This is a genomic window from Rhizobium sp. 21-4511-3d, from assembly GCF_053522545.1.
In genome coordinates this window covers 451251-507116 of record NZ_JBNWCF010000003.1, presented here as the reverse complement: position 1 = coordinate 507116, position 55866 = coordinate 451251, and the positions used below count along the sequence as shown (strand labels likewise).

Annotated in this window: 57 protein-coding genes (1 of these 57 cut by a window edge); 24 read left to right on the top strand and 33 right to left on the bottom strand. The window is 62.0% G+C overall.

Annotated elements, in window-relative coordinates; genetic code table 11:
* Nucleotides 1-626: 626 nt before the first annotated feature.
* Complete coding sequence (locus ACQZ5H_RS10780) at nt 627-1649, top strand: NADP-dependent oxidoreductase (RefSeq protein ID WP_449097650.1); 1023 nt, start codon at nt 627-629, stop codon at nt 1647-1649.
* Between the two features lie 7 nt (nt 1650-1656).
* Here the strand turns inward: ACQZ5H_RS10780 and ACQZ5H_RS10775 are convergent, their stop codons facing one another.
* Complete coding sequence (locus ACQZ5H_RS10775) at nt 1657-2466, bottom strand: phosphate/phosphite/phosphonate ABC transporter substrate-binding protein (protein ID WP_449097649.1); 810 nt, start codon at nt 2464-2466, stop codon at nt 1657-1659.
* A gap of 216 nt (nt 2467-2682) precedes the next feature.
* Here ACQZ5H_RS10775 and ACQZ5H_RS10770 point away from each other — a divergent pair, with 216 nt between their 5' ends.
* The gene (locus ACQZ5H_RS10770) at nt 2683-2886 is read left to right on the top strand and encodes a cold-shock protein (RefSeq protein WP_112712366.1); all 204 of its coding nucleotides are present in this window, start codon (nt 2683-2685) and stop codon (nt 2884-2886) included.
* Between the two features lie 78 nt (nt 2887-2964).
* Here ACQZ5H_RS10770 and ACQZ5H_RS10765 read toward each other — a convergent pair whose 3' ends face one another.
* On the bottom strand, nt 2965-4239 hold the full coding sequence (locus tag ACQZ5H_RS10765; RefSeq protein WP_449097648.1) for a hypothetical protein: 1275 nt from the start codon (nt 4237-4239) through the stop codon (nt 2965-2967).
* A 232-nt stretch (nt 4240-4471) separates the two neighbouring features.
* Here ACQZ5H_RS10765 and ACQZ5H_RS10760 point away from each other — a divergent pair, with 232 nt between their 5' ends.
* Complete coding sequence (locus ACQZ5H_RS10760; protein WP_449097647.1) at nt 4472-4696, top strand: hypothetical protein; 225 nt, start codon at nt 4472-4474, stop codon at nt 4694-4696.
* Here ACQZ5H_RS10760 and ACQZ5H_RS10755 read toward each other — a convergent pair.
* Nucleotides 4693-4899 (bottom strand): hypothetical protein, encoded by a 207-nt coding sequence (locus ACQZ5H_RS10755; RefSeq protein ID WP_112712372.1) that lies wholly within the window; start codon nt 4897-4899, stop codon nt 4693-4695. The genes ACQZ5H_RS10760 and ACQZ5H_RS10755 overlap by 4 nt on opposite strands.
* A 181-nt stretch (nt 4900-5080) precedes the next feature.
* On the opposite strand from ACQZ5H_RS10755, the gene ACQZ5H_RS10750 reads away from it, so the two are divergent.
* Entirely contained in the window at nt 5081-5263 is a 183-nt protein-coding gene (locus ACQZ5H_RS10750) for a hypothetical protein (protein WP_449097664.1), read from the top strand.
* A gap of 15 nt (nt 5264-5278) precedes the next feature.
* Here ACQZ5H_RS10750 and ACQZ5H_RS10745 read toward each other — a convergent pair whose 3' ends face one another.
* Nucleotides 5279-5530, bottom strand: coding sequence for a hypothetical protein (locus tag ACQZ5H_RS10745; protein ID WP_130280004.1), 252 nt, complete (start codon nt 5528-5530; stop codon nt 5279-5281).
* A 161-nt stretch (nt 5531-5691) separates the two neighbouring features.
* On the opposite strand from ACQZ5H_RS10745, the gene ACQZ5H_RS10740 reads away from it, so the two are divergent.
* From ACQZ5H_RS10740 to ACQZ5H_RS10720, 5 genes are read left to right on the top strand one after another with little or no spacing between them, the layout of a single operon-like run.
* Nucleotides 5692-6024, top strand: a complete 333-nt coding sequence (locus ACQZ5H_RS10740; RefSeq protein WP_449097663.1) for a DUF6665 family protein — start codon at nt 5692-5694, stop codon at nt 6022-6024.
* A gap of 48 nt (nt 6025-6072) precedes the next feature.
* A complete protein-coding gene (locus ACQZ5H_RS10735) occupies nt 6073-6630 on the top strand; it encodes a DsbA family protein (protein WP_449097646.1) in 558 nt (185 codons plus the stop codon).
* 31 nt (nt 6631-6661) lie between these two features.
* Nucleotides 6662-7249, top strand: a complete 588-nt coding sequence (locus ACQZ5H_RS10730; protein WP_449097645.1) for a hypothetical protein — start codon at nt 6662-6664, stop codon at nt 7247-7249.
* Nucleotides 7246-7809, top strand: coding sequence for a hypothetical protein (locus ACQZ5H_RS10725; RefSeq protein ID WP_449097644.1), 564 nt, complete (start codon nt 7246-7248; stop codon nt 7807-7809). Before ACQZ5H_RS10730 ends, ACQZ5H_RS10725 begins: the two co-directional genes overlap by 4 nt.
* The gene (locus ACQZ5H_RS10720; RefSeq protein ID WP_449097643.1) at nt 7799-8377 is read left to right on the top strand and encodes a hypothetical protein; all 579 of its coding nucleotides are present in this window, start codon (nt 7799-7801) and stop codon (nt 8375-8377) included. The genes ACQZ5H_RS10725 and ACQZ5H_RS10720 overlap by 11 nt, the downstream gene beginning before the upstream one ends.
* Here the strand turns inward: ACQZ5H_RS10720 and ACQZ5H_RS10715 are convergent.
* Nucleotides 8374-9672: a hypothetical protein gene (locus ACQZ5H_RS10715; RefSeq protein ID WP_449097642.1), complete on the bottom strand. Its 1299-nt coding sequence runs from the start codon at nt 9670-9672 to the stop codon at nt 8374-8376. The two genes, ACQZ5H_RS10720 and ACQZ5H_RS10715, sit on opposite strands and share 4 nt — an antisense overlap.
* A gap of 41 nt (nt 9673-9713) precedes the next feature.
* Nucleotides 9714-10766 (bottom strand): LacI family DNA-binding transcriptional regulator, encoded by a 1053-nt coding sequence (locus tag ACQZ5H_RS10710; RefSeq protein ID WP_162708626.1) that lies wholly within the window; start codon nt 10764-10766, stop codon nt 9714-9716.
* Between the two features lie 159 nt (nt 10767-10925).
* On the opposite strand from ACQZ5H_RS10710, the gene ACQZ5H_RS10705 reads away from it, so the two are divergent.
* Together ACQZ5H_RS10705 and ACQZ5H_RS10700 are read left to right on the top strand one after the other, a co-directional pair.
* Nucleotides 10926-12194 carry an ABC transporter substrate-binding protein gene (locus ACQZ5H_RS10705; RefSeq protein WP_449097641.1) on the top strand — a complete coding sequence of 423 codons (1269 nt, stop codon included), beginning with the start codon at nt 10926-10928 and terminating at the stop codon, nt 12192-12194.
* A 17-nt stretch (nt 12195-12211) separates the two neighbouring features.
* Nucleotides 12212-13861 (top strand): acyltransferase, encoded by a 1650-nt coding sequence (locus ACQZ5H_RS10700; protein WP_449097640.1) that lies wholly within the window; start codon nt 12212-12214, stop codon nt 13859-13861.
* A gap of 3 nt (nt 13862-13864) precedes the next feature.
* On the opposite strand, the gene ACQZ5H_RS10695 is transcribed toward ACQZ5H_RS10700, so the two are convergent.
* Nucleotides 13865-15004 carry a sensor histidine kinase gene (locus ACQZ5H_RS10695; RefSeq protein ID WP_449097639.1) on the bottom strand — a complete coding sequence of 380 codons (1140 nt, stop codon included), beginning with the start codon at nt 15002-15004 and terminating at the stop codon, nt 13865-13867.
* Between the two features lie 297 nt (nt 15005-15301).
* Between ACQZ5H_RS10695 and ACQZ5H_RS10690 the strand changes: the two genes are divergently transcribed.
* The gene (locus ACQZ5H_RS10690; RefSeq protein ID WP_449097638.1) at nt 15302-17203 is read left to right on the top strand and encodes a potassium transporter Kup; all 1902 of its coding nucleotides are present in this window, start codon (nt 15302-15304) and stop codon (nt 17201-17203) included.
* Nucleotides 17204-17269: 66 nt separating this feature from the next.
* Here the strand turns inward: ACQZ5H_RS10690 and ACQZ5H_RS10685 are convergent, their stop codons facing one another.
* The 10 genes from ACQZ5H_RS10685 to ACQZ5H_RS10640 all read right to left on the bottom strand — a co-directional run bounded on the left by ACQZ5H_RS10685 (nt 17270) and on the right by ACQZ5H_RS10640 (nt 26186).
* Nucleotides 17270-18115: a fumarylacetoacetate hydrolase family protein gene (locus ACQZ5H_RS10685; protein ID WP_449097637.1), complete on the bottom strand. Its 846-nt coding sequence runs from the start codon at nt 18113-18115 to the stop codon at nt 17270-17272.
* A 29-nt stretch (nt 18116-18144) separates the two neighbouring features.
* Nucleotides 18145-18879: an SDR family oxidoreductase gene (locus ACQZ5H_RS10680; protein ID WP_449097636.1), complete on the bottom strand. Its 735-nt coding sequence runs from the start codon at nt 18877-18879 to the stop codon at nt 18145-18147.
* Between the two features lie 4 nt (nt 18880-18883).
* Nucleotides 18884-19339 (bottom strand): MaoC family dehydratase, encoded by a 456-nt coding sequence (locus tag ACQZ5H_RS10675; RefSeq protein WP_112712410.1) that lies wholly within the window; start codon nt 19337-19339, stop codon nt 18884-18886.
* A gap of 4 nt (nt 19340-19343) precedes the next feature.
* A complete protein-coding gene (locus ACQZ5H_RS10670; protein WP_449097635.1) occupies nt 19344-20423 on the bottom strand; it encodes a Gfo/Idh/MocA family protein in 1080 nt (359 codons plus the stop codon).
* The gene (locus ACQZ5H_RS10665; RefSeq protein ID WP_449097634.1) at nt 20416-20745 is read right to left on the bottom strand and encodes an L-rhamnose mutarotase; all 330 of its coding nucleotides are present in this window, start codon (nt 20743-20745) and stop codon (nt 20416-20418) included. The genes ACQZ5H_RS10670 and ACQZ5H_RS10665 overlap by 8 nt, the downstream gene beginning before the upstream one ends.
* Before the next feature lie 11 nt (nt 20746-20756).
* The gene (locus ACQZ5H_RS10660; protein WP_449097633.1) at nt 20757-21869 is read right to left on the bottom strand and encodes a mandelate racemase/muconate lactonizing enzyme family protein; all 1113 of its coding nucleotides are present in this window, start codon (nt 21867-21869) and stop codon (nt 20757-20759) included.
* A gap of 16 nt (nt 21870-21885) precedes the next feature.
* Nucleotides 21886-22983: an ABC transporter ATP-binding protein gene (locus ACQZ5H_RS10655; RefSeq protein WP_449097632.1), complete on the bottom strand. Its 1098-nt coding sequence runs from the start codon at nt 22981-22983 to the stop codon at nt 21886-21888.
* A gap of 6 nt (nt 22984-22989) precedes the next feature.
* Nucleotides 22990-23856, bottom strand: a complete 867-nt coding sequence (locus tag ACQZ5H_RS10650; RefSeq protein WP_130280029.1) for a carbohydrate ABC transporter permease — start codon at nt 23854-23856, stop codon at nt 22990-22992.
* A 3-nt stretch (nt 23857-23859) separates the two neighbouring features.
* Nucleotides 23860-24753: a carbohydrate ABC transporter permease gene (locus tag ACQZ5H_RS10645; RefSeq protein ID WP_449097631.1), complete on the bottom strand. Its 894-nt coding sequence runs from the start codon at nt 24751-24753 to the stop codon at nt 23860-23862.
* A 122-nt stretch (nt 24754-24875) separates the two neighbouring features.
* Nucleotides 24876-26186, bottom strand: coding sequence for a sugar ABC transporter substrate-binding protein (locus tag ACQZ5H_RS10640; RefSeq protein ID WP_449097630.1), 1311 nt, complete (start codon nt 26184-26186; stop codon nt 24876-24878).
* Nucleotides 26187-26353: 167 nt separating this feature from the next.
* Here ACQZ5H_RS10640 and ACQZ5H_RS10635 point away from each other — a divergent pair, with 167 nt between their 5' ends.
* A complete protein-coding gene (locus tag ACQZ5H_RS10635) occupies nt 26354-27139 on the top strand; it encodes an IclR family transcriptional regulator (protein WP_112712426.1) in 786 nt (261 codons plus the stop codon).
* Between the two features lie 54 nt (nt 27140-27193).
* Nucleotides 27194-28033 (top strand): amidohydrolase family protein, encoded by an 840-nt coding sequence (locus ACQZ5H_RS10630; RefSeq protein WP_449097629.1) that lies wholly within the window; start codon nt 27194-27196, stop codon nt 28031-28033.
* A 54-nt stretch (nt 28034-28087) separates the two neighbouring features.
* Here the strand turns inward: ACQZ5H_RS10630 and ACQZ5H_RS10625 are convergent, their stop codons facing one another.
* From ACQZ5H_RS10625 to ACQZ5H_RS10615, 3 genes are read right to left on the bottom strand one after another with little or no spacing between them, the layout of a single operon-like run.
* Nucleotides 28088-29218 (bottom strand): extracellular solute-binding protein, encoded by a 1131-nt coding sequence (locus ACQZ5H_RS10625; RefSeq protein ID WP_449097628.1) that lies wholly within the window; start codon nt 29216-29218, stop codon nt 28088-28090.
* Nucleotides 29215-30375, bottom strand: a complete 1161-nt coding sequence (locus tag ACQZ5H_RS10620) for a CaiB/BaiF CoA transferase family protein (RefSeq protein ID WP_130280039.1) — start codon at nt 30373-30375, stop codon at nt 29215-29217. The genes ACQZ5H_RS10625 and ACQZ5H_RS10620 overlap by 4 nt, the downstream gene beginning before the upstream one ends.
* A gap of 6 nt (nt 30376-30381) precedes the next feature.
* Complete coding sequence (locus ACQZ5H_RS10615) at nt 30382-30936, bottom strand: MaoC family dehydratase (RefSeq protein WP_112712434.1); 555 nt, start codon at nt 30934-30936, stop codon at nt 30382-30384.
* 318 nt (nt 30937-31254) lie between these two features.
* On the opposite strand from ACQZ5H_RS10615, the gene ACQZ5H_RS10610 reads away from it, so the two are divergent.
* Both ACQZ5H_RS10610 and ACQZ5H_RS10605 read left to right on the top strand, forming a co-directional pair.
* Complete coding sequence (locus tag ACQZ5H_RS10610) at nt 31255-32400, top strand: alpha-hydroxy acid oxidase (RefSeq protein ID WP_449097627.1); 1146 nt, start codon at nt 31255-31257, stop codon at nt 32398-32400.
* Between the two features lie 96 nt (nt 32401-32496).
* The gene (locus tag ACQZ5H_RS10605; RefSeq protein WP_449097626.1) at nt 32497-33528 is read left to right on the top strand and encodes an aldo/keto reductase; all 1032 of its coding nucleotides are present in this window, start codon (nt 32497-32499) and stop codon (nt 33526-33528) included.
* 15 nt (nt 33529-33543) lie between these two features.
* On the opposite strand, the gene ACQZ5H_RS10600 is transcribed toward ACQZ5H_RS10605, so the two are convergent.
* The 6 genes from ACQZ5H_RS10600 to ACQZ5H_RS10575 all read right to left on the bottom strand — a co-directional run bounded on the left by ACQZ5H_RS10600 (nt 33544) and on the right by ACQZ5H_RS10575 (nt 39823).
* Nucleotides 33544-34620 (bottom strand): ABC transporter ATP-binding protein, encoded by a 1077-nt coding sequence (locus tag ACQZ5H_RS10600; protein ID WP_449097625.1) that lies wholly within the window; start codon nt 34618-34620, stop codon nt 33544-33546.
* A 46-nt stretch (nt 34621-34666) separates the two neighbouring features.
* Entirely contained in the window at nt 34667-35554 is an 888-nt protein-coding gene (locus tag ACQZ5H_RS10595) for a carbohydrate ABC transporter permease (RefSeq protein WP_449097624.1), read from the bottom strand.
* Nucleotides 35551-36459 (bottom strand): carbohydrate ABC transporter permease, encoded by a 909-nt coding sequence (locus tag ACQZ5H_RS10590; RefSeq protein WP_130280049.1) that lies wholly within the window; start codon nt 36457-36459, stop codon nt 35551-35553. Before ACQZ5H_RS10590 ends, ACQZ5H_RS10595 begins: the two co-directional genes overlap by 4 nt.
* 65 nt (nt 36460-36524) lie before the next feature.
* Nucleotides 36525-37784: an ABC transporter substrate-binding protein gene (locus tag ACQZ5H_RS10585; RefSeq protein ID WP_449097623.1), complete on the bottom strand. Its 1260-nt coding sequence runs from the start codon at nt 37782-37784 to the stop codon at nt 36525-36527.
* Between the two features lie 90 nt (nt 37785-37874).
* Nucleotides 37875-38777: a sugar phosphate isomerase/epimerase family protein gene (locus ACQZ5H_RS10580; RefSeq protein ID WP_449097622.1), complete on the bottom strand. Its 903-nt coding sequence runs from the start codon at nt 38775-38777 to the stop codon at nt 37875-37877.
* Nucleotides 38778-38788: 11 nt separating this feature from the next.
* Nucleotides 38789-39823 (bottom strand): Gfo/Idh/MocA family protein, encoded by a 1035-nt coding sequence (locus ACQZ5H_RS10575; protein WP_449097621.1) that lies wholly within the window; start codon nt 39821-39823, stop codon nt 38789-38791.
* Nucleotides 39824-40087: 264 nt separating this feature from the next.
* Between ACQZ5H_RS10575 and ACQZ5H_RS10570 the strand changes: the two genes are divergently transcribed.
* The 8 genes from ACQZ5H_RS10570 (at nt 40088) to ACQZ5H_RS10535 (ending at nt 47982) form a co-directional block, all read left to right on the top strand.
* Complete coding sequence (locus ACQZ5H_RS10570; protein ID WP_449097620.1) at nt 40088-41218, top strand: ABC transporter ATP-binding protein; 1131 nt, start codon at nt 40088-40090, stop codon at nt 41216-41218.
* A gap of 30 nt (nt 41219-41248) precedes the next feature.
* A complete protein-coding gene (locus tag ACQZ5H_RS10565) occupies nt 41249-42382 on the top strand; it encodes an ABC transporter substrate-binding protein (RefSeq protein WP_449097619.1) in 1134 nt (377 codons plus the stop codon).
* A 175-nt stretch (nt 42383-42557) separates the two neighbouring features.
* Nucleotides 42558-43382, top strand: coding sequence for an ABC transporter permease (locus ACQZ5H_RS10560; protein ID WP_112712454.1), 825 nt, complete (start codon nt 42558-42560; stop codon nt 43380-43382).
* Between the two features lie 80 nt (nt 43383-43462).
* A complete protein-coding gene (locus ACQZ5H_RS10555) occupies nt 43463-44221 on the top strand; it encodes an ABC transporter permease (protein ID WP_449097662.1) in 759 nt (252 codons plus the stop codon).
* A 9-nt stretch (nt 44222-44230) separates the two neighbouring features.
* Nucleotides 44231-45274: a LacI family DNA-binding transcriptional regulator gene (locus ACQZ5H_RS10550; RefSeq protein WP_112712456.1), complete on the top strand. Its 1044-nt coding sequence runs from the start codon at nt 44231-44233 to the stop codon at nt 45272-45274.
* Between the two features lie 15 nt (nt 45275-45289).
* Nucleotides 45290-46111 carry an inositol monophosphatase family protein gene (locus ACQZ5H_RS10545; protein ID WP_449097618.1) on the top strand — a complete coding sequence of 274 codons (822 nt, stop codon included), beginning with the start codon at nt 45290-45292 and terminating at the stop codon, nt 46109-46111.
* Nucleotides 46108-46863 carry a phosphodiesterase gene (locus tag ACQZ5H_RS10540; RefSeq protein WP_449097617.1) on the top strand — a complete coding sequence of 252 codons (756 nt, stop codon included), beginning with the start codon at nt 46108-46110 and terminating at the stop codon, nt 46861-46863. Before ACQZ5H_RS10545 ends, ACQZ5H_RS10540 begins: the two co-directional genes overlap by 4 nt.
* A gap of 81 nt (nt 46864-46944) precedes the next feature.
* Nucleotides 46945-47982, top strand: a complete 1038-nt coding sequence (locus ACQZ5H_RS10535) for a LacI family DNA-binding transcriptional regulator (protein WP_413711893.1) — start codon at nt 46945-46947, stop codon at nt 47980-47982.
* Here ACQZ5H_RS10535 and ACQZ5H_RS10530 read toward each other — a convergent pair.
* From ACQZ5H_RS10530 to ACQZ5H_RS10500, 7 genes are all read right to left on the bottom strand, one after another.
* Entirely contained in the window at nt 47972-49270 is a 1299-nt protein-coding gene (locus ACQZ5H_RS10530) for an MFS transporter (protein WP_449097616.1), read from the bottom strand. The two genes, ACQZ5H_RS10535 and ACQZ5H_RS10530, sit on opposite strands and share 11 nt — an antisense overlap.
* Before the next feature lie 147 nt (nt 49271-49417).
* The gene (locus ACQZ5H_RS10525) at nt 49418-49822 is read right to left on the bottom strand and encodes a carboxymuconolactone decarboxylase family protein (RefSeq protein ID WP_449097615.1); all 405 of its coding nucleotides are present in this window, start codon (nt 49820-49822) and stop codon (nt 49418-49420) included.
* Nucleotides 49823-49839: 17 nt separating this feature from the next.
* On the bottom strand, nt 49840-51348 hold the full coding sequence (locus ACQZ5H_RS10520) for a sugar ABC transporter ATP-binding protein (RefSeq protein ID WP_203431128.1): 1509 nt from the start codon (nt 51346-51348) through the stop codon (nt 49840-49842).
* A gap of 1 nt (nt 51349) precedes the next feature.
* Nucleotides 51350-52396, bottom strand: a complete 1047-nt coding sequence (locus ACQZ5H_RS10515; protein WP_449097614.1) for a hypothetical protein — start codon at nt 52394-52396, stop codon at nt 51350-51352.
* Nucleotides 52393-54516 carry an ABC transporter permease gene (locus ACQZ5H_RS10510; protein WP_449097613.1) on the bottom strand — a complete coding sequence of 708 codons (2124 nt, stop codon included), beginning with the start codon at nt 54514-54516 and terminating at the stop codon, nt 52393-52395. The genes ACQZ5H_RS10515 and ACQZ5H_RS10510 overlap by 4 nt, the downstream gene beginning before the upstream one ends.
* A gap of 73 nt (nt 54517-54589) precedes the next feature.
* Complete coding sequence (locus tag ACQZ5H_RS10505; protein ID WP_112712474.1) at nt 54590-55606, bottom strand: sugar ABC transporter substrate-binding protein; 1017 nt, start codon at nt 55604-55606, stop codon at nt 54590-54592.
* A 48-nt stretch (nt 55607-55654) separates the two neighbouring features.
* A protein-coding gene (locus tag ACQZ5H_RS10500; RefSeq protein WP_112712476.1) for an ABC transporter permease crosses the window boundary here: on the bottom strand, nt 55655-55866 show its end. 772 nt of this gene lie beyond the right edge of the window; 212 of the gene's 984 nt are visible here — the last part of the coding sequence; its start codon lies off the right edge, out of view — the gene reads right to left on this strand; the stop codon is at nt 55655-55657.

The window sequence follows — 55866 nt, the reverse complement described above, 5'->3', positions numbered from 1 at the left end:
TGCCGTGCTGACGCGACATCTCCCATCGATCGACAGGAGCGAAGCCATCGCAGCTCCTGCAGTGGATGCGAACATCTGCCATTCCTGAAGAGCGATAAACGTCCATTTCGGGTTATTCAAAATTTCCTCAATGGGCGTCGGCTGCAGCCATGTCACCCGACGCTTCATCCCGCTTCCTGATGATCCGATATACCATCTTGCGGATCTAGATGGCCTACTCGATACCACGCGGAACCGCCCCTGCGTTGACGACGTCGTAGACAAGCGCGCGCAATCGCGCGATCAGCTCGGCCAGAGATCGAGGTCTTCCGATCCTTTCCTCCCCTACCCCCTTTTAAGGCCGAAGTGCGCCAGGTTGGTGAGCTCCGTTGACAGGACCTCACTCGAATTGAACCGACACCTCCGTCCCGCTCAAGTTTAAATCGGAGCCGAACCTCGGTGTGGAGTGGCGTCTGAATACCGCCTTAATGTCATCATTCATGTCGCAGATGTCATTGCTTTGTCGTATCGACTGACACAAACGCCTTGTTTCCGCGGCGGCCGAATGTCAAAGCGTATGTCGCGTTACAACCTAGCGCATTGCCGATCGCGCCGGCTACGCCAGATTCGGATTAAAGAGGGAAGCGATGCCCGAGCCTTTTGAGAACGTGAAGATCACCTTGGCATCACGGCCGTCGGGCGCGGCCGTGCCTGATAACTTCCGCCTCGAGCGGGCCGCCGCGCCGGAACCCGGCGAAGGCGAACTGCTCCTGCAGATCCTCTACCTGTCGCTCGATCCCTATATGCGCGGGCGGATGGACGACGCCAAATCCTATTCGGCGCCGGTAGCGATCGGCGGCGTCATGGAGGGCGGCACGGTCGCCCGCGTTGTCAGCAGCCGTAACAGCAATTTCGCACCCGGCGATATCGTGCTCTCCCACTCGGGATGGCAGCTTTATGCAACGTCCAACGGCGACAGACTGCGGAAGCTCGATCCCACGCAGGCGCCGGTCACGACGGCGCTCGGCGTGCTCGGCATGCCGGGCTTCACCGCCTATGCCGGACTTCGCAATATCGGCAAGCCGAAGCCGGGCGAGACCGTCGTCGTCGCGGCTGCGAGCGGTGCCGTTGGGTCGGTCGTCGGGCAGATTGCCAAACTGAGAGGCGCCAGAGCTGTCGGCATTGCCGGCGGGCCGGCGAAATGCGCCTTCATCCGCGACGAGCTCGGCTTCGATGTGGCGATCGATCACCGGGCCAAGGATTTTGGCGCTCAGCTCGCGGCGGCCTGTCCCGATGGGATCGATGTCTATTTCGAGAATGTCGGCGGCGCTGTCGCCGAGGCGGTCTTTCCGCTCCTCAACGATTTCGCGCGCATACCGGTCTGCGGCCTGATCGCCCATTACAACAACGAACCGGCTGAAGGCCTGGACCGCCTGCCCGGCTTCATGCGCGCCGTGCTGCGCAAGAGCCTGACGGTGCGCGGCTTCATCCAGCGCGAATTCGTGGACCAGAGGCCCGACTTTCTCGCGGAGGCATCGGCATGGATCGCAGACGAGCGCCTGAAATTCCGCGAGGACATCGTCGATGGGCTTGAGAATGCGCCCGAGGCTTTCATCGGCCTGCTGCAGGGCAAGAACTTTGGAAAGCTGATCATCCGCGTCAGCGAATAAGGGATCCTCAGCCGAAATCGCGGAAGCCCAACGCCTCGGCCTGGCGGGCAAATTCAAGCAGCGGCTCGTAGGCGGCATCGGACAGGATGGTGATATTCGTAAGCCCCAGCGTTTCGCGAACGGCCGCAAGCGATGGATCGGCGATTGCTGCCGATAATGCGTCTCTGAGGAGAGCGAGCTGCTCATCGCTTGCGTCGCCAGCGGTGATGAACGGCAGTCCCGGCCCCGCCGGTGTTTTGGCTATGACACGAATCATCTCCAGCCTCGTCGGATCGAACCGCCTGATATTGCCGAAGGTGATGCAGTCGATCGAAGCGCAATCGGCCTGCCCGGCTGCAACCGCGTCGATACTGGCGCCGTGGCTGCCGGTCAGGACTACGCGGGCAAAGAACGGCCGCCCTCCGGCGAGCGGCGCGACAGCCGCCCGGAAGAGATTGGCGCCGGAATTGCTGTCCGGGCTGTTGATGGCGGCGATCTTGCCGCGCAGGTCCTCGAGACCGCCGAACGGCGAGTCGCGCCGGACAATGATGAAGCTGCGCATCAGCGGACCGGAGCAGCCCGGATGGTTGTATTCCGGCGTGGCGACCAGGCGGACTTTGCCTCGCAGCCGCGTCACATAGGGATATCCGCAGGTCTGAGAAAGCAGGAGATCCGGCCGCAGCCACGCCTCGTCATAGGCGATATCCCGGCTGAGTCTCTCCGGTACGCCGGAGAGCCCGGCCTCCAGAAGCGGCTCGCGGAGGAACGACCATAGGGCCTCCGTCGCCTCGGCGAGAGGTGCGGGCGTGACATACATGGCGATACTGGCAAGGCTCATCATTTGTCCAATATTGGCAGCAGCGGTGTCGTGCAATGGCCGTTCTCGTGCCCATGCCATCCCCCGAAAATGCCCACAAATCCTGGGTTTTGCCGATAAATTGCGAAAGAAACGCAAAAGAGAGCAATTCAGCGCTGTCTAAGCCATTGATATATCAAGGCTCGGACGATAGGGTCTGCCGTCGATTTCAGACCAGCTGACATAAAAGGAACGTCAATGGCTACGGGTACCGTAAAATTCTTCAACGATGACAAGGGCTTTGGATTCATCACGCCGGAAAACGGCGGCCAGGATGTATTCGTCCACGTCTCCGCTCTGCAGCGCGGCAGCTCGCTGCGTGAAGGCGACAAGGTGAGCTACGAAGTCGGCCAGGATCGCAAGACCGGCAAGTCCAAGGCTGAGAACGTTTCGGTTCTCTAATCCCTTGAAATATCCGGCCCGTACCGATGCGGGCGGGCCGGAGATGATCATAGGCGACGATGGTTCGCCTTAGCGCAGCTAGTTATCCAGCTCCGCAAAATACTTCGCGCCCGCGTCGGTCAGAAGCGGCCGAGCGTCCTTCAGCGGCACACTCAGCATGTCGTAGGTGCAGGCGAAGATCACATGCGGCAGGCCCTGCAGCGTGAAGACCAGGCTATCCTGCGTGAAATAGACGGCGAGGTTCTGCTTGACGAGATCGTCATAGCCGCAATCCTGCTCGCTATCGGCATCCATCTTGTCGCGATGGCTATTCACATAGGCAGCAAGCTCATCATCCGGTCCCCAGGTGATGATCGCATCCTTCGCCGCCGTGGCGGGGTCGATAATGTTGCCGCTATCGTCCTTGGCAACCCAGCCCTTCAACAGCTTTTCCGGCACCAGCGCCTGGCCGGTGCGCGCATCGGCAAGCCGGTGATCGGTGAAATTGTCAGGATGCGCCCCACCGCAATAGAAGCTGCCGCTCTCGGAGATACCGATGAGACGCGGGCTGAGATGCTCGACCGTCACCTGGCCGCCACCATCGAAACCGCTCGTCCCCTCGCCATCGAAACCGGACCAGGCAAAGCCGAGATAGGCACGCGACAGGCAGGTGAAGGCCGGGATTTCGAACTGCAGCCGCTGCTGGGCGAGATAGGCATTGATCGGCCCGATATCCTCCCCACCAAGCGAGACGACGGTGGGATAGGCGAGCCCGACGCGGCTATCCTCATCCATGCGATAGCTCAGCTGACCGGCATTGGTGATCGGCCCTTCCTTCAACGGGCGTGAGACCTTGAGGAAGTCGTAGGGCAGGTCGTTCTCGGTAAAAACCGGCGGCTCCGGATGTCCGGACGGATAGTAGCCGGGATCCATCGCATCGAAGAGATCATCGGAATCGCGCAAGATACGGCTGCCCTTCCGCTCCAGCTTTATCGGCAACACCTTGCCGCTATCGGCATCCTTCCAGGTCCCGGCAAGACCGCCGGCGGCATCGGCCTTCAGGCTCCAGGTGGCGCCGATCGGGGCCTCGTCGACCTGCGTGTCATCCGCCTTCTTGCAGAGCTTCGGCGTGCAGGGCTTTTCCTCCTCAAGGGTCACGCTGCCCTTACCGCTTGCGGAAGCATGCAGCGGTATGTCGGCGCCTTTCGCCATGTAGGAGTAACGCCCGGCCTCGTATTGGCCGCTGGCGCCATTGGCGAGCTCGACGATGATCGGCAGCTTGCCGATCGTGCCCGAGAAGGTGACGGCCTCGCCAGCAGAGGCAAGGGGCGCCGTGGCGACGAAGGAAAGGAAAGCCAAAGCCGCAACTCGCATGAAATCTCCTCGAATATCACCCGCTGGAAACGGCCCGATCTAGTCATCCCGCGTCGCCCGGCTCAAGCGAAATCGACGAAACCGCAGCCGAATATCGGCGGCGTCAGCCTCGCCGTCTCCTCCCGGCAACAGCCCCGCGTCAAAGCGCAACACTTTGCTAACCATAGGCTTTCGAAGAACGGAACGTGCGCCAGGTTCGCTCGTTTGCAGACTAGAAGAGGAGCCTTTCACCATGAGCGAGCGGCTGGAAAAGCAATTCATCACCCAGAAAGAACATCAGGACATCGTCGACTTCTACAAGAAGGTCGTTGCCTTTCAGCACCGCACGATTCGCGACCTGCGCGAGTTGATCGCGGTCAGGGATGGTCCCCGGGAGCCCGAGGAAGAATTCGTGGCGCCGCAGATCGAGAAGCAGCCTGACAATGTGATCACCGTCGAGTTCAGACGGCAGCGCTAGCTGACCAGGCGGCAACGGAAGGCGGGGCTGCGGGCGATCTCGGCCCGCTCCTTGCCGATCGGCACGATATCGATCACATCGGCCAATCTGAAGAGGTGGCGAACGCCGCCAGCCTCTATGAGGATATCGCCGTGATCAACACGAAGATCGGTAGCAACAAAGTTCCGTTCGTCGCCGTCATCTATAATCGACACAACAAACACGACAGCCTCACCAGAGATCGACTTTGAGATTCTGTCCAATTTCGCGTCAATTCGTAAATATTATATGAGAAATTACTGATTAGACTTTGTAGTCGCCCTAAATCTAAGATGTCCTTGCCTTAGTTTTGCCACCGGCACGACATGCCGGCTTTACAGAGCGGTGGTAATCTCCTTCGCAAAGATGGAGATGATCATGCAAGATTTGACGATGTCCGAAGCCTTGAAGGATCCGCTGATCCGGCTGCTGCTGCGCGCCGACAAGGTGAGCCTGGGCGACTTTGCCAAGGTTCTGGAAACCGCTGCCAACGACCGCAATCGTCAGCTCGGCAGCAAGGGCAAGCAGCGGGAACCGCTCGCCGCCTGATTGTTGGAAATCATTTCAGTGGTGGCTGTAGAGGCCCGGCTGGAAATCTTCGTCGGCGCGATCGGGAAACAGGGTTCTGCGCACCTGCTTCAGCCGCTGCACCTCATTCTGCTGCCGCAACAGAAGCTCGGCGGTCACATCCTTGAAAGCACCGCCGTCGGATTGGGCGACGCGAACGGTGCCTCCCTTCGACAGGAAGTCACAAAACGACTGCGCCGAGCGCAGATGGGTCGTTATCTCGACATAGCGATCATCAGTGACTGACACGCTTACCTCCTCGCTTTGACGTCAGCATTAACCATCAGTTTGGCGACTTCATGACTGCCGCCTGTGAATGGTCACCTATCTCTCCTTAGCGTCAGTTCAAGGGTTCCGTTTTCGCCTGCCTATGGTGTAAGACCTTGGATAGCGATGACATATTTGATTGGCTGACAATGCGCGCACCCCGCAGCTTGAACCCATCGAACTTGGTCGAAACCGGCTTGGGCGTCCTCGAATATGAGCTGGCGGCTGAACGCGCGAGTTCGCTTGGCCGCCAGGGATTGTCCGTCGAGCAGGCTCTCTTTTCGCTCAAGACAGCCGAAGAGAAGGGCGTGCCGGTAGCCGAGCGCGAACAGCTCGTCGATATGGCAGTGCAGGCCGTCTGGGCGCTTTTCGTGCAGCGCGACATTTGCGGATTGCGCAACACCCGCGATGTCATCCAGCGTTACGGCATTCCCAACCACGTGCTTGCGCGTCTCGGCGCCGCCCCGCGGCGATAGCCGATCCCCCCACCAATCCCGAAATATCAATCCCGAGGAACATCGACGATGAGCATGACGAACTGGAAAGCCGACCCATTGGAATGGGGCAACGGAAAGCGGATCTTCGAAGTCTTTCTGGAGCCGACCTGCCCCTATTCCGTCAAGGCGTTCCGCAAGCTCGACGGCCTGCTGAAACTTGCCGGAGAGGATCGCATCACCATCAAGATCCGCCTGCAGTCCCAGCCCTGGCACATGTTTTCGGGTGTCATCGTCCGCGCCATTCTGGCGGCATCGACGCTTGAGGGCGGCAAGGAAAGCGCCAGAAAAGTGCTCGCGGCCGTCGGCGATCACCGCGAGGAATTCGAGTTCGCCCATCACGCCGGCGGCCCCAATATGGACGCGACGCCGAACGACATCCTCAAGCGGATCGCCAATTACAGCGGCGTCCAGCTCGCCGATGCCTTCGCGATCGCCGATCTCGACCGCGAGATCAAATGGCATGCCAAATGCGCCCGCCAGAACGGCATCCATGTCTCGCCCACCTTCATGATCGACGGATTGGTACAGCCCGATCTCGGCAGCGGAGACGAGATCGAAGTCTGGGCCAAGAAGCTTGTGGGGTGAGAGCGCCTGACAGGCGCGAACCGATTGACGCATGAAGCAGCCATCGAGAAGTCAGAAAGCGAGAAAGGCGTTCACGGCAAAGCTCATTGCCGGGATCGGCGGCTTTGCGGCCGCAGCGCTTTCGCTCGGCCTGTCGCTCTATCAGGCGCGGACGGCGGGCGAGATTGCGACGGTCGCGCCGGGCACATCGGTCGATAGCGGCCAGTGGAATGTGACGCTCTATTCGGCGCAGATTTCGAGCGAAATGCCTGACGGCTCGCGCATCCCCGACGGCAAGAAGGCGCTTGTCGTCGAAGCGGCGCTGGAGAATATCACGGAGGAAAGCTCGAACCTCTACCGGAGAACGATCAGGCCGGATCTGGCGGATGCGCCGGAGCCGCAATTCTACCTGACGCGCGATCGGGGAACGCTCTGGGATCTCCAGCCACTGATGCCCGAGAAGATCGCTGTCGTCTGGCAGGTGCCGGCCTCGCAGAAACTGCCGGACAGGCTGAGCCTCACCATTGCCGGAACCACTTACAAGGCGAAGGACAATCTCTATGCGGCGCCCGGCTGGTTTCCGGCGAGCGACGTCGCCAAGGTCGAGCTGCTGCTTTGGCAGCAGGGAGCGGCACAATGATGCGGCTTCTCACATCGCTGTTGCTGGTCGTCACCGCCTTTGCCGTGCTGGCATTTCTGCATTCGACAACGCCGTCCTATGCCATGCTGACCGGCCCGCTCGAAACCTTCGGCCCGCAGCGCCAGCCAGTCGAAAGCGACGTGTTCAGCCTCAAGGCCAACAAGGTCCTGCGGGCGAAAACCCTCGCCTTCAAGCGGTATGGCAGTCCGGTGTCGCTCGATACGCAAGGGATTTTCGTGATCGTCACCGCCGATGCCGAGACGAAGCACGAGACCATGCCGCTTCGCGCCGCGGCGATCGAGGGCGCGTCTGGCCGGCTCTACCGGCAGAGCCACCGCGCCGATGGCGCGCCGCAGCTTTTCAGCGACAAGACGCTGCAGCCCGGCCTTCCGGCCAGCGGCCTCTTCATCTTTGAAATGCCGGAAGAGGAAACCGCCGGCATGACCCTCATCGTCTCGCGCCAACCGGGACCGCAGCTCGACGCGGAGATCCACATCCGTCTCGATCAGAACGGCATCGAGACGCGCAAGATTGCGGAGATCGGCGAAAATGGCCTCTAGAACCGAACGCCGCTTCCGTCTGCTGTCCATTTGCGCGCTTCCGGTCCTGCTGGTTGCCAGCTACGGCGTCTTTGCCTGGCGCAATATCGAGGACTATGTGCAGCGCAACGAGCTCAGCATTCGCGAGAATAGCGAGCAGAAGGCTTATGCCGGTGCCCTCTGGCGACTTGAAAAGGTCCGGCTGATCGGCGATGGCCGCGATACCAAGGTGACCTTTCCGGGCGAAAGGCGGCTGCTGATCGTCCGCCTCGCTGCAAAGGCGGAAGGCGAGATCGGCGATGGCTGGTTCGATTGCAGGATGTCGCTGACCGACGGCAGCGGCCGGGAATGGGCGCCGCTCGATTTCATCTCCTCCGACACGATCAGCCGCACGCTCGATCCACAGGCAAAGCCGGTCGAGGGATGCGCCGCAGCGTCCCGCCAGCCGCCGGCCAGGGATACCGAGGTCGAGATCGAGGAAAAATTCGTGATCCCTGCCAGCGCGGCGCAGTCGCTTCAGGCAAGGTTGAGCTTTGCGTCGACGCGGCCGGAGGCTCTGGCCCTGCCGCTCGGCTTGCAGCGGAACTAACTGGCGCTGCGCCGCCACTCGCGGCCCTGCGCGAAGCCGATTTCGAGCGCCGCGGCAAGCAGGCAGATTTTCACCGGGATGACGAGAACGCCGACATCGCCGGGCGCGCTCGGGCTTCCGAGGAACAGCGATATCCCCTGCGAGATGATCTGCCAGGTGTGAAGGTCGTGGGGACCGATCAGATTGGCAGTTCCATACCAGGCCCAGGCAGCCGCCCAATCCAGCACCCTGTAGAGTACGATGACGCTGAGGGCCAAGGCGAGACCGGAGCCGATCGCCAGCCCGATGCCTTCCGCCAGCGCCCTGTAGCGCTTCGCCGTCCCGGCGATGAAATGGGCGATGAAGTCTCGGACAAAGGAGGGTAGCCCGTCCCAGCGCGACACGATCCGGGCGATGCGCCCTTCGGTCATCGGCCGCTCGCCATTGATGTCATAGCCGTAGATGATTGCGGCGAGCGTCAGCCACACTGCCGGATAGACGGCATAGAAGAACAGGTTGCGGATCTGATCATAGGTGCTGATCGACGCCGCTTCCGCCGTCGGCGGAAAGCCTGTCGCAGCGATCGCGTTTCCGATGGGATCGAGCGTAGCAAATAGCTGGCCGATTGCCTCCGGCAGGTGAGCGACCCAGGCCCTGATCTCGTCTTCCCAGCTTGAAATCACATAGAGACCGATAAAGGCCCAGTTGGCGTCGCAGACGACGATCACCAGCGGCCAGACCGGCGACTTCGAGCGCTTGTGCATCGCCTTGGCAAACCGGCGCACCGCCCAGGCGATGGCAACCGAGGCGATGAGCCAGGTGCTTGTCGAAAACTCCAGAATATTGGCGTCCTCGCCAAACATCGTTAGGTCGAAGGAGAGTTTCGAATATTCGCGGATCGTATCGCCGAGCAGGCCCCAGGCGGTGTAGTAGGCAAAGAACGGCAGGAGCGTCAGCGCCAAAGCCGAGGTGAAGCCGGAAGCTCCGGCATCCGAACCCTTCGCCCTCTCCGGCCGCGCCTCGGCAGTGCGCGAAGCGGCATCGAGCGCGGGGAGACCCGGCCTTACCGTCTGGAACAGGGCGACGATGATCACGAGCTTGAGGAGAACGACGAAGGCGAGCATCGACAGGCCGGCGATACCGTTCCACCGGCCCAGCATCACGGCGATCTCGTTCAACACAGCGTTGCCGATAACGCCAAGCAGCCAGAGCGCCATCAATTGCGGCCAGAACCGCCACAGAAGACGAAGTGTGAGAGAGGGAAGCCGGAAGAGCGGGCGCACCGGCGAAGTGCTGTCCTGAACGAGCGCGGTCATGCCTGTGATACTAACCAGCACACTGGAAAACGCCACCCCGCCTATCGATTTGGCGAGGAACGGAGATAGTGGCGCGGCGGGCCGACGGTGGCGCGCTCGATGAGCCTGACGGACATTCCCACGCGCCGTACCCTGGCATCCGGGTTCAACGCGCGTTCCTTCAGGATCTCCCAGCCGACGCGCCCGAGTTCCTCGCGCTCGATCCTCATCGTCGTCAGCGGCGGATTGCTGTGCTGGGCAATCGAGATGTCGTCCATGCCGATGACCGAGAAATCGCGCGGGATGCTGTGGCCGCGCCCGCGCAGCGCATCGACCACGCCGAGCGCCATGATGTCGTTGCTGCAGACGAAAGCCGTTGCCTTCTCGAAGCGGCCCTTCTGCATGGATTCGATCAGGGCCTTGGAAGTATCCGGCTCGAGAATGCCGGCGGCCGTCAGGTCGAACAGATGCCGTTCGGGATCGATCGCAATGCCCGCTTCCTGCATGGCATCGCGGAAGCCGTCGAAGCGCTCCTTGAGCGAGGTCCTGAACAGACGGCTGACATGAACGATCTCGGTATGCCCCTCCGACAGGAGCCGCGTCGTCGCCAGCCACCCGGCCGAACGGTTATCCGGCAAGACGCAGGAGATCCGCATCGTCCGGTCGATACCATTGACGATGACAGCCGGTGCCCTGCTTCTGACGACCTGTTCAATGAGGACAGGATGATCGAGCCCGACGAGCAGAAGGGACGCGCCTTCGGCCGCAAGCAGGTTCTCGACATTGACGCTTCCGGTCTCGATATCGGGCGTCAGCAGATTGACCTTGGCATCGATGCCAGCCTCGCGCGCAGCATCGAGCGCGCCCTGAATGACGCCTTCGTAGAATTTCGAATTGAGATAGAGCGCCGCCGTCGTCACGACGGCAAGGCCGGAGGGAAAGGCCTCGGCGAGGTCATTGTTCCTGTGCCGGTAGTCGAGACGCGCGGCCGCTTCGAGGATGCGCTCGCGGCTTTCGTTGCCGACGCCGGAGCGGTTGTTGAGCGCCTTGGAGACCGACGCAATCGAAACGCCGGCGGCTTCGGCAATATCGGCAATTCTCGATCTGCGTGACATTAGGCTCTCCTCGCATTCCATCTAGCACGAGAAAAGCGCCCTTCACCAGAGAGGAAGAAATTTTCGTTTCGTACGAAATTTTTCTTTCCTGCATCACATTTTCGTTTATCGTTGCCCCGTCGCCGCATCAAGCGGGCGGCATTGACCTGGGAGGGGAAGATGCTGAGACGAAGGGAATTTATCGCAAGCGCACTCGCGGCAGCGGTCATCGACATTCCTCGCGCCATGGCGGCGGAAGAATCGCTGCGGGTCTTCTGGTGGGGAAATCCCGACCGTGCGAAACGGACCGGCGAAGTCATCAAGCAGTTCGAAGCCGCCACCCCTGACGCAAAATTCGTCGGGCAGGTCGCCACATCGGACTATTGGGTGAAGCTCGCGACGATGGTTGCCGGCCGCAACGTGCCCGATGTCTTCGCCCTGGAACCGGTGACCTTCGCCGATTATTCGCGCCGCGGCGCGACGCTCGATCTTTCACCGTTCCGCGACAGCATCATCGCCTCAAAGGATTTCTCGCCCGGCGCCCTCGATCTCGGAACTGTCGACGGCAAGCTGACGGGCATACCGACATCGCTGAACGCCGCCGCGCTCATCGTCGACAAGACTGCTTTGGAGAAGGCGGGCGTTCCCGCGCCCACGGCGGCCACCACCTGGGAGCAATTCAAGACGATCTGCACCGATTTCAAGAAGGCGGCGGGTTCCGGAAATCTCTTCGCCGTCGGCAACGGCGCGCGCTACAGCTTCGTCTTCGAGGTCTGGCTGCGCCAGCGCGGCAAGACGCTGTTCACGCAGGACGGACATCTCGGCTTCCAAGAGGCCGATGCGATCGAATGGTTCGACTATTGGGACCAGATGGCCAAGGCGGGCGCATGCGTCACCGCCGACGTCCAGGCGCTCGACAAGGGCAATATCGAGACGAACCCGATCGCCAGCGGCAATGCCGTCATGGCTTTTGCCTATTCCAACCAGCTTGCCGGCTACGGCGCGCTTGCGAAATCCGAGATGTCGATCGGTTCGCTTCCGGTACAGGATGCCGGCGGCCCTTCGGGCTTGTTTTACCGCCCCTCGACGCTATGGTCGATTTCACCCTGGTCAAAATCGCCGGAGACGGCGGCCAAGTTCATCAACTTCTTCGTCAATGACACCAATGCCGGACATGCGCTCGGAACCGAGCGCGGCGTGCCCGTGAATACCAAGATCCAGGGTGACGTGGCGGCGACCGGCGACAAGATCTCGAAGCAGACGATCGACTATATCGCCTCGCTGAAGGACCGCGTCGGGCCATATCCGCCTGCCATCCCGATCGGGGCAGCGGAATTTTCGCAGCAGGTTTTGACGGCTACGGCTGACAGCCTGGCCTTCGAGCAGATCTCGCCGTCCGACGCCGGCAAGCAGCTGATGTCGGAAGGCAAGCGCATACTGGGCGGCTAGACCGCAACGGGACGATCATGGATCAGCGAAACAATCCCAACCCGGCCGTGGATAAAGAGGATGAAGCACGCCGGCTGCAGTTCCTTCCCTGGGAACATGTGGCCGGCGACCTGCTTCATCCGGCGCATCTGGCACGCAAGGCGGCGCTCCAGAAGGCGTGCGGAGCTGAGCTGGCGGAGACGGCCTACATTGCCGAGCATGCCGCCATCTTCACCGAGCGGCTCAAGATGGGCGAGCGGTCCTGGATTGCCGGCCATGCGCTGGTTAGGGGCGACATCACCTTCGGCGACGATTGCACCGTCAACCCCTATGCCTGCATCTCCGGAAAAGTCGCCTGCGGCAATGGTGTCAGGATCGCATCACACGCATCGATCGTCGGCTTCAACCATGGCTTCGATGACACCAGCCTGCCGATCCACCGCCAGAAAGTGACGACCACGGGCATCACGATTGGCGACGATGTGTGGATCGGCGCCAATGCCGTCATTCTTGACGGCGCAATCATCGGCAGCGGCGCGGTGATCGCAGCGGGCGCCGTCGTCGCCGGCGAGATCTCGCCGATGTCGATTGCCGGCGGCGTGCCGGCGCGCGTCATTCGCAAGCGTGGCGCCCCCTCCCGCCTCTCCGCTTCGGGCGGCATCGAGGACAGACTTCAGAAGCTCGGCAGCAAGGCGCAGACGCAGTGGCCCGAAATTCTCGGGCGCTGGAAAACCGCCGAAATCTATGAATCGCTGGAAGCCGACGGCATCAGCCGCCCGGCCGCCCGGCATCTCAACGATGCGATCGAGATTGCCGCAGGGTTCGGGGCACTTCCGCCGGGCCTCGATGCGACGGCGACGATCGAGCTTCTGCAGGACCTGCAGGACGAGGAAACCGGTCTCTTCCCTGACAAGAATACACCGCGGGATCGTCCGCTCCGGGAAGATCCGAAGGCGCTCTATAACGTTCTCTCGGTCGGCTACGCGCTCGAAGTGCTCGGATCGCGTCCACGCCAGGCTATCCAGGCGGTGCGGATCGATGAGACCGAGCTCGGCCGGTGGCTTTCGGGTCTGCACTGGAAAACATCGGCCTGGAGTGCCGGGAGCGTCGTCGACGCGATCGGAACGGCGATGTATTTCAACGCCCGCTATTTCAATGTCGAGCAACCGCGCCAGGCGCTCTTCGATTGGCTCACCCGCCATATCAACAAGGCGACCGGCCTTTGGGGCGAGCCCACAGCGCTCGAAGGCTGGCTGCAGCCGGTCAACGGCTTCTACCGCCTGACCCGCGGCACCTATGCGCAATTCGGGCTTCCGCTTCCGAACCCGCAGGCATCCTTCGAGACGGTGCTGCTGAACTACCGCAATCACGAGGGTTTCACCGGCGCCAAATACACCGCGTGCAATCTCCTCGACACGATCCACCCACTGCTGCTGATCGCGCGGCAGACCGATTACCGGCGCGGCGATGGCGAAGAGATTGCGCGCAAGATCATCGTAAGAGCGCTCGATCGATGGCAGGATGGCGAAGGTTTTGCCTTTGCCGACGGTAGCCCGGCGAGCCTTCAGGGCACCGAGATGTGGCTCTCGGTCGTTCATCTCGCCGCCGACTATCTCGGGCTTGCTGGCGCCTTTGCCTTCGTTCCCAAAGGTGTCCATCGCACCGAAACCGTCGGCCTCGGGCTTTAGGCGCTACTTACCGGCCACCGGGAGGGAAACGCCCACCGGTACGCGCGGGTGCTCGCCCTGCCGGAAGGCAATCCGGCAGCGGACGCCCGCGGGATCGAAAATATGCTCCAGCGTGCCGCGAAGCTGGCGCTCGACGAGGCGGGCGAGCAGGCCTGATCCCTCCCCGGCCCGGCCGATATTTCCAACGCACGGTCCATTCGTCTCGATCCACGAGAGAGAAATGGCCTCGCCATTCCGCGACCATGTGATTTCGACCGTGCCCGATTCGATCGACAGCGCGCCGTGCTTCAGCGCGTTCGTTGCAAGCTCGTTGATAGAGAGCCCCAAGGGCACGGCCCGGGTACTGTCAATCTCCATCGAGGGGCCGCTGAGCACGATCCGCCCCGGCGCCGTGTTCCTGTAAGGCTCGACCTCGATTTCGATAAGATCGCGGATATCGATGCTTGCATCCCGCGACATGCGCTCGTCGAGCAGCGAATGGGCGCGCGAAAGCGCCTGGATACGCCCGACGAGATCGTCGGCAGCTTCGCCCTTTATCGAGAGCTTAGCCAGGCTTTGTGCACCCATATAGGCATTCTTGACCCGGTGGCGCAGTTCATCGCGTGCGAGTTCCGCTTCCTCCAGTGCGCCTGACAGCGCGACGATCAGCCGGACGTTTTCGATCGCCGTCGCCGCCGCACTTGCCAGCGCTTCGAGGATCTCGATCTCCATCCTCGTCGGCTGATAGGGCGCCGCCCAATAGGCGCCGATCGCACCGATCGGATCCTGCGGCCGAACCGGCGTCATGGCGATCGCTCGGACGAACGTGTCCTGATAGAGCTCCCGCGGAACCCTGTCCTCGTGGTCGATATCGGGAATGACGATCGTCTTGCGCTCGGCCATCGCCCAGCCGCTGACGCAGGCCGATGCCGGGAATTTCTGTCCCTTCCAGAGCGCGCCGATCGCATCCTCTTCGATATAGTGGCAGAGGTCGTCCTCTTTCCGGATCACGGCGATGCCCTGGCAGCCGATCATGCTGCGCGCGGTGGCGCGGATGATCTCGACGACATGGCTGGCGTCGCGCGCGCCGGCAAGCTGCGCAATCGCGTGCGTCAGGACGGCGAGCGGCGTCGCTTGCTGATCTGTGTAATCCAGAGGTGTCATAGCGGCCTCCTTCCGGGGCCGGCGGCCGTTTCTCGACCACTCAAGGTGGCATCCTACAGGTTTTGATGGGATACGTCTAACAACCGGATCGATTTATATTTTCAAGGATATCGCCCTCCAAAATTGCCGCAACCGGCGCATGCGACGCAACGAAAGTCCAGCCACGGCGTTGGAAAGCTGATTGTGTATGGACCGTCTCGAAGCTTTGCACATCAGGCGTTTGCCGATATCAATCATATCGCCGCAAGGCAGCAGCCATTGCTTCGCTGACACGAAGCTCGAAACAGGACCCCTTCGTTGACATTCCCGCAATTGCGATCCGAAGATCCCGAGCTGGGGCACGAGACCCGAAATGGTCTGCCCGCGCTCGTTCTGGCAGCCTTGGGCGTCGTCTATGGCGATATCGGCACCAGTCCGCTCTATGCTTTCAGAGAGGCGCTGCATGCGACGGCGGGATCAGGATCGCATCGCGATAATGTGCTGGGCATTCTCTCGCTGATCGTCTGGGCGCTGACGATCGTCGTCACCGTCAAATACGTGACCTTCGTTCTGAAGGCGGATAACCGCGGCGAAGGCGGCACGCTCTCCCTGATGACGCTCGCGCGCCAGAGCCTCGTGGGGCGCCCGGTCTGGGTGCTCGTGCTTGGCGTCGCCGGTGCCTCGCTGTTCCTGGGTGACGCGATCATCACGCCGGCGATTTCCGTATTGTCGGCGGTCGAGGGCATTCAGGTGGTGGCACCGGCGCTGTCCGACTGGATCGTGCCGATCACCCTGACGATCATCGCCGTCCTGTTCTTCGTCCAGCGTTTCGGCACCGGCGGCGTGGCGTCCGTTTTCGGCCCGGTCATGGCGCTCTGGTTCGCCGTGCTCGGCATCAGCGGCGGCATTCATATCCTCGACGATCCGGCCGTCCTCGGCGCGATCAACCCCGTTCACGCGGTCACCTATGCCGCAAGCAATGTCGGGCTGACGATCACCGTTCTCGGCGCTGTCTTCCTCGCCGTCACCGGCGCCGAGGCGCTCTACGTCGATCTCGGCCATTTCGGCCGCAAGCCGATCGTCATGGCATGGTTCTGCCTCGTCTTTCCGTGCCTGCTGCTCAACTATTTCGGACAGGGCGCCTTCGTTCTGGCCAATCCGGAGATGGCCGCGCACCCGTTCTTCGGCATGCATCCGCCATGGGCCCGCGTGCCGATGGTCTGCCTTGCGACCGCCGCAACGGTCATTGCCAGCCAGGCGGTGATCTCGGGCGCCTATTCGCTGGTGCGCCAGGCGATGCACCTCAATCTGCTGCCGCGCCTGCAGATCCTGCACACCTCGGAGACCCATTCCGGACAGATCTTCATGCCGCAGGTGAACTCGTTCCTGTTTATCTTCGTCGTCGCGCTCGTGCTCTATTTCAAGAATTCGAGTGGGCTGTCGGCTGCTTACGGCATTGCCGTGACCGGCGAGATGGTGATCACCAGCGTGCTGCTCTTCGTGGTCATGCGCCGCATCTGGAACTGGAAACCGGTAACCGCCGCTGCCGTCGTCGTACCGCTGTTCCTGATCGACAGCGGCTTCTTCATCGCCAATGTCGCCAAGTTCGCCGATGGCGGCTGGGTGCCGGTGGCCGTCGCCTCGACGATGGGGCTGATCATGTACACCTGGATGGCGGGGCGCCGTCTGCTGATTGCCCGCACTAGGGCAGACGAGATCCCGCTCGCTTCGATCATCGACCGTCTCGCGCAGAAGCGGCCACCGACCGTTCCCGGCACTGCGATCTTCCTGACCAGCGACGTCGAGGGCGCGCCGACGGCGCTGCTGCACAGCCTCAAGCACTACAAGGTGATCCACGAACAGAACGTCATTCTCAGCGTCATCACCGCGACAACGCCGTTCGTGCCTGATGACGAGAAGATCTTCCTCGAGAGCTTCAATCCGCTGTTCAGCCGGCTGATCATCACCTTCGGCTATATGGAGACGCCGAACATCCCGCGCGCGCTCGTGCTTGTGCGCCAGCTCGGCCTGAAGTTCGACATCATGTCGACCTCCTTCTTCCTGTCGCGTCGGACGCTGCTGCCGTCGAAGAAGGGCGGCATGCCCTTCTGGCAGGACCGCCTCTTCATCGTTCTCGCCCAGAATGCCGGGAATGCGACCGACTATTTCGGCCTGCCATCCGGCCGCGTCGTCGAACTCGGACTACAGACGACGATCTGACATCTTCTTAAAATGAAAGAGGCGGAGCTCATGCCCCGCCTCTTGCTCACCGGCAGCCTGGAGCTGTCAGATGTCCGCCCTGACGGCCTGGCGCTGGTTGCCGAGCTTTTCGATGCCGAGTTCGACGACGTCGCCTGCCTTGAGATAGCGCGGCGGCTTCATGCCCATGCCGACGCCGGGCGGTGTGCCCGTCGAGATGATGTCGCCCGGGTGCAGCGACATGAACTGGCTGAGGTAGGAGACGAGATAGGCAACGCCATAGACCATGGTCTTGCTGGAGCCGTTCTGCATCGTCTCGCCATTGACCTTCAGCCACATGCCGAGGTTCTGCGGATCGGGAACCTCATCCTTGGTGACCAGCCACGGGCCGGTGGGGCCGAAGGTGTCGCAGGACTTGCCCTTGGTCCACTGGCCGGAACGCTCGATCTGGAAGGCGCGTTCGGAGACGTCGTGGATCGTGCAATAGCCGGCGACATAATCGAGCGCGTCGGCTTCGCTGACATATTTCGCGGTCTTGCCGATAACGATGCCGAGTTCGACCTCCCAGTCGGTCTTTTCGGAACCGCGCGGGATGAGGAGATCGTCATTGGGACCGACGATGGCGGAGGTCGCCTTCATGAAGATGATCGGCTCCGGCGGCACGGTGGCACCGGTTTCGGCGGCATGGTCCGAATAGTTGAGGCCGATGCAGATGAACTTGCCGGTACCGGCAACACAGGCGCCGAGCCGCGGATTGCCCTCGACGGCAGGCAGCGTGTTCGCATCGATGCGCGACAGTTCTGCGAGGCGATCGGGGTTCAGCGCTGCGCCGGAGAGATCGCTCAGATGCCCCGAGAGATCGCGGATCGTGCCACCGGCATCGAGAAGGCCGGGCTTTTCCTGGCCGGCTTCACCGTAACGAAGAAATTTCATGATGCTTCCATTCTGTTGTCTTCCGGAAATCAGATCGTCCAGCCGCCATCGATGGCGTAGGCCTGGCCGGACGTGTAGGTAGCGCCGGCGAGATAGACTGCGAGCTCGGCAATTTCTTCGGGCGATCCGAGGCGGCCCATCGGCTGGCGGGAAATGAAGGCGGCACGCGCCGTCTCGTAATCGCCCTGCGCCTTCATGCGATCCTGCAGTGAGGGGCTCTCGACCGTGCCGGGGCAAATGGCATTGCAGCGGATGCCCTGGGCGACATAGTCGGCGGCGACCGACTTGGTGAGGCCGATGACGGCGGCCTTGGTGACGCCATAGGCGAAGCGGTTCGGCACGCCCTTGATGCTGGAGGCGACCGAAGCCATGTTGATGATCGAGCCGTCCTTGCGCTCCAGCATGCCGGGCAGCACCGCGCGGATGGTGCGGATCATCGCCTTGACGTTGAGGTCGAGGGCGAATTCCAGATCGCTGTCCTTCATCTCAAGGATCGATCCGGCATGGACGAAACCGGCGCAATTGAACAGCACGTCGATCCCGCCGATCTCGGAGACCAAGGCATTGACCGCGCCCTCGTCGAGGACGTTGAGCTTGTGGGTGGCAATCCCAGTCTCGGCAGCAAGCTGCGCCAGCGTCTCGGTGTTGATATCGGTCGCGTGCACCGTTGCGCCCGCCTGATGGAAGGCGATTGCCGAGGCGCGGCCGATCCCCTGCCCTGCAGCGGTGATCAGAACGGTCTTGCCGGCCAAATCCTGTGTCATGGTCTTATCCCTGTTTCTGTTTGCGCTCGACGAGCAGGATGTGGTCTGCGGCGAGCACGACTTCATTGCGCTGGTTCAGCACTTCGCAACGCTCGACGACGCGGCCCATATCCGGCCGCTTCGGATCGTCTTCCTTCGACGAGATCGTCACGCGGGTGCGGATCGTATCGCCGATATGGACGGGGCGGACGAAACGCAGGCGGTCATAGCCGTAGGAGAAGGCGACCGGGTTGATCAGCGTTGCCGTCAGCCCGACGCCGATCGAGAACACCATCGTGCCATGGGCGATGCGCTGGCCGCCGGGCAGCGTCTTGGCGAATTCGGCATCCATGTGATGCGGAAAGAAATCGCCGGTATGGCCGGCGTGGACGACGAAGTCGGTCTCGGTGATCGTGCGTCCCGTCGTCGTGCGAACGGCATTCAGCGCGTAGTCTTCGTAATGGATGGTCTGTTCGGACACGGGATTACTCCTTCGGCAGCGGGCTCAACGGCGTCGCCGGGCTCGCGCTCGATTGATAGGCGGCTTCGACAAGCGCCATCGTCTGCCATCCGTCCTCGACGGATCCGATGAGCACATCGTCTTCGCCGGAGGCAAAGCGCTGCAGATTTGCCATGCGATTGGCAAAGGCATCCGGGAACCAGGTTCCCTCGAGCGGCACGGAGACCCAATCGGCGGCGCCATCAGCCCTGATCCAGAGTTCGTCCGGCTCGCCGCGCGGATAGTCGAGATTGACGCCGAGCTTCAGATAGGCGGCACCCTTTGTTCCGCAGATGCGGAATTCGCAGGCCTGGAAGCGGCGGCCGAAGTCGTGGTCGTGGTTGATCGAGAGCGCGCAACGGATCCTGTCGCCATAGTCGAGGATCGCGGCGGTGCGCGTCTGCGCCACCTCATGGTTCGGATGGCCAATCGTCTTGGCGTGGACGCCGAGCGGATTGCCGAGCAGGTCCCGGACGACATCGAGATAATGGATCGAGTGCATGGCGATCTCGATGCGCGGCAGGCCCTTCAGGAACGGCCAGAGACCCCACGGGGTTGCCAGCGCCAGCCAGGCGTCGAAATCGACGACCTCGCCGAGATGCCCCCTGGCGATCGCATCCTTCAGCGCCAGCATCATCGGCGCGAAGCGCAGCTGGAAATTGACGGCGGCCTTTATCCTGCGGGAACGGCAGAGCGACAGGATTTCCGTCGCCTCCTGCAGATTGCTGCCCATCGGCTTCTGCAGCAGCGCGAAGGACCCATCCGGCAACTGCGACAGGATTGCGGCATGGGCAGCGGGCGGGGTCGCCAGATCGAAGATCGCGCCTTCGGTCTTGAGCGCGTCGTCTTCAGAGGCGAAAGCGACCGTGCCCCATTGCTCGGCGAGCGCGCTCGCCTTGGCAAAATTCGGATCGAAGATGCCGGCGACGGGGAATCCGGCCTTTCTGTAGGCCGGAAGGTGCGCGTCGCCGACGATGCTTCCGGCGCCGAAAATGACGATCGGGCGGGGCTTGGCCGGGCGCGGCCATGATTGCCGCAGACGGCTTGGATCGAAGGCCTCAGTCATGATGGAAGACCTCCTCCATCATCGCCCACCATTCGCCGGGCTTGCGGGTTTCGAGCGGCTGCTGCTGCGGCATGCAGACGGCCCACCATTCCTTGTTCTTCGGATGCGTCGCCATCTTCGCCATGTCGGCGTCGAAGTCGTCGCCGGTATATTCCCAATAGCCGAAGAGCAGGTTTTCCGGCTCTTTCAGGAAGATGGAATAGTTGGTGATGTTGCATTCGGAGATCAGCGCCAGGATCTCCGGCCAGACGGCCGCATGCAGCGCTTTGTACTCCGCGATCTTCTCGGGCTTCAGCCCGACAACCATTCCCATGCGCTGCATGGCCACTCTCCTCAGCCGCGAAACTCTCGGGTGAATTCCTTGATCGAGCGAGCCTCGACCGCCAGCCAATCCCAGCTGATGCCGAGCCCCGGTTCGGACGGCGCGATCGCCCGGCCGTCACGGATCTCCATGCCCTTGGTGGTCAGCTGATCGAGCTGCGGAATGTATTCGACATATTTGCCGTTCTGCACCGCGCAGACCAGGCTGACATGCAGTTCCATCAGGAAGTGCGGGCAGACCGGGATGTCGAAGGCCTCGGCAGCGTGCGCCACCTTGAGCCAGGGCGTGATGCCGCCGATGCGGGCAACATCGACCTGGACGATCGAGCAGGCGCCCTTCTGCATATATTCGCGGAAGTGGCGGATCGAATAGATCGACTCGCCGACGGCAATCGGGGTTGCGGTCGAGCGCGACAGGCGGATATGCCCATCGAGATCGTCGGCCGGCAGCGGCTCCTCGATCCAGGCAAGGTCGAGTTCCTTCAGGCGCGCGGCGCGGCGGATTACTTCATCGACCATGAAGCCCTGATTGCAATCCGTCATGATCTCGAAGCCGTCTCCGACGGCGGCGCGCACGGCCGAAAGGCGCGCGTAGTCTTCAGCGCCATGCGGCTTGCCGATCTTCACCTTGGAGCCGGAGAAGCCCTTCGACTTCGCCAGCAGCGCGTCTTCGACCAGCGCTTCCTTCTCGATATGCAGCCAGCCGCCTTCGGTGGTGTAGAGCGGGCAGCTATCCTTGGCGCCGCCCGCCAGCTTCCACAGCGGCAGTCCTTGCTTCTTGGCCCGGAGATCCCAGAGAGCAGTATCGACGGCGGCAAGCGCCAGTGCGGTGATCGCACCGATCGTCGTCGCGTGCGTCGCAAATTCCATCTTGTGCCAGATCGCCTCGATGCAATCGGCATCCTCGCCGATCAGCAGCGGAACGAGATGATCCGAGAGTAGCCGCATGATCGACGAGCCACCGGTACCGATCGTGTAGCTGTAACCAATGCCGGTCGCGCCGTCGGAATCGGTGATCGTGACGATCGGCGTTTCCTGGCTGACGAAGCTCTGGATGGCATCCGTACGCTTGACCTTGGGAGCAAGGTCGACCATGCGGATTTCAATCTTCTCGATGCGGGCCATGTCTCTCTCCTCCCCCTCAGATTGCCAGGCTTTTGCCGGTATCGGCTGCAAACAGATGCGCCTGTGACAGGTCGAAGCTCATCTTGATCTGCTCGCCTGTCGCCAGCGCCCGCGGATTGAGCATGCGCGCCACCCATTCCCGGCCGGCGAATTCGACGAAGACGAGCGTTTCGTTGCCGAGCGGCTCGGTGATGCTGACCGGGAGGCTCGCCTCGTGAACCTCCGATGCACTTCCCGTGACCAGGCCGTGACCGGTCGGGAAGAGATCGTCGGGGCGCAGGCCGAAGGTGACCTTCTGACCCTGTGTCACCGCACTCTTGAATTTTGCCGGCAGCGGCAGGCGATCGCCGTTGGCGAAGACGACGCTGTCGCCATCGACGGTGGCATCGAGGATATTCATCGGCGGCGAGCCGATGAAGCCCGCGACGAAGCGGGTTGCCGGGCGCTTGAACACCTCGTCGGGTGTGCCGACCTGCTCGATATGGCCATCGCGCATGATGACGATGCGGTCGGCGAGCGTCATGGCCTCGACCTGGTCGTGGGTGACATAGATCACCGTCGCCTGCACCTTGGCATGCAGCTTCTTGATCTCGGTACGCATCTGCGTGCGCAGCTTGGCGTCGAGGTTAGACAGCGGCTCGTCGAACAGGAAGACCTCGGGATTGCGCACGATGGCGCGGCCCATGGCGACGCGCTGGCGCTGGCCGCCGGAGAGCTGCGCCGGGCGGCGGTCCATCAAGGCTTCGAGGCTGAGGATCGCAGCCGCCTCGTTGACGCGCTGATCAATCTCGGACTGCGGAACCTTGGCGATCTTCAGCGAGAAGCCCATGTTCTCGCGCACGCTCATATGCGGATAGAGCGCGTAGGACTGGAAGACCATCGAGATGTTGCGGTCGCGCGGCGCCAGATCGTTGACGACGCGGCCGCCGATTTCGATGTCGCCGCCGGAAATCGGCTCCAGACCGGCGACCATGCGCAGCGTCGTGGACTTGCCGCAGCCGGACGGACCGACGAGCGCGATAAACTCCTTGTCGGCAATATCGAGATCGATGCCGTGGACGATTTCGAGCGCGCCGTAGCGCTTGACGAGTTTCTTGAGGGAGACCTGAGCCATGGGAAATCAACCTTTGACCGCGCCGAATGTCAGGCCGGATACGAGATGCTTTTGAATGATGAAGGTGAGCGCCAGCGCCGGAACGATCATGACGACCGCGAGCGCGCACATGCCGCGCCAGTCGATGGTGAACTCCGCCGTGTAATCGAGGAGGCCGACCGGCAGGGTTTTCGAATTGACCGAACGCGTCAGCTGCGAGGCGAGCGCATATTCGTTCCAGCAGGTGAGGAAGGCGAAGATGCCTGCCGAGGCAATGCCGGGGCCGGCCAGCGGAAACTCGACCTTCCAGAAGGCCTGCCAGCGGGTGCAGCCGTCGATCTGCGCGGCTTCCGCCAGATCCTTCGGCACCTGGCGGAAGAAGCCGTCGATCAGCCAGATCGTGAAGGGCACGTTGAGCGCAACATAGGTGAGGATCAGGCCGAAATGCGTATCGATGATGCCGATGCGCGAATAGACGATGAAGAGCGGCAGCGACAGCGCGATACCCGGCACCGACCGCGTCAGCATCAGGCCGAGGAAGGTCGCAGACTTGCCGGCAAACCGGAAACGCGCGAAGGCGTAGCCGCCGGACATGCCGATCGCCAGCGCGATCACCGTCGAGGTGATCGAGATGATCAGCGAGTTGCGGAAGTAGTCCCAGATCGGAATGCCACCCTTGCCGATACCGGAGAACATCGCGCGGTAGGCATCGAGCGACAGCTCGTTCGGGATCCAGACCGGCGGCTTCGCCATGATTTCGACCGGCGGGCGTAGCGAACTGAGCACGATCCAGAAGCCAGGAAGGCAGATGACGAGCATCGCCAGGAATAGGCCGATCAGATAGAAGACACGGCCGATACGGCGGCGCAGGCGTTGTTGTGCGTTGAGATCCATGGCTTACCACTCCGCGCCGATTTGGGTGCGGGCGAGCGCCAGCTTCCGGAAGAAATAGACGGTGAAGGCGATCGACAGGATGATCGAGACATAGGCCATGGCATTGGCAAGGCCCATCTGCGCATCCGCATAGGCGGTGCGGCCGACCAGCGTCCAGAGCAGCTCGGTGCGCCGCGCCGGCCCGCCGTCCGTCATGATCTTGACGATGTCATAGGCGCGCGCGACGTCGAGCGAGCGGATCGTCATGGCGATGAAGGCGAAGGGCATCAGGAACGGCCAGATGACATAGCGGAAGGTCTGAAGCGGCGTGCAGCCATCGACGCGGGCGGCCTCGACCGGTTCCTGCGGCATGGCGAGCAGCCCTGACAGGATCAGGATCGCGAAGACCGCCGTTGATGACCAGACCTCGGCGACGACGATCGAGAACAGCGCCAGATTGCCGTCAATCAGCCACGGGATCGCGTTGTCGGTCAGCCCCAGCGCCTGCAGGGCATTGTTGATCAGGCCGACATTGTCGTTGAACATAAACTTGAACTGGAAGCCGACGAGCACCGGCGAAAACATCATCGGGAACATCATCATGGTGCGCAGCACGCGCTGGCCCATGGTCGCCTTGTTGACGAGCAGCGCCAGGCCGAGACCGAGCAGCATTTCGAGATTGAGCGCTATCGTCAGCAGTACGACGGTGCGCACGAAAGCGGCGAGAAACACCGGATCGGTGAGGATGCGCATGTAGTTGCGCAGGCCGACGAAGACATAGAGCGTCTGCGGCCGGGTTAGCCGGAATGGCGTGAAGCTGGAATAAAGCGAAAGCAGCAGGGGAACCAAGACGACCGCCGCCAGCACGATGATGGCCGGCAGAAGCAGAAGAATGGGTGTCGGAATTTTTTTGAACATCGAGCGACCTGTCCACGCCATATCCGGCGCCTGGACTGCAGGAGGGAGCCTGCAAGAAGCTCCGGTCTTCCAAAAATGAAGCCCCGCACCCGTTTCCGGATGCGGGACCTGTTATGACAGGATCAGAGAGCGCCAGCGTCCTTGAGGATGTTGGTCGCCTTGTCGGCTGCAGCGTCGAGAGCCTCCTTGGAGGTCTTGTCGCCAAGGATGGCCGACTGCAGTTCCGGATAGACCGCGTTGGAAATCTCGATCCATTCAGGCGTGCGCGGAACCGGGAAGGCATGCTTCATGGCTTCCTGGAAGGCGCCGAGAGCTTCCTTCTTGTAAGGGTCGCTTGCGGCCTGCTGGATATCCCAGTCCCAGACCGCCTTGCGGGTCGGCAGGGTGCCGTTCGCAGCTTCGATCTTCTGCGAATCCTCATTGGTGAGGAACCAGACGAGCGAGGCCGCCGCATCCTTGTGCTCGCAGGCTTCGGTGACCGAGAAGCCGTGGTGACCGGACCAGCCGGTCCGCTTGCCGGAAGAACCGGCAGGCTGGACGATCACGCCGACATTGCCGGCAATCTTCGAGTTCTTCGGGTCGTTGAAGTAAGCAGCCCAACCAGGCCAGTCGAGATCGAGTGCCACCGTGCCCGATGCGAAGCCGGCGCCGAGGTCATCCCAGAGGTAATTGGTCGTGCCGGCCGGAACGGCCTTCGCCTTGTACATGTTCACGAACCAGTCGAGCGCGCGCATACCGGCATCGGAATTGAAGGCCGGCTTGCCGTCCTTGTCGAGATATTCGCCGCCCTCGGCGACCAGCATTTCGAAGAAGCGGCCGTTGATCGCCTCTTCCTTGCCCGGGAACTGCGTGCCGAAGAAATTCGGCGGATTGGCGAAGAAGATGGCCTGGTCGGAAACCTGCTTCCAGGTGTCCGGCGGCGCCAGATCATAGCCGTACTTTTCCTTGAACGCCTTCTTCTTGGCTTCGTCGGTATAGAGGCTCTTCTGGTAATACATGGCCGAAACGTCGAACTGGGCGCGCGGCAGCATGACCAGCTTGTCGTCGATCGTCGAAGCGGAGATCGTCGAGTCGACGAACTTGGCGATTTCATCAGCCGGCAGAAGCGGCTTCAGGTCGGTATAGAGGCCTTCGTAGATCGGTGCGAAGGACGAATGGTTGGAGCCGACGCACCACTTGATGTCGCCCGAAGCCAGGTCCGACTTCATTTCCTTGTCGAGTTCGAAATAGTTCTTCTTCGAGAGAACGTTGACCTTGGCGCCGGTCTCCTTCTCCCACTCGGCGATGCGCGCATAGAGCGGCTCGTACTGCTGGCCGCCGATCAGCTTGGCATCGATGGTCACGCCTTCGAACTTGCCCGGCAGATCGGCCGCATTGGCCACGGATGCAAATAGCGAAATCCCAGCCGCGAGGCTGGCTATCAATCTTTTCATATTCCTCTCCTCCACAACGGCGACCTTGTTCAAGTTCGCCGACCCTCCTCACATATGAGTTTTATGTTTATATACAAACGACAAGAAAGTTCCTGCGTCAAGCGGAACTTTCCCTTCTCGAATGGTCCGTCTGCGTATATGCAACTATCATTCATGGGAGATCGCACATGGACATGGATGACGCAGACCGCTACCGCGCCCCGGCGCTCGACAAGGGTCTCGACATTTTGGAACTGCTGGCCAGCGTCGAGGACGGCCTGACGCAGGCGGAAATATCGAAGCGGCTCGACCGCAGCCCGAACGAGTTCTACCGCATGCTCGACCGCCTGGTGCGCCGTGGCTATGTGACGAAGCTGGAAGGTGATCGCTTTGCGCTGACGCTGAAGCTCTTCGGCCTGTCGCAGCTGCATGCGCCGACCCGCCGCCTGGCCTCCTTCGCGACGCCGCTGATGCGCGATCTGGCGCAGAAGAGCCGGCAGGCAAACCATCTCGCCGTCTTCGACCGCGGCTATGCCGTTGTCATTGCCCAGCAGGAAGCCCCGGATTATTGGGGCATTTCGATCCGCGTCGGCTCGCATGTGAACCTGTTCGACACCGGCTCCGGCCACGTCCTGCTGGCCTTCCGGGATGCCGAAGAGCGCGAATTGATGATCGCGGAGCATGTGCGCAGCAAGGACGATCCGCGGCTGACGCCCGAATTCTACGAGCGGCTCGACCAGATCCGCGAGCGGGGCTACGAGATGATGGCGAGCGCCCAGACGGCCGGCGTCTACAACCTCTCGGCACCGATTCTGGGACCGGACGGACGCGGCATCGCCGCCCTCACCTGCCCCTATATCGCGCTGGTCAACGCGCCGAGCGCGCCTGACATCACCCGCACGATCACCCACCTGCAGAAGACGGCGGAACAGCTGTCGCTGCTCGTCGGATCCGATGTCAACGTGAAGTTCTAGGCCTATTTCTTATCTGAATGATCTCTGCATAAGCCGCAAAACGGGGAGGACGCTTTGCTTATCGACACTCACCTGCACCTGATCAACAAGTCGAAACTGAACTATCCCTGGCTCTCCGGCGTCCCGGCGCTCAATCAGGACTTCCTCTATAGCACCTATGCGACGGAAGCCCGCCGCTGCGGCATCGATGCGGCGCTGCATATGGAGGTCGACGTCTATCCCGGCGAAATCCAGCGGGAGACGGATGTCGTCCGGGAGCTTTCGCAGGGTGACGGCAATCTGATCCGCGGCGTCATCGCCTCCTGCCGCCCCGAGGAGGAAGGCTTTGCAGGCTATCTTGAGCGTCAGGTGGCCGATCCCTTCGTGAAGGGCTTCCGGCGCGTTCTCCACGTCGTTCCGGATGATCTCTCCGAAGGCGCCCTGTTTCGCGAAAACATCAAGCGCATGTCCGGCACCGGCCTGACCTTCGACCTCTGCGTTTTGCCGCATCAGATGACCCGGGCGATGGCGCTCGTCGATCTGGCGCCGGATGTGGAATTCGTCCTCGATCACTGTGGCGTTCCGGCGATCAGCAGCGGCGCGTACGACGGCTGGAACGACGGTATCCGGGACATGGCCAAGCGGCCGAACGTTGTCTGCAAGGTCTCGGGCATCGTCGCCTATGCCGATGCCGGGACCTGGGACGTCGAGACGCTGCGGCCCTATGTCGAGCATGTCACGTCAAGCTTTGGTTGGGATCGCCTCGTCTGGGGCAGCGACTGGCCGGTCTGCACGCTGGGCGGCGGCCTCTCGACATGGGTGGCGACGACCTATGCGTTGTTCTCGGGCAATAGCGAGAGCGAGCGGACGAAGGTCTTTTCGGGCAATGCCAGGAAGATCTGGAATCTCGGCTAACCGGACGTGGCGCTCGCTGCCGGACACGGAAACGGGCGCCACGATAGCAGGGCTTCAGCAGCTCTCTGCAAAGAGCCTGTTCAGATCGGCAACGATCACGGCTGCGCTCTGTTTCCCCTTCAGGCCTTCGTTCAACCTGTCGGATCCCCGCTGCTGGAAGGCCATGTAGCCGTCGTGCCGGGGCCGGACCCAGGCACCCTCGAGGGTGGCACGGGTACCGCGGTAGAAATCCGCCGTCGCCGCATTCGCCGCGTCGTCTTCCCATGCAGCGGCATGCCCGGCCTGACCGCCCGAGCTCGTATAGAGACTGCGCTGGATGTCTGCGCCGGAGATCCAGTAGGCGAAGTCGAGCGCCTGCTGCGGATGGCTTGAGAAGGCCGAAACCGCAATGCCGGTGCCCCCCAGCGCCGAACCGATCGGACCGAGATTTCCGGCGACCGGAATGTCGGCGAACTTGATCAGGCTCTCGCGGAAACCCTCGATCGAATAGTTGATGTAGCCGTAGATCAACGGCACGCAGGCAATCGGGCTATCGGCAAGCGCCATGCGCTCGAAGACCGCGATCGGGTCCATCTCGAAACATTCGGGGTCGATGAGGTCAGCAATCTCCCGCATCATTTCGACGGTTTCGGCGCCAGCGGCCGGATCGATCAATTGACCGGCTTCCGTCTGGCACGGATGCCCGCGATTGGCCGACAGCGTATAGAAGGTCATCAGCGTATGCGGCGGGCGGAGCGGCAGCAGAACCTGCCCTTTTCGGGCGAGATCGAGAACCTCCTGCCAGGTCGCGGCGGGCTTTGCGATCCGGTCCGGACGGTAGGCCTGCACCTGCGTTGCGGCATCGATCGGGAAGCCCCATTGGCGCCCGTCCCAGAGGTAACTCGGATAGGAGGCGCCGACGCTGCCTTTCTTCAAGGCCTCACGCTCGGCCTCGCGGCCGGACACATCGAGTGGCAACAGGCACTTCTCGCCAGTGATCTGGCCGACATGCGGGTGGTCGATGACGATCAGGTCATAGATGCGCGCCAGCTCCTCGACCGGATAGGTCTCGAAGTCTTGTAGCGACCGCTTTTCCCAATGGATTGCAGTGCCCGTCTGTTCCTCGAACAACCGCGAGCAGGCAACCATCGGGTCGTAGCCACGCGGATGGTTCCAGGTCATTCCCTTCAGCGTAACCTTGCTCATAGCCCGAACTCCTCGCGGATGGCCGCGCTATGCTCTCCGATACGCGGCGCAGCGCGATGAAAGACCGGCCGGGCGCCATCGACGCGGAGCGGCGAGCGGGTGGTCAGAATGGAAACGTTGTCCTCGCGGGTCACCGTCTGCAGCATATCGAGCGACTTGAAACCGTCGCTCTCCATCAGTTCGTTCCAGTTCAGCACCTTGGCGCACCAGATATCGGCGGGCTCCAGGATTGCCAGCCACTCGTCGATGGTCTTCGTTGCGATCCGCCTGGCGATCAGTTCCTTGATCAGATCGCGCTGCTGGAACCAGCTCGAGGGATCGTCGCGATAGGGATCGAGCTCCGGCATTTCGAGGAGATCGGCAAGCTTGGGGATCGGCGTCATGGCGATCGCCAGATAGCCGTCCGCAGCGGCGTAGACGCCGTAGGGAGCTGCGAGATAGGCATGGGCGCTGCGGAAATTCGATCGCTTCGGCAGCCGCTTGCCATCGTTCAGATGCGTGGTCAGCACCTCGAACTGGAAGTCGACGAGCGCTTCGAGCAGGCTGGTCTCGACATGCGCGCCCTTGCCGGTGATCCCCCGGCGGACGAGCGCCGCCAGGATGCCCTGGCAGGCGGCGGCACCGGCGAGCATATCGCCGATCGCCAGACCGAAGGGCACCGGTCCCTGGTCCTCATCGCCATTCAGCCACATCACACCGGAGCGCGATTGCGCCAAGAGATCCTGGCCGGGACGCTTCACCCAGGGGCCCTCTTCGCCATAGCCGCTGATCGACGCATAGACGAGGCGCGGGTTGATCTCTTTCACCGCATCGTAGTGCAGGCCGAGCCGCTCGATGACACCCGGCCGGAAGTTCTGGATCAGCACATCGGCCTTCAGAAGCAGCGTGCGCAGCGCCTTCAGGTCGGCCTCGTTCTTCAGATCGATCGCCAGGCTTTCCTTGGCGCGGTTGATGGCGTGGAAGATCGTCGAGTCACCGCCGATTTCGGTGTCGCTGAGATAGAGCCGGCGCGAGAGATCGCCGCCATCGGGCCGCTCGATCTTGATGACCCGCGCACCGAGATCCATCAGGCGCAGCGAACAATAGGGGCCGGAGAGGAACTGGCTCATGTCGACGACGACAAGGCCGCTCAGGGGAAGATCGCTGGATTGCGTCATTGCATCTTACTTTTCTGTCTGGCCGGCAAAATCGGCCGGGTTCCTGTATTTCACGGTTTGCAGGTGCTCGCAGTAGAGCACCAGTTCGCCCTCGCCCTTGAAGACCTCGTAGCTCGCCCTGATCAGGCCGAGTTCCTTGTAGCGGGGGCGTTTGTCGAGGTTGGTGCGGATCGTGTAGATCGTGTCGCCGATGAAGACCGGCTTGATGAAGCGCAGCTTGTCGTAGCCGTAGGAAAAGGCGTTGACGCAGTTGGTGGCGACAAGCCCGAGCCCGGCCGAGAAGACGAAGGCACCGGCAACGAGCCGCCGTCCGAAGACGCCTTCCTTCTCCGCAAACATCTGATCCTGCACATAGGGATGGATGTCGGTCACCAGCACATTGAAGAGGTGGCTGTCGCTCTCGCCGATCGTGCGGCGCAGCGAGCGGATCTTCTGGCCCTCCGGCCAGTCCTCATAGAACCAGTTTTCGGCATTCCAGACCGGCAGATCGGCATGCGCCTGCGGCATGTCGGACGGATGCGTGGACGAAATCCCGACTGTCGGCTCCTGGCCCACGATCATGCCTCCTCCCGGTAATGAGTTTTCTTATGTGAAGATCATTTTCACATATGAGTGATCTTTGCAAGTCCCGTAAGTTTGTGCCAAGACAGAAGGCGCGGCGTGAATGCCGCGAGAGCTGGGAGGCAGAGAGAGAATGAGAGCCGCAGATCATCGACCGCGCCGCATCGATGTGTATAAAGGCGCTAGCGGCCTTGATATCTTCAGCCGCGCCGCGCCAAATTCCTAAGATAGGGGAGCGCGCTCCATCCATAATGGGATGCGCCGCCGATCAATCCCAAGCAAGCAGAGCCCTGCGACAACGAGATTCTGGTCCAAAACATGCGTCTTACGGATTGCCATAACTTCCACGACTTCCGCCGCCTCGCGAAGCACCGCCTTCCCGGCCCGATCTTCAACTACATCGATGGCGCGGCAGACGATGAGGTGACCTACCGGCGCAACACGTCTTCCTTCGAAAGCTGCGATCTGCTGCCGAGCGTTCTGCGCGGCGTCAGCAATGTCGACATGTCGGTCACGGTCATGGGCCAGCGGCTGGCGATGCCGGTCTATTGCTCGCCGACAGCGCTGCAGCGGCTGTTCCATCACGAGGGCGAGCGCGCGGTGGCGCGTGCTGCCGGCAAGTTCGGCACGATGTTCGGCGTCTCCTCGCTCGGCACCGTCAGCCTGGAGGAAGCGCGGCGGATCAGCGGCGCGCCGCAGGTCTACCAGTTCTATTTCCACAAGGACCGCGGCCTCAATCGCGAGATGATGGCGCGCGCCAAGGAAGCGGGCGTCCAGGTGATGATGCTGACCGTCGACAGCATCACCGGCGGCAACCGCGAGCGCGACAAGCGCACCGGCTTCTCCATCCCCTTCCGGCTGAACCTCGCGGGCATCGCGCAATTCGCCGTCAAGCCGGGCTGGGCACTCAATTTCTTCACGCATGAGAAGTTCAAGCTGCCGCAGCTCGACAGCCATGTCGACATGGGCAGCGGCACCATGTCGATCAGCCGCTACTTCACCGAGATGCTCGATCCCGCCATGAACTGGGACGACGTCGCCGAGATGGTGAAGACCTGGGGCGGCCAGTTCTGCCTCAAGGGCATCATGACCGTCGAGGACGCCAAGCGCGCCATCGATATCGGCTGCACCGGCATCGTGCTGTCGAACCACGGCGGCCGCCAGCTCGACGGCTCGCGAAGCGGCTTCGACCAGCTGGCCGAAATCGTCGATGCTGTCGGCGACAAGATCGACGTGATGATCGATGGCGGCGTGCAGCGCGGCACGCATGTGCTGAAGGCGCTATCCCTCGGCGCAAAGGCCGTCGGCCTCGGCCGCTACTATCTCTTCCCGCTGGCCGGTGCCGGCCAGGCCGGGGTGGAGCGGGCGCTGACGCTGATGCAGGCCGAGCTCGAGCGCGGCATGAAGCTGATGGGCTGCTCGTCAGTCGACCAGCTGACCCGCGCGAACGTCCGTTTCCGCTAATCCGGCCCTCGATCCGTTCACGATTGAGAGAGCAAGCGTTGTGTGTGACGGCACGGCGCGGTAGCTTGCCATGTCTTTTGAAATGGAGGATTTTCAATGGATTATCGCAAGCTCGGCCCGAGCGGCACCATCGTGACCGCCTATTGCCTCGGGACCATGACATTCGGCGCGGAGTCGGATGAAGCCACTTCGCACAAGCTGCTCGACGACTATTTCGCCTGGGGCGGCAATTTCATCGATACCGCCGACGTCTATAGCGCCGGCGTCTCCGAAGAGATCACCGGCCGCTGGCTGAAGGCCCGGCCGACAGAGGCCAAACAGGCCGTGATCGCCACCAAGGGCCGCTTTCCGATGGGTGAAGGACCCAACGATATCGGCCTGTCGCGCAAGCATCTGCATGCCGCGCTCAATGCCTCTCTGAAACGCCTCGGCGTCGATCATATCGATCTCTACCAGATGCATGCCTGGGACGCGCTGACGCCGATCGAGGAGACGCTGCGCTTTCTCGACGACGCCGTTTCGGCCGGCAAGATCGGCTATTACGGCTTCTCGAACTATGTCGGCTGGCACATTGCCAAGGCCTCCGAGATCGCCAAGGCGCGAGGCTATACGCGCCCGGTCACGCTGCAGCCGCAGTACAATCTGCTGATGCGCGATATCGAGCTCGAGATCGTCGCCGCCTGCCAGGATGCCGGCATGGGCCTGCTTCCGTGGTCGCCGCTCGGCGGCGGCTGGCTGACCGGCAAATACAAGCGCGACCAGATGCCGACCGGTGCCACCCGTCTCGGTGAAAACCCGAAGCGTGGCGGCGAGGCCTATGAGGCCCGCAATGCGCAAGAGCGCACCTGGGATATCATCGCCACTGTCGAGGAAATCGCGAGGGCACGCGGTGTCAGCATGGCGCAGGTTGCACTCGCCTGGGTCGCGGCGCGTCCGGCCGTTACCTCGGTCATCCTCGGCGCCCGCACCACCGAGCAGCTCGCCGACAATCTCGGCGCCGCCAAGCTGACGCTCTCGGATGAGGAAACGCAGCGCCTGACGGACATCAGCGCGCCGACGCCCGGCCAATATCCCTACGGTGTCAACGGCACCAACCAGCGCCACCGCAAGATGGAAGGCGGACGCTAACCATCAGGGGCGGCGTCAGATCCTGACGCCGCTCGTTTCGTCGAAAAGATGAAGATGGGCCGGATCGACGGTGACGCCGATGGTTTCGCCGGCATGCGCGCCACTGCGGCCGGTCTGCACGATCGTCAGCTCCGGCGTTGTTGCGGTCGCGACGAAGGTCGACGAGCCCGTCGATTCCACGAAGGCGACCGGCACGTCGAAAGTGCCCTGCCCCTGGCCGGTAATGCCGAGATGTTCGGGCCGCAGTCCTGCCGTCACCTTGAGGCCCGCCTGCAGCTGATGGCCGGAGGCGATGGTTTGCTTCACCGTGCCGAAATCCAGGGTCAGGCTCCGTCCGTCTTCACCGACGATTGCAGGGACGAAATTCATCGCCGGTGAACCGATGAAACCGCCGACGAACTTGTTAGCCGGCCTGTCATAGAGATCGAGCGGCTTGCCCTGCTGCTCGATGATGCCGTCGCGCATGACGACGACATGGTCGGCCATGGTCATGGCCTCGATCTGGTCATGCGTGACGTAAACCGATGTCGCATGCAGCCGGTCGTGCAAAGCGCGGATTTCCTTGCGCATCGAGACGCGCAATGCAGCATCCAGATTGGAAAGCGGCTCGTCGAACAGGAAGGCTTTGGGATTGCGGATGATGGCGCGGCCCATGGCGACACGCTGGCGCTGGCCGCCGGAGAGCTGGCGGGGATAGCGGTCGAGGAGGCCGCTCAAGCCGGCGATCGTGGCGACTTCCTCAGCCTTGCGCTTCGCCTCGGGCTTCGGGACCTTCCGCATCCGCAGCGAATAAGTGAGGTTCTGCTCCACCGTCATATGCGGATAGAGCGCGTAGGACTGGAACACCATGGCGATATCGCGCATGCGCGGCGGCACGTCGTTCATCACGTCGCCGGCGATCTTCATCGTGCCGCCGGTGATCCGTTCCAGCCCTGCGAGCGAGCGCAGCAGCGTCGACTTTCCGCAGCCGGAAGGGCCGACCAGCGCCACGAACTGCCCCTTCGGGATCGTCAGGTTGATATTCTTGAGGGCGTGGTAGGCGCCGTAATGCTTCTCGATTCCGGAGAGCTCGATCTGGATATCCTGGTTCATGCGCGGCGACCTGTAATTGGAACGAAGGGCGGATTTGTCATTGCCATCATTTCACGGCCCCCACCGCGATGCCGCGCGTCAGGGTGCGCTGGAAGATCAGGAAGAAGATCAATGTCGGCGCAATGCCCAGCAGGGCGGCGGCCGCCGTCGTCGTCGGCGTCTGCACGAACTGGCCGTTGAGCACGCCCATGGAGACCGAGACCGTCTGGTTGAAGTTCGATACCAGCAGCACCAGCGGCAACAGGAACTCGTTCCACGTCCAGATGAAGAAGAAGGTCGCGAGCACGGCGAGCGTCGGCATCAGCATCGGCACGACGATGGTCCAGAGGATCTTCCACGGCGTCGCGCCGTCCATTTCGGCGGCCTCAATGATCTCGCGCGGAAAGGCGGTCATGACCGAGGAGAGAAGATAGGTGCCGAAGGCGCTCTGCAGGACCGAGAAGACGATGATGACGGACCAGATCGTGTCGAAAAGTCCGACGGCCTTCGAGAGATAATAGATCGGATAGACCAGCGATTCATGCGGGATCATGATGCCGACGAGCAGGATGGTCAGCATGTACTTGCTGCCCTTCACCCGGCCGATCCCGAAGGCATAGGCATTGAGGAGACTCAGCAGCACGGCAATGACGGCCGTCGATGCGCTGATGATCGTGCTGTTGATCAGCTTCTGCGTGAAATCGACATTGTTCCAGAAGGTCTTCAGCGCCGTGAGGTCGAAGCTGCGCGGGAAAGCCAGCGGACCCCAGGTGCCGTAATCCTCAGGCGTGCGGATCGCATTGGTGAAGGCCAGCACGAAGGGGCACAGGAACAGGATGAGCGCGAAGGAGATGGCAGCCAGCACCCACCAGCGCGACGATCCGTACATGGATCCTGCCGATGTCGCATGTGCAGCCTTGCTGGACGTATCGAGCGAGATCGCCGCTTCACTCATCGGTCATTCTCCGTATGGCGTGCCTGGATGCGGATGAAGATAAAGCAGATGACGAGGGTCATCAGCATCTGCGCGGTGGTAATCGCCGCGCCATATCCGACGCGGTTGGTCGCGAAAAACTCGTGGTAGGACATTTGCGACGGCACCATCGTGGCGTTATCAGGCCCGCCGGAGGTCAACACGAAGATTGGCGCGAAGACCTTGAGCGCGGCAATGGTCGTCGTCAGGCCGACCACGAAGATTTCAGGCTTCAGAAGCGGAACGGTGATCGTCCAGAAGCGCGGCAGCCAGGCGGCGCCATCGAGCTCGGCCGCCTCCTGCAGCGAGGGATCGACGCGGGCGAGGCCCGACATGAAGACGACGAGGCAATAGCCGAGCTGCAGCCAGACCATGACGACCATGATCGCCCATAGCGCCAGCTGCGGTTCGCCGAGCCAGTTCTGTTTCAGACCTCCGAGACCGGTGGCATCGAGCATGGCGTTGACGATGCCGAACGGGTTCAGCATCCAGCCCCAGAGGATACCCGCGGCCGAGACCGGCAGGATCTGCGGCAGATAGAAGCCCGCCCGGAAGAAGCTTGCGAGCGCATTCGAAAAACGCGAGCTGATATAATCGAAGAGCAGTGCCGCAAGCAGCACCCCGATCGCAGTCGGGATGATCGCCATGGCGAAGACGAAGGCGGCCGTATTGACCAGCGAATGCCAGAACGTGTCATCCGTCAGCAGCCGCTCGTAATTGCGCAGACCGGCGAATTTCGGGATGCCGATGCCCTTCCACGTCGTGAAGCTGATCATCAGGTTCATGACGAAGGGGACGAGGATGATGGTGACGAAGCCAAGCATTCCGGGAATGAGGTAGAACCAATAAACCCTGCCCGGCTGTGCGTCCGAGGATGCGCCCGACATATTTCCTCCAGCGTCATTCGAGAATTGGCAGGGCGCCAGAGCGCCCCGCCGGTCGCGCATATCTGTTACTGGTCGCCCTGGACTTCGTCGTAGGGCTCCTTCAGGCGCTCGGCGAATTCTTCGGGAGTGACCGAACCGCCGATGACTGCCTGCGTCGCCTTCAGCATGACGTCGTAATAGCCGGGGACCGGCCAGTCGGGATAGAAGCCGAGGCCGTTCTGCGCGACCAGCTTGTTGAAGAGCTCGACCTCGATCTTGCCGACGGGATCGGTGACCATGGCCGGATCGGCAGCGATCGGCAGACCACCGGAATTGCCGAACAGCGCCTGGTTATCCTTCGACAGCGTGATGTCGATGAAGTCGTAGGCGAGGTCCTTGTTCTTGGCGTTCTTCGGAACGACCCAGATGTTGCCCGTCGAGGCCGGCGAGATGACATTGCCCGGGAACAGGAACTGGCTGGCCTTGAAGTTCTTGATCGCGCCGAACTGGGCGCCATACCAGGTGCCGGTGACCACCATCGGCGACTTGCCGGTTTCGAACAGGTTGGCCATGTCAGGCGCCTTCAGGCCGGTCGAATCCTTGGAAATATAGCCCTTCTTGACCCATTCCTGCAGTTTCTGGCCGGCATAGACGAAGGGCGCGGAGTCGAGCGGCGCGCGGATCGCCTGGAAATCGTTGACCCACTTCGCATCGGCCTTCGACAGCGCGAAGAGATACATCAGGTGCTGTGCCGGATAGTCGTTGGCAGCTTCGGCAATGGGGGTGATGCCCTTCTTGACGAAGACATCCATCACCTTTTCCATGTCTTCCAGCGTCTTCGGCACTTCGACGCCGGCTTCCTTGAACATGTTCTCGTTGTAGAAGACCGAGACGAATTCACCGTAATTGGCAACGCCGATCAGCGGGCCGTTGCCATAGATGCCCTTCTCGTCATAGCGGCTCAGCTGGTTGCTGGCATCGGAGAGAACCTTGTCCCAGCCGCGCTGCTTGGCAACGTCTCCGAGATCGGTCAGCAGGCCCTGCGATGCAGCGAGGCCGGCAACGGCATTACCCTTGTTATATTCCATCAGATCCGGCGCCTCGGCCGAATTGAGGATCATGGTGCCGGACTTGGTGATCTGGTCGAAGGTCTTCAGTTCGAACTGAACTTTGACGTCGGGGTGCTTTTCCTGAAAGGTTTCGAGCGCCTTCTTCCAGGTGATGCCGGCGGCACTCGCCGCGTCCTCATACCACCAGATCTTGAAGGTCTTGTCCTCCGCATGAACGGTGCCGGACATCAGCACCGAGACGCCGAGAGCGAACGCAAGTCTTGATATCGCTTTCATACTTTCCTCCCAAAAAGCGGCTGTGCCGCGAAAGCTGTCACATGAGCGTCGCGCCTGGCCTCCCCGCCGGCACACCGCACGATAGGTCACTCAGCCGGGATCGGCAACAAAATCGCCGCCCCGGGCTTGTTTCAGATGGTTCAGCGCATGGACCTGGCCGGTCATCTCCAGCGCGTCGCGATAAACGGGGTCGTGCCAGCCTTCGATGTCGATCGAGCCCGACCAGCCGGCGAGGCGAAGCTCGGAAATGATGTCGGTCCAGTTGCTGTCGCCGAAGCCCGGCGTGCGCATGAAGACGAACTTTTCCTTGCCGAAGATGCCGTGTTCCTTGATGACGTCCCAGCGGATCGTCGCGTCCTTGCCGTGCACATGGAAGATCTTCGAGGCCCATTTGCGGATCTGCGGCAACGGCTCGATGAGATAGACCATCTGGTGGCAGGGTTCCCATTCGAGGCCAATATTGTCATCCGGCGTCTCGTTGAAGATCAGCTCCCAGGCATCCGGGTTATGGGCAATGTTCCAGTCACCGGTCGCCCAGTTGCCGTCCATGGCGCAGTTCTCGAAGGCGATCCTGACGCCCTTGTCGGCGGCGCGTTTGGCAAGTTCGCTCCAGATCTGCTTGTAGCGCGGCAGGCTGTCGGTCAGCACCTTGCCGCGGATGCGGCCGGTAAAGCCGGCAACGCAGGTGGCGCCGAAATGATGGGCGTTGTCGATGCAATCCTTCCAGCCCTGCAGCGTCTGCAGGTCGATCTCGGTTTCCTCCAGCGGATTGCCGAACATGCCGAGCGTCGAGATCGTGATGTCGCGGTCGCCGATCGCATCCTTGCAGCGCTTGCCAAGCTCGGCGAGATCCTGCCCATTCGTCGTCTGCCAGAAGAAGGGCTCGAAGCTTTCGAAACCCATGCCGGCGATCTGGCCGATGCGCTCGGCGGCGCCGCCACTCGAGGCGCTGATCATGGTGCCGATGCGGATGGACTTTGCGGGGTTGCTCACGTTCTCATTCCTTATGCTGAAATTTCGACGCGCTTGCCCGTCCTGGCGCTCTCGATGGCGCCGAAGACCATGGCAAGGCTTCGGATATTGTCGGAACTGGCCGTCTCCGGCCGCTTGCCCGAGCGGATCGCCTCGATGAAGCTGGCGATCACGCTGGCGTGGCCGTGCGTCTCTTCGTCATGCTCGGGGCCGGGAACCTCTACGGACGTGAAGCCATGCAGCAGGCCGGGCTCGGCGCCGGAGGTGGCGGCGCTGAAATTCTCGGCGCCATCCCAGGTGAGCATTCCCTTCGAGCCGACGAGGCGCCATTCGCTTTCCCAGCTGGTGCGTTCGCCTTCGGCGCACCAGGAGCCGCGATAGGTGAAGACCACATCATCGGCGAATTCGAAAGTGGCATTGGCCGAGGCGCCGTGGCGGTACCAGGATCCCTTCGGGTTCTTCTCGACGCAGTAGACGGCGAGCGGCTTCTTGCCGGCGACGTAGCGGGCCGCATCGAAGGTGTGGATCGCCATGTCGAGCAACAGGACATTATCCATCTCCTCGCGGAAGCCGCCGAAATGCGGGGCGATGAAGAAGTCGCAATGGATGCCGGTGAGATCGCCAATCGCTCCGCTCTCGACGAAACGGCGCATGCGGCGCACGCCCGAAATGAAGCGACGGTTCTGGATGATCGCGTGGACCTTGCCGGCCTCGGCGGCGAGATCGATCAGGGCGGCGCCCTCTGCAAGCGACGTCGCCATCGGCTTTTCGCTGAGCACGTGGCAACCAGCCTTCAGCGCTGCGGAGACCACGGCAAAGCGGGCCGCGGGAATGACGACGTCGAAGACGATATCGGCCCTGGTCTGCGTGATGACGTCGTTAAGATCAGTGCCGATCACGGCATCGCCGAGACCGAACTCGGCGGCAAGCGCCTGCGCGACCTCGGGGTTGAGATCCACGAGACCCCTGATCGCGATCGCATCGGCCAGCGCCGGCGTTTCCTTGATCGCGCTCAGCCAGCCTTTGGACATAGCTCCGCACCCGCAGAGAACGGCATTCAGTTTCACTGATTTCCTCCCGTGGCGCGTCTTCAACCATCCTTCGAAAACGCATCCCGTAAACGTTTACGATAGTATTCAGAAACGTTTCCCGCTGTCAAGACAGGCTTAATTTAGAGAAAATGCTGCGGAAAACATGAGCATAAACGCGGCCTTAGCCGGCTTTGCATTGCGCTGCAGCACAAAAAAATCCGCCATGTCATCTGGCTGTTAAACAAACATTCTACTAAGCTCGGGATCGGATTGCACAGCCGTGCAATGGGAGGAGACACGATGAACCAGGACGCGTTTCTGGAACTGAATTCTGTTGCCTGCAGATATGGCAACACCAAGGTTCTGAACGATATCAACCTCAGCATCCAGCGCGGCGAGTTCGTGGCGCTGCTCGGCTCTTCCGGCTGCGGAAAGACGACGCTGCTGCGCGTTCTGGCAGGCTTCATCGCCCCGTCCTCCGGCACCGTCTCGGTGCGCCAGCGCGACGTGACCTACATGCCGCCGGACAAGCGCGGCATGGCGCTGGTCTTCCAGTCCTATGCGCTGTGGCCGCACATGACGGTGGCGCAGAACATCGGCTACGGCCTGAAGCTCAAGGGTGTCGCCAAGGCAGCGATCGCCGAGCGGGTCAATGCCATGCAGAAACTTCTCGGTCTCGATGGGCTCGGAGCGCGCAAACCGGCAGCGCTCTCCGGCGGCCAGCGCCAGCGTGTCGCCCTCGGGCGCGCGCTGGCGGTCGACCCCGAGATCCTGCTGCTCGACGAACCGCTTTCCAATCTCGACGCCCGCATCCGCCTGACGGTACGCCACGAATTGCGCGCACTGCAGAAACGCCTCGGCATCACCGCCGTCCACGTCACGCACGATCGAGAAGAGGCGATGGTCATGGCCGACCGGATCGTCATCCTGAATGCCGGCGAGATCGCCCAGCAGGGTACGCCCGAGGACGTCTACAATCGTCCGGCTTCAGCTTTCGTCGCTGCCTTCATGGGCGCCGAGAACGTGCTTTTCCTGGAAGGCAGCCCGCAGGGTGACAGTTTCCATATCGCCGCCGGGCCTGCGAATGCCGCGGGCAGCGTCGCGCTTCTCGGCCGCCAGCTGCAGTCAGGCGCGGTCGAAGCCCGCTTCCGGCCGGAAGCGGCGCAGCTCCTGCCGATGGATACGCCAATTGCCGCGCCCGGCATGACTTTCACCGGCGAAGTCACCGCCGTCAGCTATCCCGGCGGCCATTGGCGCCATTCGGTGCGGCTTGGCGATCGCGAGATCATGGCCGATGCGCCGCGCGCCTTCGAGCCCGGCGACCGCGTGCAGGTCCACGTCGGGCCGGACGCGCTTTTCCTCTTCAATTCGCCGGAGTCCAACCCGGCCATTTCCATTTCCCGGTCCGCGGCCGGGAAAGCCCACGCATGACTTTATTCCTTTGAACCCTGGAGAGCACTCATGAAAAGACTGACCTATGCAGCTTTCGCCGTCGCCCTCGCCGCCCTGCCCGTCAAGGCCGATGAGCTGACCGTCGCAACCGCCGGCGACCAGAACATGGTCGATTACATCAACCAGTATCTCGGACCGCTCTTTGAAAAGACCTATCCGGGCAACACCGTCCGTGCCGTCGGCACCGGTCCCGGCGATGCCGGCTCGCAGAAGATCCTCGAGCGCTTCGACGCCCAGCAGGCCGCCAACACCGCCAACTGGGATATCGACGTCGCCGTCGTCCACGAGAAGTTCGCCGGCCCGATGGTCCAGAAGGGCTATCTCGAAAAGTATCGCGGCGCGATCGACACCGGCAAGCTGGTCTCGCGCGACAATGCCAAGAACGCTCTCGGCTCCGACGTCGATGGCTATGTCATGCCGATGTTCAACAGCCAGACGGCGATCGCCTATAACCCGACGCTCGTTCCGAACCCGCCGAAGAGCTACACCGAGCTCGCCGCATGGGCAAAGGAGCACCCGAAGCAGTTCGGCTATAACGGCATCAAGGGCGGCGCTTCCGGCGTCAGCTTCGTAATGGGCTGGATCTACGCCTTCGGCGGCGGCGATGCCAACAACCTGATGACCGGTCCGTTCAAGCAGGACGAAACCGCCAAGTGGGGCGATGCCTTCAAGAGCCTCGCCGACTTCACCAAGAACGCGACGCTGACGCCGGGCAATGCCGGCACGCTCGACCTCCTGTCGCGCGGCGAAATCGCCATGGGCCCGGTCTGGGTCGACATGTTCTACTCCTGGCAGGCTAACGGCCAGCTGCCGCCCGAGCTGAAGCTCGTCCTGCCGGCTCCGGGCATGCCGGGCCAGCCGATGCACTATGTCGTTCCGGCCAAGGCATCGCATAAGGATCTCGCGGAGAAGTTCATCGCGCTCGCTACCAGCCCGGAAGTCCAGGCCGACGGCATCGTCAAGAAGTTCAACTGGTATCCGGGCATCGACGCGCAGTTCGTCAAGCCGAAGCTCGACGACGCGACCTGGAACAAGCTCTTCGTGGACATTACGCCTGAAGATCTCGCCACCAAGGGCAAGCCTTTCCCGATCGCCCAGTACAACACGGCGATCCTCGAGGCTTACGAGCAGTCTGTGAAGTAACGCACTGTCTTCTCCCCGGCGGGGAGAAGATGTCCGAAGGACAGATGAGGGGGAGCGACGAAGGAGCGAACGGCCGGCGCAAGTAAGGCCGCTCCCCACCTTGTCACCCCCTCATCCGGCCCTCTGGGCCACCTTCTCCCCGAGGGGAGAAGGGAACAAGAAGCGAGGTCGAACGATGTCCAGACGCCTGCTCGGTCTCCTGCTCGTGCTCCCTGCACTGGCGGTGATCGCCTTCCTCTTCATCCTGCCGCTGGTCATGTCGGCGGTCGGCGCCTTCAGGATCGAAGGCGGCGGGTTCGGCTGGGACAATTTCTACAAGACCTTCGATCTCTACACGAAAGACATCGTCTTCTCGGTGGTGATCATCACCATTTCCACGATCCTCATCGGTCTCGCCTCGATCGCCATCGGCGGCTATCTGACGCTTGGCGAGCACCCGGTCGCGGTCGCGATCCTGCGCTGGCTCTATCGCTGGCCGATGTTCATTCCATTCATCGTCGTCGGCCAGATCCTGCGCACCTTCCTTGCCAAGAGCGGCCTGATGAACAGCACGCTGATCAGTCTCGGCCTTCTGACGCCGCTCGATGCGCAAAGTTATCTGGACTGGCGCGGCATCGTCATCGCCTTCGTCTGGAAGCAGACGCCCTTCGTGGCGCTGCTCGTCGCCGGAGCCATGGCATCCGTCAACCGCGACACGATCGAGGCTGCGCGCAATCTCGGCGCCTCGAAACTGCGCGTCCTCTTCGAAATCCTCGTGCCGCAGGTGTCGGTGACGCTGACCGTCGGCCTCATCCTCTCCTTCGTGACGATGATGTCGGTCCTGTCTGTGCCGCTGATGATCAACGCCCAGTCGCCGACGATGCTGACGGCCGATATCGCCTTCCGCGTCAACGCCTATGGCGATTACGGCGTGGCCAATGCGCTCGGCCTCGTGTCGCTGGTGCTCGCTTCGTCGGTCGCCTGGATTTATCTGCGCCAGAGCCTGAAGGAGCGCGCATGAGCACCGCAACGCTATCCGCCACGCAATCACATCCGCTCTCGGCGCTCTGGTGGATCCCGCGCGCCATCATCTTCGGGCTGATGGCCTTCTTCATCTTCGGGCCGCTCGCCAATCTACTGCTCTGGACTGTCGCGGAGAAATGGTACTTCCCGCACAGCCTGCCGCTGCAATATGGCTTCAGCAGCTGGGCAAAGGTGTTCGCCCCGCGTGGCGGCGCGGTGGAGTCGCTCACCAATTCTCTGATCGTCGCGGTGCTGACCGTCGTCGTTTCGCTGTTGCTAGCGATCCCGGCAGGCTATGCGCTGGCGCGGCTGAAGCTGCCGTTTCGGGCGCTGATCCTGCTCGCCTTCCTCATTCCACAGGCCTTTCCAAATCTCACCGTCTACGTGAACGTCGCCCGGATTTTCTACGAGATCCGCCTCAACGGCACGATCCTCGGCGTCGTCCTCGTCCACGCCTCGCATGGTCTCGTCTATGCGGTCTGGATCGCGACGGCAGCCTTCTCGGCGATCGACGAGGAGCTGGAACAGGCGGCGCGTTCGGCCGGTGCCAGCGCCATGCGCGCCTTCATGGACATCACGCTGCCGCTCGCCGCACCCGGCCTGATGGCGAGCGCCATCTTCGTTTTCCTCGAGAGCCTCGACGAATTTACCGGCAGCTATTTTGTGGGCGCTCCTGACGTGAACATGCTGCCGCTTCTGCTGTATACTGCGGGTTCGGGCGGCAATTATCAGATCGCGTCGATCACCGCCCTCTTGCTGCTCATTCCATCCTTGGTTTTTATGCTTATCGTTGAGCGATTCCTGAAGGCAGACGTCCTATCGCGTGTGGGGCACTGAGAGATTGCCATGAATGACGGCCCAACCAACGACCTCAAGAACCAGCGCAAGGAGCGGATGCGCTTCGTCAGCGCCGAACAGGTGGCGCAGCTCGCCGGTGTCTCGCGCTCGGCGGTGTCGCGCACCTTTACGCCCGGCGCCAGCGTTGCCCCTGCCACCCGCGAACGGGTGCTGAAGGCGGCGGAAGAGCTCGGCTACCACGTCAACGACCTTGCACGTGGCGTGCTCGCCAATCAGAGCCGGCTGGTCGGCATCGTCGCGACGCGGCCGGAAGTGGGCTTCCGAGCCCATCTGGCAGCAGCGCTTTCCAAGGCGCTGATCCAGCGCGGCAGCATCCCGATCCTGATCAACACAGGCCAGACCGAAGAGGAAATGCTCGCCGCCCAGAAGATGCTGATCGGCCACCGCGCCGAGGCGACGATCATCCTTTCCGGCTCGCCGCCGGCGAATTTCTTCGAGCTTGCGCATCGCAACGGCCAGCCGCTCGTCGTCATCGGCCGCTCCGAGCCGGATGCCGACCATGTCCGTGCCGGCAATTCAGAGGCATCGCGCAAGGCGGCCAACGCCTTTTTCGAGAAGGGCCGCCGCAAGCTTGCCGTTGCCACCTCCTTCTCGGCGACATCGAGCATTGCCGAGCGCGAGACCGCCTTCAAGACCGCAGCCGAGGCGCTCGGCGCCAGCGTTGCGATCGGCCGCGGCAAGGACTCCGACTATGACAGCGGCATTGCTGCGGCAAAGCAGCTTTTCGCCAGCGCCGCCGATTATCCGGATGCCGTCTATTGCGCCAACGACCAGATCGCCTTCGGCCTGATGGACTATGTCCGCACCACGCTCGGCCTCAGTGTGCCCGATGATGTCGCCGTGATCGGTTTCGACGACGTGCCGGAGGCCGCCTGGCTGAGCTACAGGCTCACCACCTTCCGCCAGGACCCGATCGTCATGGCCCAGCGCGCCGTCGAGCTGGTGGAAAAGCGCCTCGCCAATCCCGATCTGCCCCCCGCCTACGAACGGGTCATCCCCGAGTTTGTCGTGCGCGACAGCTTCGTGCCCTGATCCAGAAAGATACCGATGCCCTGCGAATTCCCCGACGATCCGCGCTTCGTGCTGGCGCGCGAGGTGATCCTTGAAGCTGGCGCGAAGGCGCTTGCCTATTTTCGCGACCTCTCCTCTCTGGAAACCAGCCAGAAGCTGAATGGCCAGGACGTGGTCAGCGAGGCCGACAAATCGGTCGAGGCATTGATCCGCGAAAGGATCGCCGCCGCCTTCCCCGATGACGGCGTTCTCGGCGAAGAGGAAGGCCTCAGCGAAGGTCCTTCCGGCTATCTCTGGGTCGTCGATCCGATCGACGGCACCAGCTGCTTCCTTCACGGCATCGACCAGTGGTGCATCTCGATCGCCGTGATGCGCGGCACCGAGACTGTCCTCGGGCTGATCTGCCAGCCCTCGACCGGCGATCTCTTCGTCGCCAGGCAGGGTGCCGGGGCACAGCTCAACGGCCGCCCGATGGAAGTCAGCCAAACCGGCCGCATTTCGACCGGGTTGCTCGGCGTCGGCGCCAATTTCCGCATTCCGCTGCGCCAGGTCTCCTGCTTCGTGCAGCGGCTGCTCGAAGCCGGTGGCATGTTCATCCGCAACGGCTCCGGTGCCCTGATGCTGGCGCAGGTCGCCTGCGGGCGCCTTGCCGGCTACTATGAGCCGCATATCAACGCCTGGGATTGCGCCGCGGGCCTGCTGATGATCCGCGAAGCCGGCGGCTGGACCGCCGATTTCCCCGGCGAAGGCGGGACTCTCCTGACCGGCGGCCCGGTCATCGCCGCCGCGCCGCAGATGCGGGATGAATTGCTGGCGCTCGTCGAGCGCTCCCTCGAAGACGCGGAAGCCCGGTCATGAAGCTCATCCACATTTCCGATTTCCACCTCGTTCCGTCAGGCGGCACCCTGCTCGGCCTCGATCCGGCCGCGCGCATGGATGCCTGCCTCGCCGACGTCGAAGCCCATCATTCGGATGCCGATCTCGTCGTCGTGTCGGGCGATCTCTCCGAGACTGGCGGCGAGGATACCTACCGGATCCTCGAAGAACGCGTTTCCCGGTCGAAGCTCCCGATCCGCCTGATGCTCGGTAATCACGATATCCGCGAAAACTTCGCCACCGTCTTTCCCGGCCAGATGGCGAAGAACGGTTTCGCACAAGCGGCGATCGATCTGCCCGAGGGACGGGTGATCACCCTCGACACGCTGGATGACGGCAAGGTGACCGGCAGGCTCTGCGATAAGAGGCTCGCCTGGCTGAAGGAGAAGCTCGAGGAGGCGAAGGGACGCCCGGTCTATCTCTTCATGCACCACCCGGCAGACAAGGTGCATCTACCGGCCCTCGACGTCTTCGGCCTTCTCGATCCCGAGCCGCTCTTTGCACTGCTGAAGGCGCATGGCGATGTCAGGCATATCTTCGCCGGGCATCTGCACCGGCTCGTGACGGGGAACTGGCAGGGCATCCCCTTCACCATCCTGCGCAGCACCAATCACCAGACGGCATTGGACTTCGTTTCGCCGACCACCACCAACTGCTTCGAACCGCCGATGTACTCGATCATCCTCGCCGATCGCGGCAGCCTTATCGTCCACATTCACCAGTTCGCCCATTGAGAGCGGCTCCGCTTTCCGAAAACGTTTTCCTATGGCAAGAAGAAGCCTCACGTTTTCGATCGCGGAGGAAGATCGGCTGACATGAAGGGCATCCGGCAGCTTGCCAAACATCTCGATATCTCGATCGGGACCGTCTCGCGCGCGCTGAACGGCAAGCCCGATGTCAACGAGGAGACCCGCAAGCGGGTTCTCGCCGCCGCCGAGGAACTCGGCTACGTCGCCAACCAGTCCGGCCGCAGCCTGCGTCAGGGGACGACCAACGTCATCGGCCTGATGATCGAATCCAGCAAGGAGACGGTCGAAAACAGCGACAACTTCTTCCTCGGCTTGACCGGCGGCCTGCAGAGCGTGCTTGCCCGCCACAAGCTCGACCTCGTCATGCTGCCCTGCCCGAATGACGAAGACCCGCACGAATATCTGAAACGCATGGTGGCGCGGCGGGTCGTCGACGCGATGATCATCTCGGCGACGCAGCGGATCGACAAGCGCATCGACCTCCTGGTCAAGGCCAAGATTCCCTTCGTGACGCTGGGGCGCAGCTCCTCTGGCGAGAACTATCCTTGGATCGACCTGGACTTCGAGGGCGTGGCGGCATCCGCCGTCGACCGGCTGGTGGCCAAGGGCCATCGCACCATCGCCATCGCCGCCCCCTCCAACGATATCAACCTCGGCTATATCTTCGTCGATTCCTATCGCCAGGCGCTGGAGCGGCACGGGATCAAGTATGATCCGAAGCTGGTGATCCGGGTGAAATCCAGCGAACAGGGCGGCTATCAGGCGGGCCACGAATTGCTGCTGCTTGACGGCAAGCCGACGGCGATCATCCTGATCTACGAACTGATGGCGATCGGCCTCTACCGCCGCCTTGTCGAGGCCGGCGTCGTGCCCGGGCGCGACCTTGCCATCATCGGTTTCCGCGAGGAGCCGCGCGGCCGCTTCCTGCAGCCGTCGCTTACCTGCTTTCGCATGTCGCTGCGCGATCTCGGCATCGAACTTGCCGAGACCCTGCTGGCAACGATGCCCGCCTATGCCGAGACCTACCCGCGCGGCGCCCGCAACACGATCTGGCCGCTGGAGCTGGTGCCCGGCGAAAGCGACGCCTTCACGCTTACGTCCTGAGCGCGCCGTCCGTATGGGCGTGATCCTTGCGGGCGATCAGCTGCGTCACCACAAAGACCAGCAGGGCACCGGCCGCCAGGCAGACGGCCAGGAAGATCATCGGCGCGATCGTGCTGCCTGTCGCATCCTTGATCCAGGGCACGACATTCTGCGCCACGAAGCCACCGAGATTGCCGACCGAATTGATGGCAGCGAGACCCGCAGCCGCACCGGCACCCTTGAGGAAGCGCGAGGGCAGGCTCCAGAATACCGGCTGCGGCGCGAAAATGCCGGCTGCGGCAATGCAGAGGAAGGCGAACTGCAGCGTGTTATTGGGGATCAGCGCCGAGAGCAGCAGGCAGGCAGCCCCAATGAAGGCCGGGATGACGATGTAGGGCGTCTTCGACGCCGCCTTGTCGGCCATGGCGGGCACGGCATAGAGCGCGATCGCCACGAGGATCCAGGGGATGATGTTGAGGAAACCGTTGACGGTATTGGTGACGCCGAAGCCATGGACGATGGTCGGCAGCCAATAGCTGAGACCATAGGCCGCCAGCGGAAAGGCCACATAGCAAAGCGCCATCAACATCACGCGCGGGTCGATCAACGCCTTGAAGCCGTTCTCGGCATTTTCGCCCATTCCGGCATTTTCGGATTCCAGCCGGTTATGCAGCCAGCTGCGCTCGTCGGTGGAGAGGAACGAGGCCTTGTCGGGATTGTCAGGCAGATAGAAGAAGGTGACGATACCGGCGAGAACCGCCGGAACCCCGGTCGCCAGGAACACCCATTCCCAGCCCGCATAGCCATAGAGCCCATCGAGATCGAGCAGCATGCCGCCGAGCGGCGCGCCGACGGCATTGGCGAGCGCACTGAAGATCATGAAGAGGCCGACCATGCGACCGCGGTAATCGGCCGGGAACCAGAGCGTCAGCAGGTAGAGCACACCCGGAAAGAAGCCCGCCTCGCAGACGCCGAGCAGGAAGCGCAGGATGTAGAACATCGTCGCATTCTGCGTATAGGCGAGCGCGATCGTGACGATGCCCCAGGACACCAGGATGCGCGCGAACCAGATGCGCGCACCGAGGCGATTGAGAAACAGGTTGCTTGGAACCTCGAAGAGAAAATAGCCGATGAAGAACAGCGAGGCCCCAAGGCCATAGGCATATTCGCTCATCCCGAGGTCGCCAACCATCTGCAACTTGGCGAAGCTGACATTCTGCCTGTCGATGTAAGCGATGAGATAGAGGATGCCGAGAAAAGGCATCAGGCGCCAGGTGATCTTGGAAATCAGTTCCCGTTCGCTGACCATGCTATGTCTCCAAATGCTATGTCTCAGCAGATACTTATGGCCCGGCCGGGGATTATCAATCGGGCGTTGAACGAATGGAGACATGGCAAGCACGCCGGATAGGAATTCCGGCGGCTTCGAGCGCGATAGCGGCGCTGCGGTCAGCCCTTATGCAAGAAACTGGTCATCGACCGGTATCTGCATCGCCGTCACCAGATGATTGGTCTGGCCGGCCAGTCCGATCACGGCCATCAACTCGGCATGCTGGGCTTGCGTCATTCCCCGCGCTTTGGCGGCGGCGGTGTGAGAATGGACGCAGTAGGAACATCCGTTGGCGGTCGAGACGGCAATGTAGATCATTTCGCGCACCAATGGGTCCAGAGCACCTTCCACCGCCATAACGGCCTTGAGCCCTTCCCAGGTGCGTTGAAGCAGTGGCGGATCATTCGCCAGGCCACGCCAGAAATTGTTTATGAAGTCGGATTTCCTGGTCGCTCTGATGTCATCAAAAACTTCCTTGGCGGCGGGAATATCCGCGACCTCGGCATCCGTGAGAAGCTTGACGGTGGCCATCGTGATCGCCTTTCAGATCAGTGCACAGCGGCATACATTATTTTGGCTTCGGTGGATTCAGCCGGCGAGAACTCCTCGACGATACGCCCTTGGCGGCAGACCAGGATGCGGTCCGAGAGGTTCATTATCTCCGGAAGGTAGGACGAGATGACAACGACCGCCAAACCCCGGTCGGCAAGCTCGTTGATGATCTGATGGATTTCGGCAATCGCGCCGACATCCACGCCACGCGTGGGCTCGTCGAAAATCACGATGCGCGGCTCCTGGACCAGGCCCTTGCCGATCACCACCTTCTGCTGATTGCCGCCGGAGAGCTCGACAACCCGGGCGTTGTCATTGATTGCCCGGATATTGAGCTTGCTCGTCCACTCCGCCGCCAGGTCGTGCATTTCACGCATGCTGATGACCTTGCTCTTTTCGCGGCCGGCGGAAAGAAGCCCGCCGAAGACATTCTCGGCTATCGACATCGTCTCGAAAAAGCCTTCACTCTTGCGGTCTTCGGTCACATAGACGATCCCGTCTCTCACGGCCTCACGCGGAACGTAATATCGCACCGGCTTGTCATCCAGCTCGACCGAGCCGCCACGTTTGAAGTCGCGCTTGTAGATTCCCGAGATGACTTTGAACGTCTCCGTTCGGCCCGAACCAATCAGGCCGAAGACGCCGGTGATCTGGCCTTCGAAGACGGAGAAGGAATTGTTCCGGACGACGTTGCTCATCGAGAGGTCCTGGACGGACAGGACCTTCTTTCCCGCCTTCCTGATGGTCGACGCGTCGCGCTTTTTATAGAGTTCACCGGTGAGCGTTCTGCCCACCATAGCCGCGATGATCTTCTCCCGGTCGAATTCCGACGTATCGCCGGAAGCAACCAGCTCGCCGTCACGAAGGATCGTGATACGGTCGGCGATCATCAAGGCTTCCTCGAGCGCGTGGCTGATGAAGACGATCGACACGCCTCGCGCTTTCAGCCGTCTCACCAAGGCGAAGAAATGCCTTTTCTCCTCGGGCGTGAGTGTCGCGGTAGGTTCGTCGAAGATGATCACTTCGGCATTGTGGTGAACCGCGCGCGCGATCTCCACCATTTGCTTCTTGGCCGCACCGAGCGTCTCGACCATCGCCGTCGGATCGACAGGGAAGTTCAGCGACTGTAGAAACTGCTGGGCGGAGATATAGATCCCCCGGAGGCGATTGAGGAACGCTTCCGTCCCGAGATAGAGATTCTGCGCCACAGTCATGGACGGCACCAGGCTCGTTTCCTGGAACACCATTGCGATACCGGCATCCAACGCCGCGTTCGGCGAACCGTAACTCACCTCCTTGCCACGATGAATCATGACGCCGGCGGTACGCTCCACCACGCCGGCGATGATCTTGGTCAGCGTCGATTTCCCGGCACCGTTCTCGCCGAGCAAGGCGTGGATTTCACCGCGGCGAAGGTCGAAACTGACATTCCTGACCGCGGGAACGCCGCGATATTCCTTGGTGACGTTTTCAAGATGGACGATGATGTCTTCGGCTGTACTCATCTCATCCGATCTCCGTTGCATCCACGGAGACAAGCACGCCGCCGCCCTTTGACGCGACCAGCAGCCTCCCCTCGTGTTCGACAGCGCTTGTCGTCCCATGCCTTACGCCGTTTGCCCGGCTATGAAAGCTCCCGACGGGGCGAAGAGCGGCGTCGAGTTTGGCGACCAGGCCATACGACCGGCTGGGCGACCACGGCTTGTGGATCCCCATCGTCTTGATGCCACCGCACTGCAGCGGCTCGAGAAAACTCTCGCCGGACGCAAGCGATGGGGCGATCCAGAACTCCGGCGGAACGGCCGCGATCATGTCCTCGCGATACCTCTTCTCTTGCAGAACGAACTCGATCAGGCGATTGCGCGGAGCAAATATCGACAGCCACGCGCCGTCGCGCGCCGCAGAAAGCCGCGCCGGATAGCCCGGCAGATTGTCGATGACGGTTGCCGTGTCGCCATGCTTGGAGACGCGAAGGATCCTGTGGTTCCATGCTTCCGAGACCGCGACGCCGCCGGATACCGGCAGCAGGCCAAGCGGGAATGCCAGACCGGCCAGCAGTTTGCGCGCCTTGTTGTTGCCGGGCTCGATGGTCCAGATGCTTCCCGAACTGCCTTTCGCCATGAGATCCCGAACCCATTCGGTGGGCGCGATCCCTGCGGCTCCATTGGCAATCCAGAGCGAACCGTCGGGCGCAAAGGCGAGTGCCGTGATACAAGAAATCTCGCCCGGCAGCGGCAGCTGCTTGCCGTCGAGGATCAGCTTGCCGGATGCGAGGGCGACGGCGAGACCGGCCTCGGGGGACACGGCGGTGGCAGTGATCTCGGAGTCATACTCGTGAACCTGTTGCGGCTCTCGTCCATGGCCGACCGAGAAGAGTGAGCGCCCGGAAGAGACGATGATCTCTCCATTGTGGACGGCAACATTATCCGCTGAGGGCAAGGTGGCGACCACCTGAGCTTCGTCGAGAACCTGGTTCGGCCGGAAGGCGCCGTCCAGCGGCGGAATTGTCACCGCCTTGCCGCGAAACCAGTCGAGGATGGGATCGAACATCATGGCTCTCTCCCCCAATAGGACGACGGCCCGGTCCAGTCGGAGCTCGCCTGGGCAAGCTTGTAGCGGCCGACGCGATTATTGAGGATGCCGCCGACATAGAGGTAGCCCTTGTGCTCCCTCATGGACGTGACCATCGGGTGGGAGACGCCGGAAAGGTCCGCCATCGCATCCCGGATCTGACCGGTTTCATCGAATTTGACGATGCCGCCGGTGTTGATGTTCGGAAACAACCAGTCGTCCTGGGGGAGCCGTCGGGTCATTCGCTTGCGCATGCCGGGGTGACGAAGCGCAAGATCAAAGCTCGGCGTTCGCATCCCAAGCCAGGCCATCCAGTAGGTACCGTCGGATGCCCGGTTGATATTGTCGGGATAGCCGGGCATGTCTGCGATAACGCACTCCGCGGTCCCCGCTTTGGGGCCCTCGAGCCAATAGCGATGAACACGGCAGGCCCAACTTTCGGCAAAGAAGATCGATTTGCCGTCGTGGGCGACGCAAACGCCGTTGGTGTAGCGATACCCATCGAGCAGGGTCGTGGTCGTGCCGTTCTTCGGATCGTAGACAAGCAGGCGCCCCGTGGCGCGGTTCTCGATCGAGTCCAGTGCCCAGTCGTGCGCATCGTACCGCTTGGTCGAGTCGGTAAAGTAGATGCGACCATCCGGAGCAATGTCGCAGTCGTTGGGGTCTCTCAGACGGGCGTCGTCGACGACAGAAGTCCAGGACCGCGATGTCTCCGCGGTCAATTTGCGCACGGTCCGGTCCGGAGCGATAGAGTAGAGACCCATCGCGCCGACACAGCTGATGAGGTTGCGGTCCTTGTCGAAGGCGAGCCCGAGCGGGAAGCCGCCGACGTGAGCGAAGACTTCCGATCGTCCGTAGTCCGGCGCCAGGAAGCGGACGATCTCGCCATGGCGCGTTCCGCAATAGAGGTTGTCGTCGTCGTCGAGGATGACGTCTTCCGGCCCCTCCAGCTCGCCGAGGCCGATATATTGCGTCTGCGCCAGCCGATTATCCATTTCATAGGGCGTGCCTGATCCGGGAACCGCGGATTGAGCCTCGCCCATGCGCAGGTAGACAGGCGCGACATAGACCTCATTGAGGACCTTGTGACGGTTTTTCAGCCATCGGATATCGATCGTCACCGCAACGGCGAGCATCAGGCCCAGCACCATCTGGTTCGTGCCCGTACCGTATCCGAGGCGGATCAGGCCGTTCGTCATGACGAGCACGATAATCGCGCCCATCAGTCCCTTGATGACGGACCCTCGCCCGCCGCCAAGGCTATTGCCGCCGACGACCGCCGCCGTGAGCGCAAGGATTTCGAGGTTGAGCCCGGTGCCCGGCCCTGCGCCGCTCAGTCGGCAGGCAATCAGGAAGCCGGCCAGCGACGAACATAAACCGGAGAATACGTAGGTGAGGAACACCGTCCGCTTGACCTTGATACCGGCATTATGCGCCGAGCGGCGCGAGCCGCCGACAGCCAGGATATGCCATCCCGGCCTGGACCGGGTCAGCGCAATGTGGGTGATCGCGATGAAGATTATCGCCGTCAGCACCGATACGGAAATCCCGAGCACAGTCCCATCGCCGACGAAATCCCAAACGTCGGACATCGCCATCGACATTTGAATCTGGGCTGCGAAATTGACGACGAGGATATCGTAGACCGCTCGACCGATGATGAAGGTGACGAGTGTCGTGAGGAATGCACGCAGTCTGAGGAAGCCGACGAGATATCCGTTGATCGCACCGAAAGCGACGCCGGTTGCGAGCGACGCCAGCAAGGCGACCCAAACGGGCTGCTCGAAGATGAAGAACGCGGAGACCGCGGCGAAGCACGACAGCGCGAAGATCGAGCCCACCGAGAGATCGATGCCGCCCCCGAGCATCACCACCGTCAGGCCGGTGACGACAATCGAGAACTCGCCGAGCTGGCGGGTGGAATCCTGAAGCGAATTAATCTTGAAGAAGCCCGGAATCGCAGAGCCGAAACCTGCGACGACGATAACCAGCGCGATGAAAGGTATCGCATTGTCGGTCCATCGTTTGCTGAGAATTTCGCCGGCGAGATGATCCGGGATCAGGTTGTAGCGCCACGCCTGCAGGCGTTCTCTGAATGTCATGATGTGACCGGGATGTCAGGGAGAGATCATGCGAAGCCCCGGGCCGGGGCCTCGCCGCGTCATCGGAAGGAGTTTAGTTCGCAGCCGCCTTGAGGGCTTTGAGATCCCAGCAACTGTCGGGCTTCAGATCCGCCTTGGTTGTCGCCTTCTCGAGTGTGTAGATGTAGGCCTTTGAGGTTCCTGCCGGCTGACCGCTCTGCAACAGGAACTTGATGATCGCGTTGATATCGCGCGACTGATTGTGAAGCTCGGTCATGACCACGGCTCCATAGGTGCCGTTTTCGAGGTTGTCGCAATCGGCCGCCTTCTCGCCGCCACCGGTCGTGACGAGGAAGACCTTGTCCTGAAGCTTGGCATCGCGGATCGCGGCTGCAGCACCCGTCGCGTCGCCGTCCCAGAAATCGACGATGCCGCAAATGTCCGGATGCTGCTGCAGCATCGTCGTGGTCACGTTGCGCGAAGTCGTCGCGTCCCAATTCGAGTCCGGTTTTGCGACCACCTGGAAGTCGGGGTTCTTTTCCAGAACCTTCATGATGCCTGCGTACTGGTAGAGGCTGGAGGCATTCACCTGATCACCCTGCACCAGACCGATTTTCTTCGATGAATTCGGACCGCAACCCTTGATGACGGCCTCGGCCTCCAGCTGTCCGAGACGATCCCAATCGCTTCCGACGAAGGCATCAGCCGCGAAGTTGGCGGGGTTATCGATCAGCACGACATAGGTTCCGGCGGCCTGCGCCTTCTTCAGCAGCCTGGCATAGGAATTGAGATCGGGCGAATGCACGATGAGGACGTCCGGCCGGGTGTCGGAGGAGATGGCCTCGGTGATCGCCTGAGCTCCGGCTTCGACGCTCCAGTTGGGATCGCGTGTCTCGAACACGCCGCCGAAGGCTTCAACTTCCTTCTGGATGTAGTGCGACCATCCTTGTGCGAGATCGAAACCCATTGCCATCGGCACCAGCATGACGCGCTTGCCTTTGAGCGCCTGCGAATAGGCGGCTGGGCCTGGATCTTCCTGCGCAGGTGCTGCCGTGGCGAAAACGGATAGCGAGATGGTCGCGGCCGCAAAAAGTGCCTTCATGTACCTCATGGGTGTCCCCCGATGTGTTGACGGAAAAATCGAAATTTCCTCGAGACGTCAGATATCTCCCTGTTGGGCGGTTTGTTCGTCTCTCGGATTGAGGAGCCCGTCGATAAGGATGGCGACGAGCAGGATCGTGGACTTGATCAGATTCTGGTAGATCAGCGGGATGTCGATGATGGTCATCGCGTTCAACATGATGCCGATAAGGGCTGCCCCGAACAGCACGTTGCGGACGCTTCCCTTGCCTCCCGACAGTCCGATGCCGC

Coding starts and splice junctions, on each gene's coding strand:
- ACQZ5H_RS10770 (WP_112712366.1), top strand. CDS start 2,683: ATGGCTACGGGTACCGTAAAATTCTTCAACGATGACAAGGGCTTTGGA.
- ACQZ5H_RS10595 (WP_449097624.1), bottom strand. CDS start 35,554: ATGAGTGAAGCGGCGATCTCGCTCGATACGTCCAGCAAGGCTGCACAT.
- ACQZ5H_RS10670 (WP_449097635.1), bottom strand. CDS start 20,423: ATGACTGAGGCCTTCGATCCAAGCCGTCTGCGGCAATCATGGCCGCGC.
- ACQZ5H_RS10505 (WP_112712474.1), bottom strand. CDS start 55,606: ATGAGGTACATGAAGGCACTTTTTGCGGCCGCGACCATCTCGCTATCC.
- ACQZ5H_RS10600 (WP_449097625.1), bottom strand. CDS start 34,620: ATGAACCAGGATATCCAGATCGAGCTCTCCGGAATCGAGAAGCATTAC.
- ACQZ5H_RS10540 (WP_449097617.1), top strand. CDS start 46,108: ATGAAGCTCATCCACATTTCCGATTTCCACCTCGTTCCGTCAGGCGGC.
- ACQZ5H_RS10760 (WP_449097647.1), top strand. CDS start 4,472: ATGAGCGAGCGGCTGGAAAAGCAATTCATCACCCAGAAAGAACATCAG.
- ACQZ5H_RS10645 (WP_449097631.1), bottom strand. CDS start 24,753: ATGTTCAAAAAAATTCCGACACCCATTCTTCTGCTTCTGCCGGCCATC.
- ACQZ5H_RS10655 (WP_449097632.1), bottom strand. CDS start 22,983: ATGGCTCAGGTCTCCCTCAAGAAACTCGTCAAGCGCTACGGCGCGCTC.
- ACQZ5H_RS10765 (WP_449097648.1), bottom strand. CDS start 4,239: ATGCGAGTTGCGGCTTTGGCTTTCCTTTCCTTCGTCGCCACGGCGCCC.
- ACQZ5H_RS10570 (WP_449097620.1), top strand. CDS start 40,088: ATGAACCAGGACGCGTTTCTGGAACTGAATTCTGTTGCCTGCAGATAT.
- ACQZ5H_RS10650 (WP_130280029.1), bottom strand. CDS start 23,856: ATGGATCTCAACGCACAACAACGCCTGCGCCGCCGTATCGGCCGTGTC.
- ACQZ5H_RS10520 (WP_203431128.1), bottom strand. CDS start 51,348: ATGAGTACAGCCGAAGACATCATCGTCCATCTTGAAAACGTCACCAAG.
- ACQZ5H_RS10605 (WP_449097626.1), top strand. CDS start 32,497: ATGGATTATCGCAAGCTCGGCCCGAGCGGCACCATCGTGACCGCCTAT.
- ACQZ5H_RS10680 (WP_449097636.1), bottom strand. CDS start 18,879: ATGACACAGGATTTGGCCGGCAAGACCGTTCTGATCACCGCTGCAGGG.
- ACQZ5H_RS10550 (WP_112712456.1), top strand. CDS start 44,231: ATGAATGACGGCCCAACCAACGACCTCAAGAACCAGCGCAAGGAGCGG.
- ACQZ5H_RS10750 (WP_449097664.1), top strand. CDS start 5,081: ATGGAGATGATCATGCAAGATTTGACGATGTCCGAAGCCTTGAAGGAT.
- ACQZ5H_RS10535 (WP_413711893.1), top strand. CDS start 46,945: ATGAAGGGCATCCGGCAGCTTGCCAAACATCTCGATATCTCGATCGGG.
- ACQZ5H_RS10610 (WP_449097627.1), top strand. CDS start 31,255: ATGCGTCTTACGGATTGCCATAACTTCCACGACTTCCGCCGCCTCGCG.
- ACQZ5H_RS10510 (WP_449097613.1), bottom strand. CDS start 54,516: ATGACATTCAGAGAACGCCTGCAGGCGTGGCGCTACAACCTGATCCCG.
- ACQZ5H_RS10780 (WP_449097650.1), top strand. CDS start 627: ATGCCCGAGCCTTTTGAGAACGTGAAGATCACCTTGGCATCACGGCCG.
- ACQZ5H_RS10560 (WP_112712454.1), top strand. CDS start 42,558: ATGTCCAGACGCCTGCTCGGTCTCCTGCTCGTGCTCCCTGCACTGGCG.
- ACQZ5H_RS10565 (WP_449097619.1), top strand. CDS start 41,249: ATGAAAAGACTGACCTATGCAGCTTTCGCCGTCGCCCTCGCCGCCCTG.
- ACQZ5H_RS10635 (WP_112712426.1), top strand. CDS start 26,354: ATGGACATGGATGACGCAGACCGCTACCGCGCCCCGGCGCTCGACAAG.
- ACQZ5H_RS10615 (WP_112712434.1), bottom strand. CDS start 30,936: ATGATCGTGGGCCAGGAGCCGACAGTCGGGATTTCGTCCACGCATCCG.
- ACQZ5H_RS10545 (WP_449097618.1), top strand. CDS start 45,290: ATGCCCTGCGAATTCCCCGACGATCCGCGCTTCGTGCTGGCGCGCGAG.
- ACQZ5H_RS10695 (WP_449097639.1), bottom strand. CDS start 15,004: ATGACACCTCTGGATTACACAGATCAGCAAGCGACGCCGCTCGCCGTC.
- ACQZ5H_RS10640 (WP_449097630.1), bottom strand. CDS start 26,186: ATGAAAAGATTGATAGCCAGCCTCGCGGCTGGGATTTCGCTATTTGCA.
- ACQZ5H_RS10625 (WP_449097628.1), bottom strand. CDS start 29,218: ATGAGCAAGGTTACGCTGAAGGGAATGACCTGGAACCATCCGCGTGGC.
- ACQZ5H_RS10660 (WP_449097633.1), bottom strand. CDS start 21,869: ATGGCCCGCATCGAGAAGATTGAAATCCGCATGGTCGACCTTGCTCCC.
- ACQZ5H_RS10515 (WP_449097614.1), bottom strand. CDS start 52,396: ATGATGTTCGATCCCATCCTCGACTGGTTTCGCGGCAAGGCGGTGACA.
- ACQZ5H_RS10620 (WP_130280039.1), bottom strand. CDS start 30,375: ATGACGCAATCCAGCGATCTTCCCCTGAGCGGCCTTGTCGTCGTCGAC.
- ACQZ5H_RS10590 (WP_130280049.1), bottom strand. CDS start 36,459: ATGTCGGGCGCATCCTCGGACGCACAGCCGGGCAGGGTTTATTGGTTC.
- ACQZ5H_RS10715 (WP_449097642.1), bottom strand. CDS start 9,672: ATGACCGCGCTCGTTCAGGACAGCACTTCGCCGGTGCGCCCGCTCTTC.
- ACQZ5H_RS10555 (WP_449097662.1), top strand. CDS start 43,463: ATGGCCTTCTTCATCTTCGGGCCGCTCGCCAATCTACTGCTCTGGACT.
- ACQZ5H_RS10665 (WP_449097634.1), bottom strand. CDS start 20,745: ATGCAGCGCATGGGAATGGTTGTCGGGCTGAAGCCCGAGAAGATCGCG.
- ACQZ5H_RS10730 (WP_449097645.1), top strand. CDS start 6,662: ATGAAGCAGCCATCGAGAAGTCAGAAAGCGAGAAAGGCGTTCACGGCA.
- ACQZ5H_RS10685 (WP_449097637.1), bottom strand. CDS start 18,115: ATGAAATTTCTTCGTTACGGTGAAGCCGGCCAGGAAAAGCCCGGCCTT.
- ACQZ5H_RS10725 (WP_449097644.1), top strand. CDS start 7,246: ATGATGCGGCTTCTCACATCGCTGTTGCTGGTCGTCACCGCCTTTGCC.
- ACQZ5H_RS10585 (WP_449097623.1), bottom strand. CDS start 37,784: ATGAAAGCGATATCAAGACTTGCGTTCGCTCTCGGCGTCTCGGTGCTG.
- ACQZ5H_RS10525 (WP_449097615.1), bottom strand. CDS start 49,822: ATGGCCACCGTCAAGCTTCTCACGGATGCCGAGGTCGCGGATATTCCC.
- ACQZ5H_RS10720 (WP_449097643.1), top strand. CDS start 7,799: ATGGCCTCTAGAACCGAACGCCGCTTCCGTCTGCTGTCCATTTGCGCG.
- ACQZ5H_RS10530 (WP_449097616.1), bottom strand. CDS start 49,270: ATGGTCAGCGAACGGGAACTGATTTCCAAGATCACCTGGCGCCTGATG.
- ACQZ5H_RS10710 (WP_162708626.1), bottom strand. CDS start 10,766: ATGTCACGCAGATCGAGAATTGCCGATATTGCCGAAGCCGCCGGCGTT.
- ACQZ5H_RS10735 (WP_449097646.1), top strand. CDS start 6,073: ATGAGCATGACGAACTGGAAAGCCGACCCATTGGAATGGGGCAACGGA.
- ACQZ5H_RS10700 (WP_449097640.1), top strand. CDS start 12,212: ATGGATCAGCGAAACAATCCCAACCCGGCCGTGGATAAAGAGGATGAA.
- ACQZ5H_RS10705 (WP_449097641.1), top strand. CDS start 10,926: ATGCTGAGACGAAGGGAATTTATCGCAAGCGCACTCGCGGCAGCGGTC.
- ACQZ5H_RS10775 (WP_449097649.1), bottom strand. CDS start 2,466: ATGAGCCTTGCCAGTATCGCCATGTATGTCACGCCCGCACCTCTCGCC.